Origin of the sequence: Bacillus sp. 166amftsu, from assembly GCF_900107445.1 — a bacterium.
GTDB lineage: Bacteria > Bacillota > Bacilli > Bacillales > Bacillaceae_G > Bacillus_A > Bacillus_A arachidis.
This window is the reverse complement of record NZ_FNQA01000008.1, coordinates 1-57,671: the sequence shown is the minus strand read 5'-3', so window position 1 is coordinate 57,671 and position 57,671 is coordinate 1. Positions and strand designations below refer to the sequence as shown.

The following is a 57,671-nucleotide window of genomic DNA, read 5'->3' as shown; positions in this document are numbered from 1 at the left end:
TTACCAAGAAAGCTTTTTTTGAAGAAATCTAATTGAAAATCTAACGTAATTGGATCATTAAAGTAGAATTCTTTTGCATTTACTTCAAAAACTTTATTGTTTTTAACAGCTGGAATATTTTTATACGATTCTGTTTCTTGGAATGAATTATTTGCATCATTGTTTTTACTTACGATTAAGTAATCTCCAGCATATTCAGGTAGAACCTCAGCAGATAATGCATAGTATCCATCTTTTTGCGCTTTTTCTTTTACTTTTTCAGGCATTTTTAATTTCATTTCTTGATAAAGAATTTCCGTTCCACGTCCCCAGTTATCACCAAATACATAAATTTGTTTGTCAAAGTCTTCGATAACAGAAACGGTTGTATCTTCACCAATTTTTGCTTTAATATCTTTTCCTGCAGTTTGTGCACGTTTTTTGAAATCATCGACCCAAGCTTGTGCTTCTTTTTCTTTATTTAGTAGTTTACCGATTTCTAAATGTTGTGTTAAGTAGTCTACTTTTCCATATGTGAATGTTACAGTAGGAGCGATTTTCTTTAACTTATCGATATTTTTAACGTTTGATAAACCAATGATTAAATCTGGATTTAATTCGATGATTTTTTCAATATTTTCATCAGATACTTCTGTAACATCTTTTAATTGTTTCTCGAAACGTGGATTCATTTTAGACCAAGAATCTACACCAACAAGATTTACACCTAAAGACATTACGTTACCTGCGAATGATGATAGTACAACAACACGTTTTGGATTTGCGGGAACTTCAACTTTCCCGTTTTCGGATTGGTATGTAATTGTTTCTGTTTTACTTTCCTTTGCATTTGAAGCGTTTTTCTTATCTGTAGAGCCATTGCTACAAGCACTCATAACGAGTACAAATAGAACTGTAAGTGAAATGAATAATTTTTTCATTTTTCTTCTCCTTCTATAAAGTGTTTGTAATGTATAGATTTCTAACAAGCTAGGTGTCTCGCTATTAATTATTCTTATAAATCTTGATATCGAGATTTATAAGAATAAAATACTTGATTAATCTAAAAATGAATCTTTATTTTCCCACCAATTTTGTTAATAGTTTACATATTGATAATGATTATCAATATTAACTCTTTAAATAATATAATTTTATCTTTTTGTCTTGTCAATAGTATTTTTAATTGTAAATTTAACGAAAAAAAGATATATTTTATTGATAATGATAATCAATTTTGTTCAATGAATGAGGAGTGAACGGAAATGAATCAAGAAGAGTTATTTGATGTGACCGTGATTGGAGGAGGTCCAGCAGGGCTTTACTCAGCGTTTTATAGTGGACTAAGAGAAATGAAAACAAAGATAATTGAATTTCAGCCACAGTTAGGTGGAAAGATACATGTTTATCCGGAAAAAATGATTTGGGATATCGGGGGATTGCCACCAGTTACTGGAGCGCGGTTAATTGAGCAACTTGTGGAGCAAGGGTTAACATTTCATCCAAAAGTAGTGTTGAATGAAAAGGTAGAATCAATCACTCGGAATGAAGAGGGAATTTTTATACTAACAACTTTCTCTGGTCAAAAGCATTTTTCAAAAACAGTTATTGTAGCTACTGGAAGTGGAATATTGAAACCACAAAAGTTAGCAATTGAAGGTGCAGAGAGGTTTGAAGTCTCAAATTTAAATTATACTGTAAAATCCTTAAAGCGTTTTAAAGATAAGACTGTAATTATTTCAGGAGGAGGAAACTCTGCGATAGATTGGGCAAATGAATTAGAACCCATTGCGAAAAAGGTTTATTTAACATATAGAAAAGATGCTTTAGCTGGCCACGAAGCACAAGTTACTCAACTTATGAATAGTTCGGTAGAGTGTTTCTTTAATACGTCTATTACAAAGTTGATGGCTGATGATAATCACGAAGTAATTGAATATATTGAGATAACGAATCAAGAAACAGGTGAAGTTTCTCATTTATCTATTGATGAAATCATTATTAATCATGGGTATGAACGTGATATGACGTTATTGGAAAATAGTGAGCTAAATGTTGAAATCGTTGATAATTATTTTATTGCTGGGAGTGCAAGCAGTGAATCTTCCATAGAAGGGTTATATGCTGCTGGGGATATTCTAAAGCATGAAGGGAAATTGCACTTAATTGCTGGGGCCTTCCAAGATGGTGGCAATGCTGTAAATAAGGCGAAACAATTTATTCAGCCAGATGCGAGTGAATATGGAATGGTTTCTTCACATAATGATGTTTTCAAACAGCGTAACCGAGAACTTATTAAGCAAATGGTGAAATAATGGGTTGTGTTAAGAAGGCCAAAGAAAAGAAAGAAATGAATAGAGAAAAATGCGTAAATGAATGATGAGGGATTTGAAATAAATATCTTTGTAATAGATAAACACCCAGTTACTTTCTTATCTTTATTAAGTAAGGAAGTAGGCTGGGTGTTTATCTATTTTCTTAAGGCAAGGAAAATCATGCTGTTCCTTGTGCGTAATGATCAGGAAATTGCTTGTTTTGCACAGAGGCAATGTATTGTTTACCATGTTTTCTAGCAACAGATTCTAGTATGTGGCGTACACGTTTTGTAAGTCGGCCCTGATTTTGTAATGCCTCGCAGTATGCATCATAGTAAGCATATTTAGCCCAAAGAAAATCATCTTGTTGGAATAAGAAATGATTTTGATACCATTCTCCAATTGTACTATAGTTCACGTTTTCATTTATAGCCTTTCTTTGCTCAATAATTCTTTTTGGTAAATCTTTAGAAAGCTGAGCAGCGGTGTTTGTTGTTTCAGATTGTAATGCTTGCTCTAACATTGTAATGATGTGATGAGTAGCCATATGTTAACTCCCCTTTTTGTAAATGGATAAGTGCCATCTGTATTTTTTATATCCTCTATATTACTATACAAGATATGGAATGCATCTACCTGCTTTTTGATTTGTATTTACAAAATCTTTTATAATGATCTAGACATAAAAAATAATAAGGGAATGAAACAATTGTATATAACGGTAAAAGAAGCAGCAGAATATTTAAATCTTCCGGAAGCTTACATTGAAGAATTGATTCAGCAAAAACGAATTCGAGCCGTATATGACGGTGAGCAATATTTACTGAATAAAGAACAGTTCAATACGCATTTAGAGCAGATGGAAAAATATAAACAGTTAGTAGAAGAAATATTAAATGAGCCAATTCCAGAGGATATGGATGTAAAAGACGAAGATTAAAATTCATGGGTCTATGGTGTAGTATCCTATGAAAAGCTATACAGAATCGTTTTTAAAAATACCGTTTCAAGATGTGTAGAATCAGTATCTTGAAACGGTATTTTTTTATGCGGAAATAGTAAAAGAATGTGCATAAATGGAGGCCGATATCATGCTAGGTATTGATAGGAGCCCTGTTAGTCTTTTGTACATAAGAGACATACATATTGGATAAATGTACCTCCGTGTTAAAAACATATTTTTATATAATGGGACAATCATAGAGAACGTAACATGTACAGATACATATACTATCAGTGCAAACGACTTATAAATGAATGAAAGGAGTTTTCTCATGAGCGAGCTTAGTAGTGATTTGCTGTATGGATTGATTGGAGAGAGTGTTAGAGTGAATCGAGGTGGACCAGAGTCCCAAAAAGGTACAGTGGTTTCGGTTTATTCTGATTACTTTGTCTTGTTAAGTGAAAGTGGAACGGTTTTCTATTATCAGTTAGAGCATATTAAAAGTATTACAAGGAATGTAAAGGAGAGCGGTGTGGAAATTGTAAGTTTACCAACATTTGTAGAAAGTGATGATTTTCACGGCTTACTCCAAAACTTAAAATATCGTTGGGTGAAAATTAATCGCGGTGGTCCTGAAAAAATTGAAGGGATTTTACAAGATGTATCTTGTGAATTTGTAACATTAATCGTAAAAGAGGAAGTTGTACAGATTGCTCATTATCATATTAAAAGCATAAATTACGGTTTACAAGTACAAGCAGAAGAGGATGAAGATAATCAATCAAATAATCAACAATATAGAGCAAGAGCAACAAGACAGTCGAGTCGAAACCGATAATGATAAAGAAGGAAAAAGAGGAAAAGGAGGAGTGGAATTGAAAAATATACAGCCTTTCAATCAAATTAAAGGCTTGGTGTATCAAGGAGTAAAAGTGAACCTCGGCGGACCAGAGAGTCGCACTGGTGTGTTGTTAGCGGTTGGAGATGACTATCTTGTTCTTCAAGCCAATACGGGTGAAGTTGTTTATTATCAACAAGAGCATGTTAAAAGCGTGATAAATAAAGCAAAAGAACTAGGTGTTGCCGCTAACTTTATCGAGCAGCCATATGTGACGGGGCAAGCTTTTCAAGATATACTTGCTACTTTGAAGCATAAGTGGGTAAAAATTAATCGTGGTGGTCCAGAAAGTGTTGAAGGTATATTAAGTGAAGTGAATGATGAATATATTACATTAGTGAACCGCGATGAAGTGATTTATATTGTTACATTTCACATTAAAAATGTAAATCAAATTACTAAAAATAAGAAAAATGAAGAAGAAAATTAATTATTAAAAATAAGAAGGGGCATATGGAAGCAAGGGTCGAGAATGGAGACTGCTCAATAGGTCTTGTTTTTTCTTATAATATTGGTTACATGTCCCGCACATTTTTTGTGAGAAATGGATCATGTTTGTATTCCGTCATTAGAAATATGAAAAAGCAATGTGTGCTGTAAATAGGTCATAATCAATCTTATTTTTAGCGATATTGTCAAAATTAGTATTTGTAGAAAGGAGGACACAGATGAATGACCTAAGCAAAAATATTGGAGAATATATCTATGTTAAATTAATCGGTGAGAAAAGGTTTAAAGGATTATTAATTGATGTAGGCAATGATATTGTCGTTATTTATGATGGGAAAGATTATATCTATATTTCTTCATATCATATTCAATATTATAAATTTTTGGAGAGTCCTATGGCCGAAATACAAAAGCCAGAAACAGATTCTGTTATTAAAAGAGAGTCACCATCAATTTCTCTAAGGAAAGTCTTGGGTACATCGAAAGGGATCTTTACGGAGATTTATGTAGCTGGTGATTACGCTATTCATGGTTATGTTACAAGTATTATGAATGACTATTTAGTATTCTATAGCCCCGTGTACAAAACAGTATATGTTTCTTTAAAACATTTAAAATGGTTAATCCCCTATCAAGAAAATCAAATTCCGTATGCCCTCAATAAAAATGAACTTCCAGTTAATCCATTAAATATTACACTAGCTAGAACATTTGAAGAACAGCTAATCAAAGTAGCAGGGAAAATTATAGTGTTCGATTTAGGAGAGCTCTCAAATAAAATAGGGAAGATGACAAAAATTGAAGACGGTCATATTGAATTGATTAAGGCGCGTGATGAAAAAGTATATTTAAATATTCAACATGTAAAATCGGTTCATTTTCCGTAAGTTTTTTATGATGGCTTGCTTTTTCTTTTATGCATGTAAAAGAAAAAGCAAGCCTATTTTTGTCTTCCCATTCGGATGGGGAGTAGTACTTCAACCTAAAAAGAAAGGTTGCATGTCGTTTTTTCAATTTGTATTTATAGAGTTATGAGTTAATAAGGCATATTTTCATAATAAAAAATGTGTACGAGCATGTTTATTATGTCCAAGCTACCCTTTCAAAATTGAATAAATTATGTATTATCTAATTAAATATTAAAGGAGTTTTCAAAGTGAGTCAGCTTAAACATTCATTTTCAATTACATTACTTGGTAGTGGCGGTGGAGCAGCTAAAGCAGTATTGGCAGTGTTAAACCAATCTGTGGTAAATATCAATGATCCTATTTATTCCGTGATAAAAGATTTAAAGTTTCATCTTGTTGATATAAAGCAAAAGGAAAAAAATTATTATGATGAATTATTTCCAAACTTGAAGGACAAATTCTTTCTTCATGAAATAAATCTTCAAAATTCGGTACTGTTTAAACAGCATTTACAGCAAACGGATACTGGTGTAGTTATCGACGTTTCTGGAGCAGATACGATTAGTATACTGAGTTGTTGTAATGAATTAGGAATTTCTTATATAAATTCAGCTTTAGAGAATGAACAGGTTGATCAAGATGATAGTTTAATGGGTTTTCAGCTTACGGAACGCTATACGAGATTTGAAAAGGAAAAAAATAAATTTACAAACACAAGAGCTATTATAGGATCAGGAATGAATCCTGGTGTTGTTCAATGGATGGTTGTACAGCTTATGAAAGAACAACCAGAGAAAAAACCACGAGCATGTTATATTATAGAGCATGATTATTCTTTCTTTGCAGACCAAAATCTTATAAAACCAAATACTCTTTATGCTTCATGGGCTGTAGAACGTTTTCTTGATGAAGCGATATTAAGTTATCCAATGTATGTAAGTCATCATCGACCAATCTATTTTTATGAGGATGTATATGCTTCGGAGTATAAGGTGAGATTAGGAGAGAAAGAGTTTCATGGTTGTCTAATGCCACATGAAGAAGTTCTTATTCTTGGAAAAACATTTGATATGGAAGTAGGTTTCCTTTACCGTATTAATGAATATACAACAGATTTAATTCGAAAAAATCTAGATGATGTGGATAAATTATGGAATTGGAATCGAAAGGTTTTTAATCCGGCAGAGGACGAAATAGCTGGAGAGGATTTAGTTGGTGTGTTACTTGTTTATGAAGACAATGAAAAATATATGTATAATGTAATGAATAGTAGTGAGGTTTTTCAGAAATATAAGACGAATGCAACTTATTTTCAGGTTGGTTGTGGCATTTATGCTGGATTGTCCAGCCTGCTGTTAGATATATTTTCACCAGGTGCATATTATGTTGAGGAATTATTACTTAATACAAAAAGCAAATATGGTGAATATTTACGTGTTTATATGAACGATTTTGTGATAGGTGATAATTCATTTACAGATGGATTGCTTCATGAGCGAGTGAAGTGGATCTAATTAACTATTTGTTAAAGAAGGGGCACTCCCTTTATTATATTGGTACAGGGAAAAAGCCAAGGAACCTTGCCAAATATATAGAATTTAAAAACAAGAGCACTTTTCAGAAAAGTGCTCTTGTTGTGTAAATATAAACATTTTATGAAAAGTTACAAGAATGCTTTTTTTTATAAAATACTTAGTTTATAATGGAGGAAAATATCGACATGAAGTTTTATTACTCATGTACCGGTTTGTAGTTTTTACTTGTACGAATGGTTATAACAAGTTGGGTTTATGTGAATTAAAAAGGAGGGGTGCACATGCATCCTTTTTTCTATGTTGATATTATGACAGAGGTGGTACGATGGAACTAACATTAAATTCGACCGTATGTTTACACACGATTCAATTTCAAAAAGATCAAAAGAATTATATTGTAAAAGATACAATTACAGGAGAAAAATATGAAATGCCGCCACTTTGCATTGATGCACTTGCAATGATGCGTGACGGTTTTTTATTGGGAGAAATTGAAGAAAAGCTAAAGGAAGAGTATCCAAAAGAAGAAGTAAATATTTTGGAATTTGCGAGGCAATTGTTAGAACTAGAGCTTGTCGGAATGGTTGATGGAGAAGAAATTATTTGTACGAAAAAGAAAGATAAAGACTATTTTGCCTGGATTCGTCCTCGGGTTGAACAGTTTTTTCTTAATTTGAATCGAAAATATCGAAGCAGAGATCAATGATGATCTCTGCTTTTTTGTTGAATTAGAAAATAACCGCGAATGCTCTAGCAAAAGCGTCATCACTATTTTTAATGGTGCTGCTGAAAAGAAAAAGCGTTTTGTTACAAGAATAAAAATAGGTATTCACCCAACTAAGGATTCCAGCATATGGTGGTTTATGTAAGTAAACTGCTGCAAAGGAGTGAGTGCAGTGACAGGGAAGATTTTAAATTATTATGCTGGTGGTAATACAGCTAGAGGTTTTTATAGTCTATACGAGGAAAACTTAAGTGGATTGGAAAGGCTTTTCATCTTGAAAGGTGGTCCAGGGACAGGGAAATCCTCACTGATGAAAGCGATTGGGCATGAGTGGACTGGAAGAGGATATGATATTGAATTTTTGCATTGTTCTTCTGATAACAAATCCATCGATGGTGTTATTATCCCCAAATTAAAAGTAGGAATTGTAGATGGAACAGCACCACATGTCATTGAGCCAAAAACACCTGGAGTTGTAGAAGAATATGTAAACTTAGGCGTTGCTTGGGATTCAGAAAAGTTACGAAAACATAAAGATGCGATTACACGTTATATATCGGAAGCCAGCGGTGCCTTTCAATCAGCGTATGCTTGTTTCAAAGAGGCATTAGCTATACACGATGATTGGGAGAAAATTTATATTGATAATATTGATTTTGAAAAAGCGAATGAAGTAACAAATCAGCTTATACAAAAGTTATTTGCAACTAACAAAGGAATGCAGGCGGTTGTAAAGCACCGTTTCTTAGGAGCAGCGACACCAAAAGGTGCGGTTGATTTTGTTCCGAATTTAACTGAAGGGATTCCTCATCGTTACTTTATAAAAGGGCGCCCTGGGTCAGGGAAATCTACGATGTTAAAAAAAATAGCAGCGGCAGCAGAAGAAAAAGGTTTTGAAGTTGAAGTATATCATTGTGGATTTGATCCAAATAGTCTAGATATGATTATTGTAAGAGAGTTGGGATTTGCAATCTTTGACAGCACAGCACCACATGAGTATTTTCCAGAGCGAGAAGGTGACAAGGTTATTGATATGTATGATCTCATTGTTAATCCCGGAACAGATGAAAAATATGCTACAGAAATTCGCAATGTTTCGATTCAATATAAAACAAAAATGAATGAGGCGATGTCCTTCTTGGCAAAAGCAAAAGCAGTACGAGATAAGTTAGAGCGGATTTATATTGCTGCTATGGACTTTTCAAAGGTAGAGGAATATAAAAAAGAAATACAAAGAGAATTTGAGCGACTTGCAGAGGTTGATACTCAGAAACAAAAGTAGGGAAGTTTTGGGCTGTCAGGAAATTCCTGACAGCTGTTTTGAAATGTAGTAGAATTAGTATTATAGTTGTCGAATTTCCAGGGAAATGATCAGAATATGAGGGTGATACATATGAGAGATAAAATTCAATTGGAATTAGAGAAAATCGAGAAAGAGAACGATGTGAACATTTTATTTGCAGTAGAATCTGGAAGCCGGGCATGGGGATTTCCGTCGAAAGATAGTGACTATGATGTTAGATTTGTATATATTCATCAAGTAGATTGGTATTTATCTATTAATGAGAAGCGTGATGTCATTGAATATCCAATTAGTGATGCATTGGATATAAGTGGCTGGGATATTCGAAAAGCCTTGCAGCTATTTGCAAAATCAAATCCTGCATTATTAGAGTGGATCCGTTCGCCAATCTTTTACTCTAAGAACTCGGATCTTCCAGAACGTTTACAAAAAATAAGCGAAGATGATTTTGATCCAAAGGCAACAATGTATCATTACTTACATATGGCTTCAAAAAACTATCGTGAATTTCTACAAGAAGAGAGTGTGAAGTTAAAAAAATACTTCTATGTATTACGTCCTATTTTAGCTTGCAAATGGTTAGAAGAGAAAGGGACATTGCCGCCTGTAGAGTTTGAGGAGTTAATGAATGAACTGGCGTTAAAACAAAATCTTCTAGCTGAGATTAATGATTTACTAATAAAGAAAAAAAGTGGTGTCGAGCTGGATGCTGGCCCGAAAATTACATTATTAAATGAATTTTTGGAGGAGCATATTTCTTATTATCAAGAATATGTAAAAGAAATTGAAAAGGGAAAGGGCATTGAAGTTGAGAAGTTGAATGATTTATTTAGGGATATATTATTTAAGAGAGGAACAGAGCACCGATAATTTGGTGTGCTGCTTTTTTAGATGATACGTCAAAACAAAGTGAGAGCTAGAGAATTAGGTAGGAGATAAACTCTCTGTAAATCCCCACTGATGTACGTTTCGCCTAAATAAGTGTACTTACATAATAAATTGACTCATACAAAAAGAAGCGTTTTTCTGTATGAGTCAATTTTAGCTTACAGGAATTTATTCTCCATCAACCCGTTTTAATGGCTTATCCGCAGGCCCTTCAATCACATCTCCTTCAATTGAAAAACGTGATCCGTGACAAGGACAATCCCACGTACAATCACCGTCGTTCCATTCTACTTCACAGCCAAGGTGTGTACATGTCGTATCAACAATATGTAGTTTTCCTTCATCATCTTTATAAGCACCTGCACGTTTTCCGTTTACTCTTACAACGGCACCCTCGCCATTTTCAAGGTTTTCTGGTTTACGCAAAGCAAACTCTAGCTTTCCTTCAATTAAATGTTTTGCCACATCAAGATTTTGAGAAACAAATGTTTTTATATCTGAATCTGCATGGAATCGTGATGGAGCAAAGAGTTCTTTGTAGGGACTATCTGTTTTTGTAATCGAGGCTTTTAATAGCTGCGCTGCAGCAGTTCCCGTTGTCATCCCCCATTTCCGATAGCCTGTTGCAACAAATATGTTTGGATTCCTTTCATTGATATGCCCAATGTAAGGAAGTTTATCTAGAGTAATTAAGTCTTGTGTGGACCATCTATAAGGAATTTCATCTATTCCAAATGTTTCTTCTGCGAAAGAGTACAGTGCTTCATAATGAAGCATTGTATTGATTCCTTGTCCTGTTTTATGGCTTTCACCACCAACAAGAATAAGTTTTTCTCCATTCATTGTTGTGTAGCGTAAGGAGCGTGTAGGGTTGTCTATGCTTAAATACATGCCTCCGAGATAATCTTTTTTCGCTTTGATTGCTAGAACATAGGAACGCTCTGCATACATTCTTGCGAAGAAAAAGCTGTTCGCATCATAGAAAGGAAAATGGGAACAGGAAACGACATATCCACATGTAATGCGATGACTATCTTTTGTAATGACTTGTGGATAGAAACCTTTTTCGATATCAATTGCAGTGGTTTGTTCATAGATTGTTCCACCTGCTTCAATAAACTGTTCTACTAGATTTTTTAAATAATGAAGAGGATGGAATTGTGCTTGGTTTTTCATAACAAGTGCCGCCTGAACTGAGATCGGAAGTGGAATGGACTCTACATAGTCACAAGGAATATTTAGCTTTTTATAAGCTTCGTATTCTTTTGTTAATTTCCGTAATCCGTCATTGCAGTTTGTATATAAGTAGGCATTTTCTTCAGTAAAATCACAGTCAATGTTATTTGTTTTAACTGTTTCTTTTATAAATTGTAATGCTTTTTCATTTGCCTCATAGTATAGGCGAGCTTGATCAGCCCCCAAATGATGAATTAGCTCATCATAAATGAGATCGTGTTGTGCTGTAATCTTTGCGGTCGTATGGCCTGTCGTTCCATTTAAAATATTTCCAGAATCGATTAACACAACTTTCAAGCCCTCTTTTGCAAGTAAATAAGCAGTTGTGATACCTGTAATTCCAGCGCCGATAATCGCGACTTCTGTTTTTATATTTTCGGATAACTTGGGGAAAATAGGGAGTGAAGTAGAGTCACGCCAATATGGTTCTGGAAATTTGGGAAATGAATGGTTTGCCATCGTATGATCCTCCTGTTTTAAAATAATGTACTACTTAATTTTTCCAACTTTTATCAAATTCATGTAGATTACTTTTACTTCAGAAGAAGGGATACTGTACAGTTAAGAATAAGTTTTAAATATTTGTAAAACAAAAATGTTATTTTAATATAATTTAAAATGTGTGTTTTGTCATAAAGATATTTTAAATGATAGCCAATTTTATAAAGGATTATTTATGCTCACATATAAGCTACTCTTGTATGAAGCTGATTTTCGTATATGTGAAAGTATTTATATATATAATGGATAAAAGCTTATGAAATCTATGTTTTTCCTTTGGTGAAATAAAATATTATTATGAAAATACAACCACATTTTATTACTAGGTCATAAAAGTTATTGACAATACAGAAAGTCTATTGATATGATTCATCATGTGGAAAGGTTGATAAAGAGTAAAAAGAGAAATGTTTTTCATTGATAATAAAAGCGAAAATGAGTGAGTATGATTTGCTTATTATAAATGCTTTTTGTAATTACCTAGTGTTATCAATCTGGAAACAAGAATTGATTTATGCAAGTTGCGTAAGCGCGGCATAAGAAAGGGGCAAAAGGATGAAGGAGCTTCATACGTTTGGATGGTATGCAGCGCGTGTATCGCCGCATTTGCCAAAAAAAGCATTTAAACCAGTTCCAACTCGTTTATTTGGTGGACTGGCTTATTTACTTGTGGCGGTAGCTGGGTTAATAACGATTGGTTTATTTGACTTGAATGTGTGGGCAAATCTTGGGATTGCAATTGTTCTCGGATTATGTTTTGCCTCACTTGGATTTTTAGGACATGAAATTTTGCACGGAACGGTTGTAAGAAAAGCATGGCTTCGTGATTTTTTAGGGGCAATTGCATTTATGCCATTGTCTACAGGGCCGAAACTATGGAGAAAGTGGCATAATGCGACGCACCATGTGCATACACAACATGAGGAACATGACCCGGATGCGTGGCCAACACTTGAAAAGATGAAGAAGAGTAAATTTTTAAGATGGGTGTATCGTATGCCACTTCATGTACGTTCTTTCTTCAGTTTTCTGTCACTAACAATTCAATTTACAATACATTCAACTCGTATGTTCTTTCATTTTATAAAAGAGTTTAAGTCATCGAATCAGAAGTCTGTATGGCTTCAACTTGTCTTGCCGTGGACGGTTTGGATTAGCTTATTATTTATTATGGGGCCTGCGAAGTGGTTATTTGCATACGTGATTCCATTATTAATTGCAAACTTTATTGTAATGGCATATATTGCAACAAATCACCGCTTAAATCCAATTGTTCCTGTAAATGATCCATTAGCTAACTGTTTATCTGTAACAGTGCCGCGCTGGGTTGATGTTTTGCATTTTAATTTCTCATATCATACGGAACATCATTTGTTCCCTGCTATGAGTTCAAAGTATTACCCATTAGTAAAAGAAAAAATTAAAGAAATGTGGCCGGAGCGTTATCATGAAATGCCGATGACGAAAGCATTAGCAGCGCTTTGGAACACACCTCGTGTATATTATCAAGGCAGTGAATTAGTTGACCCTCATAAAGAACATTTCTATGGTTCTTTAGGGAATGGGTTAGATCCTGATAATATTTCATATCGTGAGGAGCATATAGACGAGCAGGAAACTATTAAAAAAGTGAATCCATGATTGTGGAGTAGATTATTTAGAACCCTTTAACTATAAAAAAGCAAACTACCTAAAAAGTAGTTTGCTTTTTATTTTGTATTTTGACATGTTTTTTTGTATGAAATAGTAACTTTTCATGCATTTTTTTCAATCTAATAGATGAAAGATTTTTTGCGGTTTTTCCTATAAAGAGAGTGCTTTTTCTTTCTTTTTATTTACGTGCAAAGAATTACTTTGTTTACGTTGAAGCCTTTTCTCTAAGAGGTTTACGAGATAGGTAAATAAAAGTACGAGTGCAAGATAATAGATACCAACAACAATATATGTTTCTAATTGTTGAAAATTACCAGCTGCTATAGAGAGACCAGAGCCCCATAATTCTGACATACCTACATAGGCAACAAGTGAAGAATCCTTTAACCCAATAATAAATTGGTTTCCTAGGGGCGGAATAGAGAGCCGGAATGCTTGTGGTAAGATAATGCGCCGCATAGCAAGTGGATAAGACATTCCAAGGGAACGGGCAGCTTCTAATTGTCCACGATCGACGGATTGAATAGATCCACGAAAAATTTCTGTAATATATGCTCCATTATGAATAGCTAAAGCGATTGCCCCCGCCCAAAAAGGGGTGAAGACAATGATAGATGTAATCCCGAAGTAAAGAATAGCAATTTGTACGATTAAAGGTGTACCACGGATAATAGCAATATAAACATGTGCAATACTATTTAATATTTTATTATTAGAGATACGAAAGAAGGCAAATAGTAGTCCGATTAATGAACCGAGTAGTAAGGAAGTTAACGTTAATTGTAATGTTATACCAACAGCCTTTAAAAGTGTTGGATACGTAGATATGAAAATTTCAAACATTAGAGTCACCTCAATATAGAATTTATTTTAAGAAATAGATGTGAATGCCCCACGGCTGAGGTGGGGCATCGCTTATGAATGAAAAATGATTTGTTTTTTAGAAGGGTACATCCTTTTATTTTGTTTTTTCCTCTTCTCCAAGAATATTTTTTCCAAACCATTTTTTACTGATTTTTTCATATGTGCCATCTTTAATAATTTCCTCCAACGCTTTGTTTACTTTCTTCACCATTTCTTTATCGTCTTTACGAATTGCAATTCCCATTTCCTCAAGATTTAATGGTTTGCCAGCTTCTTTTATATTTGATTTTCCCTCTTTTATCATACGAAGACCAACCATTTGATCCGTAATAACAGCATCTACTCGGCCTGGTTCTAAATCCATAAGAGCTGTAATGTCACTGTCGTATTCAGTGATTTGATCTGTATGTTTTTCCACAAGTGTTTTAAATGTACTAGCTTTTACAACACCGATTTTTTTTCCTTTTAAGTCTTCTACTGAAGAAATGGAATTGTTCTTTTTAGCTACGAAAATTTGTGCACCAGAGCGATAGTATGGATTCGTAAAATTAACGGCTTTTAGGCGGTCTTCTGTAATTGCCATACTTCCTAATATGACGTCATATTTTTTTGCTTTTAGACCTTGAATTAATGTTTCCCAAGGATTTGTCACTGGAACAGGCTTCATTCCCATCTTCTTTGCGAGTGCCTCACCAATTTCGACATCAAAGCCAACTAGTTTTCCGTCATTTTCTTTGAAATTAAAAGGTTTATATAAACCGCTCATTGCATAACGAAATTCGTTCCCTTCATTTGTTGAAGTTTCCTTACTACAGGCTCCAAGTATGAAAGAGACACATAGTGTAATTGTTGCAAAAACAGTAAGTATTTTCTTTTTCATCAAAACCCCTCCTATATATTTATCCTGCACATACGGGTTGTATCGCCGTATTCGTATTTTATATAGAAAGTTTCTAAGGGTGGGGTAATTTAGGCTACCCGTATGAGTTTTAATGCTTTAAGTATTCGTTGGGAGCGAAGTCCATCTCTATAAAATGTTTCGTAAAAACTGTTTTGCTCTCTCGTTTGACGGTGCTGAAAAAAATTGTTCTGGTAGTGCATCCTCTACAATTTGTCCATCATCCATGAAAATGACGCGATCTGCTACATCTCGTGCAAAGTTCATTTCATGGGTGACGATTACCATTGTCATTCCTTCACCAGCCAGCTCTTTCATAACTTGGAGTACTTCTCCAACAAGTTCAGGATCAAGAGCTGATGTAGGCTCATCAAATAACATGATTTTTGGATTCATTGCAAGTGCGCGTGCGATTGCAATACGTTGCTTTTGTCCACCAGATAGAAGGTGAGGTGTTACGTTTGCTTTGTCTTGTAATCCAACCTTTTTTAAAAGGTCATTACCAATCTCTTTTGCTTTTGTTTTGTCCATTTTTTTCACATGAATGGGTGCTTCTATGATGTTTTCTAATGAGGTCATATGTGGAAAGAGGTTAAAATGTTGAAATACCATTCCAACATTTTCGCGGACTTTGTTTAAATTTGTACTTTTGGGATCGATTCGTTCACCTTGTAAATGAATCGATCCTTCATCGTACATTTCTAAAAAGTTGAGGCAACGAAGTAAAGTACTTTTTCCTGAACCGCTTGCGCCGATTAAAACAACAACTTCTTTTTCTTTTACTTCTAAATCAATTCCTTTTAAAACGTCTAATGAGCCAAATGATTTTACTAGATTTTGAACTTGAATCATACCAACCCCCCAGTCAAATTTGTATTTTACAAATGTTGTCTCTTATTTTTTTTATTAGTCATAAAGTGCCAAAACCCTTTATTTTTTGCGAAAAACATTGTCTGAGGGACGTGGAATTAGGAAGAGAATTCTCCTAGTAAGGTGATAAAAAGAGGTTTAGAAGAAAATAAAAATGTGTGTTTTATTTGTGGAAGGGAGGGATACTTTGTGGGAATCGAAAAACATTACAAGGGTCATATACTGTTTTTACTTTACGTAATCTTGTAAAGTTGGTGCCATAGTAAGAGTTTTGCCAATCTATAATATCAATATCAGGCCAATTGACATAATCACCTAATGTATAAGGTGCCATAGCATTTCGTAAATTTTTAATCCAACGTATATTTTGTTGTTCCTCATTGTCGCATTTCCAAGAAGTAAGGTATTCTTGAGCAATAATTGCCTTTCGATGGAAATAAGCTGTTTCACTAGGAGCAATGTCTTCTACAGTTCCTATCAGTGATTGATGCCAAACGCTGGCTGAAGGGTTTGGGGCATGACTAAGAAAATGTTTTAGAACTTGAATACCTTTAAGTGGAATCGTCTTATATACATAAGAACCAGAACGTTTGAATTTTTCTGGGATGTTACCACTATTAAAGAATTCAACTGCTTGTATATAAGGGACTTCTTCTATGAACAGAGAAGGGGTTCCAGCTTGTAATAAAGGTGCCAATAAATCGAGGAGTTTAGAAGGATGACCAACATATTCCCCTTGCACTTTAATTTTATTTCTCTGTTTAGAAAATAATTCAATAGATGAAGTAAGACGCTCGTCTATATAAGGTGCCCAGTTTTGCCAAGCTTGAAATGCGGTAATAAAGTCTTTCCATTCCCAGGTGAGTGAAAAAATAGAGACGTTTTGAATAGGATGAACACGAAATGTTAAAGATGTAACAATTCCGAAGTTCCCACCGCCACCACCGCGGCATGCCCAAAATAAATCAGCGTTTTCTCTTTCGCTGGCACGAATAGATTTCGCTCCAGATTTACCGACTGCTTGCACCATTTCTATTTCTAGTAGTTGATCACAAGTTAATCCAAATAAACGTGATAACATACCAATGCCACCGCCAAGTGTTAATCCAACAATTCCAACGCTAGCACTGGTGCCGGCTGGTAATGTAACGCCATATTTCCACAGCTCTTTATAAACAGCACCAAGATTCGCTCCAGCTCCAATGGTTGCTGTCAAGCTGTCTTGCTGGATTATAATTCGATTCATTTCACTTACATCAATAATAAGTCCACGATTCAAAAGAGAAAAATTTTCATAGCTATGGCGACCACTTCGTATACGAAATGGTATATGACGTTCACGGGCCCACTTCAAGGCATTGCATACATCTTGAGTATTTTGACAGAAGACAATTATGCAGGGGAGTTTTGGAATACTTAAATTTAAGTTTATGCGGGCTACATCATACTCAGGATCTTCTGGAGTTACAATGCGCCCTGTTAATTTTGTTTTTGTCATTATATTGTTCCTTTCCATATAAGATTGGTTTTTACTATTGTATGAGAAAGCTTGTTTAGGAGTGTTTACACTATAGATAGAAAATAAATATTATGAAGGCAATACAATCATTGGTGCTGGTCATTCGTATGCAGATATATTTGCTATTGTAGAGGAAGCACAACGAAAAGGTGTACATACTGGGTTTTGTATCTTTATATTCTAGAAAATAATACTTTGGATAAAGATTAAAAACTATGAACGTTTCCGCAACATTTATCCCTGTCTCTTTCGAATGGAAATTATAGCAAGATATAATGAAGTTATAATATTCGAAAGGGTGTCTTTTATGAAAAAGGAAAAAAGACAACGGCTAATAAAACAATTGGTAAGAGAGTATGAAATAGATACACAAGAGAGATTAGTAGAATTATTAGAAGAGCATGGTGTGTTAGTTACACAGGCCACTATTTCGCGAGATATTCGTGAATTAAATTTAATAAAGGCAACCTCTTCAAACTGTTTAACTATATATAAGGTTCTCTCAGAGGATAATTTACAAACTGATACAAAGTTAAAGAAAAAGTTAAGAGAAGTTGTCGTAAAGATTGATTATGTAGATCAATTAACGGTTATTAAAACGTTACCTGGTAATGCTCACGTTATCGGTGTCTTATTAGATGCTTTAGATTGGAAAGAAAAAGTAGGATGTATATGCGGAAATGATACATGCCTTGTAATTTCTCAATCAGAATCGGATAGGAAAGTTTTAGAAGAAAGGTTGAAATTAATTATGTAGGTGAAAGTCCTGTTTCTAATTGTTACTAGAAACAGGACTTTTTTTAGGATTTTAATATAAATTAGGGAAATCGATATTCACTATATATGCGTAATATATAGCTGTTTTACAAAATAGGGAGCGAAAAACCTTATAAAAATACAAATATATATTATTTTAAAAAATAACTTGTGAAATATTTAACTTGATAGTGTTAGCGTTTTCACAAAGGGGGAAGCACGTACCGTTTATTATGTACTTGTAGACATCAAACAAATTTAAAAGGAGGTACAACAAATGAAACATCCGATACATGTTACTTCAGAAATTGGGGAATTACAAACGGTTTTATTAAAACGTCCAGGTAAAGAAGTGGAAAACTTAACGCCAGATTATTTGCAACAATTATTATTTGACGATATCCCATATTTACCAATTATTCAAAAAGAACATGATTATTTTGCACAAACATTACGCAATCGGGGTGTTGAAGTTCTTTATTTAGAAAAACTAGCAGCTGAGGCGTTAGTTGATAAAAAACTTCGTGAAGAATTTGTTGATCGTATTTTAAAAGAAGGACAGGCTGACGTAAATGTTGCACATCAAACTTTAAAAGAATATTTACTTTCCTTTTCAAATGAAGAATTGATTCAGAAAATTATGGGGGGCGTACGTAAAAACGAAATTGAAACTAGTAAAAAAACGCACCTGTATGAATTAATGGAAGATCATTATCCATTTTATTTAGATCCAATGCCAAATTTATATTTTACTCGTGACCCAGCAGCTAGTATAGGTGACGGTTTAACAATTAACAAAATGAGAGAACCAGCACGGAGACGTGAATCATTGTTTATGGAATATATCATTAAACATCATCCACGATTTGCAAGTCATGATGTGCCAGTTTGGTTAGATCGTGATCATAAGTTCCCAATTGAAGGCGGCGACGAGCTCATCTTAAATGAGGAAACAATTGCAATTGGAGTATCTGCTCGTACTTCAGCTAAAGCGATTGAGCGTTTAGCTAAGAATTTATTTAGCCGTCAAAATAAAATTAAGAAAGTGCTAGCAATAGAAATCCCAAAATGCCGTGCATTTATGCATTTAGATACAGTATTTACAATGGTCGATTATGATAAATTTACAATTCACCCAGCTATCCAAGGACCAAAAGGAAATATGAACATTTATATTTTAGAAAAAGGACAGGATGAAGAAACTCTTAAAATTACACATCGTACATCTTTAACTGAAGCGTTAAAAGAAGTGTTAGGTTTAAGTGAATTAGTACTTATCCCTTGCGGAGGAGGAGATGTGATTGCTTCTGCTCGTGAACAATGGAACGATGGATCTAATACATTGGCGATTGCGCCGGGAGTAGTTGTTACATATGATCGCAACTATGTATCAAATGCTTTATTACGTGAACATGGTATAGAAGTTATTGAAGTATTAAGTTCGGAATTATCACGCGGTCGTGGGGGTCCACGTTGCATGAGTATGCCGATTGTTCGAAAAGACATTTAGTATAAATAACGAAGAAAGTAGGGATGAATCATGTTGATGACTAAACCAAACTTAAAAGGAAGAAGTTTTCTTGCGGAAAAAGATTTTACAGAGGAAGAAATGTTATATTTTCTAGATTTAGCAGCAGAATTAAAAGAGAAAAAGAAAAATGGTATTCCGCATCGTTATTTAGAAGGTAAAAATGTAGCCCTTTTATTTGAAAAAACTTCCACTCGTACACGGTGTGCATTTACGGTGGCATGTACGGATTTAGGGGCAAATCCTGAATACCTAGGTAAAAATGATATTCAGCTTGGGAAGAAAGAATCAGTTGAAGATACAGCAAAAGTTTTAGGACGTATGTTTGACGGAATTGAGTTCCGTGGTTTCGCTCATGCAACAGTGGAATCTTTAGCTGAAAACTCCGGTGTACCTGTATGGAACGGTTTAACAGATATGTGGCATCCAACCCAAACACTTGCAGATTTGTTAACAATTAAAGAGCATGTCGGACGTTTAAAAGATGTTAAGCTTGTATACGTTGGAGACGGACGGAACAACGTAGCAAATAGCTTGTTAGTTGGCGGAGCGATTGTAGGGATGAACGTATGTATTTGTACGCCAGAATCATTATTCCCAGCACAAGAAATAATCGATACAGCTAAAAAATATAATGATCAAGTTATGGTAACAAGTAATGTAGATGAAGCCGTTGCCGGTGCAGACGTAATTTATACAGATGTATGGGTATCAATGGGAGAAGAAGACAAATTTGCTGAACGTATTGAACTATTGGCACCTTATCAAGTAAATATGGAGATGATTAGAAAGACTGGAAATGATAATGTGATGTTCTTACATTGTTTACCTGCATTCCATGATGTAGAAACAGCGTATGGGGAAGATATATATGAAAAATATGGATTAAAAGAAATGGAGGTAAGTGACGAAGTATTCCGCAGTAAGCATTCAAAAGTATTTGATCAAGCAGAAAATAGAATGCATACAATTAAAGCGGTTATGGCTGCTACTCTAGGAAATATGGAGTAAAGAAGGAAGGAGATCTTCCTTCCTTCTTTACTCCTTTAGACACTATCATTCACTATTGAGTTTATTCTTATTGCAATTAAAGAGAGGTGAGTGTAATGGGTGAAGAAAAGAAATTAGGATTATTTACTTTAACAGCTCTTGTTGTTGGTTCCATGATAGGTGGTGGGGCATTTAACTTAGCAAGCGATATGGCAAAAGGTGCTGGCTCCGGGGCTATTATTATCGGTTGGGTGATAACGGGAATCGGGATGATTGCTCTTGGATTATCATTTCAAAATTTAACGGTAAAAAGACCAGATTTAGATGGCGGTATCTTTAGTTATGCAAAAGTAGGATTTGGTAATTTTATGGGATTCAATAGTGCGTGGGGGTATTGGCTGTCTGCTTGGCTTGGTAATGTAGCTTACGGTACATTGCTATTTTCTTCACTTGGATACTTTTTTCCGGTTTTTGAAGGTGGACAAAATGTAGCATCGATTATCGGAGCGAGCGTATTGCTATGGTGTGTTCACATGCTAATTTTACGCGGCGTACAATCAGCAGCACTAGTAAATTTAGTCACAACAATTGCAAAATTAGTGCCTGTATTTGTATTTATTGTGGTGGGTATTTTCGCTTTTCACTTTGATATTTTCTTGGATGGATTTTGGGGCCAAGCAGGTTCTTTTTCTTGGGGAGCGGTAGGAAGCCAAGTTAAGAGTACAATGCTTGTAACTCTTTGGGTATTTATCGGTGTAGAAGGGGCTGTTGTCTTATCCAGTCGTGCTAAAAGCCGAAGTGATGTTGGGAAAGCAACTGTTATCGGATTAATTGGCACACTTATCATTTATATTTTACTTACATTATTATCTCTTGGACTTATGCAACAAGCAGATGTTGCGAATCTAAAAAACCCAGCTATGGCGTATTTATTTGAAAGTGTTGTCGGAAAATGGGGCGCTATCTTTATTAACTTAGGTTTAGTTATTTCTGTATTAGGTGCTTGGCTAGGATGGACTTTACTTGCATCTGAAATTCCGTATTTAGCTGCTAAAGACGGAGTGTTTCCAAAGTGGTTTGCGAAAGAAAATAAAAACAAAGCTCCTGTAAATTCATTATGGATAACAAATGGCTTAATTCAACTTTTCTTATTAACATTTGTTGTTTCAGATCAAGCATATAACTTTGCATTTTCTCTTGCTTCCTCGGCTATTTTAATTCCTTATGCTTTGTCAGCATTCTATCAATTTAAGTATAGTTTACAATCTGAAGAAAAAGATCGAACAAAAAATATAATCATTGGTTTGGTGGCAAGTATTTATGGAGTTTGGTTAGTGTATGCAGCGGGTTTAGATTATTTATTACTAACAATGACATTATATGCGCCAGGTATTTTCATCTTTTACAATGTTCAAAAGCAAACGAATCCAAAACAAATATTTACTCGTGTGGAACTGGCATCTTCTGTAGCTATTGGTGCCTTAGCATTTTTTGCGATTTACGGATTGATTACAGGAAGTATTACTTTATAAACTTTTGTGAAAATGAAATCAATTGGAGGGTTGAAATATGACACGAAGAAAAATCGTAGTTGCACTAGGGGGAAATGCTATACAATCTGGAAAGGCTACTGCTGAGGCGCAGCAAGAAGCGTTAGAAAGAACGGCAGAGCAACTCGTTAAAATTATGGAAAACGATGTGGATGTTGTTATTGCACATGGCAATGGTCCGCAAGTAGGTAACATTTTATTGCAACAAAAAGCTGCCGATACAGAAAAAACACCGGCAATGCCGTTAGATACTTGTGGTGCTATGAGCCAAGGAATGATTGGATATTGGATGGAAAATGCAATTGAGAAGGCTTTGAAAAAGCGTAAAATAAAGAAAGAGGTAGCAACGGTTATAACACGTGTTGTCGTGGATGAAAAGGATGAAGCTTTTCAAAATCCTACAAAGCCAATTGGGCCTTTCTATACAGAAGAAGAAGCGAGAAAGTTAATGGAAGAAACAAAAGCGGTATTTAAAGAGGATGCAGGAAGGGGCTGGAGACGAGTTGTTCCATCGCCAAAGCCTGTGAGTATTCATGAGCATAAAATAATCAATTCATTAGTAGAAGATAGAAATATAGTCATTGCTGTTGGAGGTGGCGGAATCCCAGTTATTGACTCTGAGGAAGGTTTAACAGGTACTGAGGCTGTTATTGATAAAGACTTTGCAGCTCAAAAGTTAGCAGAATTAGTAGATGCTGATACGCTAGTCATTTTAACTGCAGTTGATTATGTTTATGTGAATTTTAATCAACCTGATCAAAAGAGATTAGAGGCTGTTACAGTTGATGAATTAGAAGGATATATACAGGATCATCAATTTGCAGCAGGTAGTATGCTCCCAAAAATTGAAGCTGCTATAAACTTTGCTAATACAGATCCAAAACGAAAAACAATTATTACTTCTTTAGAAAAGGTATATGAAGCATTAGAAGAAAAGGCAGGTACTATTATTTCTAATCAGGATGCATGTGTGTGTGTATAAATATAGCTCTTTCATTACTAGTAAGTAAAAAAGAATGGAGTTAATAACTTCATTCTTTTTTACTTATGAGTAATTTTTTGATAACTAATGTTCATAAAGTATTCATGATAAGATCAAGATATATAGGTTAACTATGATAAAATAAACTTGAATGCGCTTTCCTGACGTTTCACTCCAACATATAGCAAGAGAGAGGGAGTTCTATGAATAGACGGAATGTAGTTAAAGATCTAAAGCAGTTTGAATTATTTTCGCATGTAACAGAAAAAAAATTGAAAGGCCTAACAGAGTTTGTTTATTGGCGAACTTATAAGAAAGGTCAATTTTTATTTTTAGAAGGTGATTCAAGAGAAAGAATTTATTTCATGCTAGATGGTTTTGTAAAGTTAGAGCGAGTGAATCAAAGCGGGAATTTATTATATGAAGACTATGTAAAACGACTTTCTATTTTTCCTTACGGTGGTATGTTTACTGATGAGAGATATAATTATACAGCTGAAGCAATGACAGATGTAGAAGTATATTATATTCCTACAGTGATTTTTGAAGATATGATGAAGTCAAGCAGAACACAGCTCATGTATGTTGTTCAGCAGTTATCTTCTATATTAACAATTAACGAAAATCGTGTGCAAAATATTACAATTCCCAATGCACAAGATCGCGTCATTCAGACATTAAATTATTTAATGAACGATTTAGGTGAGCAGAATGGTCAAGAGATTGTAATTTCATGCCCGCTCACGACAATTGAAATTTCCAAAATATCTGGAACTTCTCGAGAGACTGTGAGTAGTGTATTAAAACAGTTAAAGAATGATAGTATTGTTACGGTTTTAGGTAAAAAAATTACAATACATGATCCAACTTATTTTGAGGAAATTTCGATGTGAAAACTGCATAATAAATAGTAGATAAGAGAAGTGTTATTAAAATAGTAAAATTACATATTAATTCTCTTATTCGTATTATATATTAATAAAGTTCTTTATATATTTATAAGGAACTTTTTTATGTTATTCCCTATAAAAAGATTGTATATTCCGATAATTTTAGCTAAAATCGATAATAAAAAACAAGGGGAAGGGAGAAAGAATGATTCGGATTGAATATGATCGATTAGTAGCTATTTTTTATAGTATTGGAGTATTACTATTAATAAAAATACCAAACGACAATGAATTAATCGGGGAAAAACTATTTCATACATATGGAATTCCAGTAGATACATATATTTATATGGGGTATAAGATTTCGAATATCTGGATTTGTTCTTTAGTACTACAAGTAATTTCTTTTCTATTTCTTATAAAATGGTTAGAAAAGAATGATTCGAATTGGTTAAAGAAGCTTAATAAAATAAAAGTAGTGTGCATAAGTAGTTTGATTATAATGATGCCATTTACTTTGAATAAAGTACTTCAAACCCTTGATAAAACATGGCACTATACAGGAAAAAAAGGACTAGAGGCAATTGAATATAAAAAAGAAGATAGTCAATGTAAGATGGAAAAAAAGGGAGAGCATTTTAAGCAAAATTGCGTCGTCACTTTAAAAAATTATCGTAATCATTCACAATCGTTACAGCTAGTTCTATATCAAGATGAAAACAAGAAAGTGAAAAGTTATCAAGTGCCAACACCTGTTTATTTACAGCGCCATGAAACAAAGAAAGTTGAATTTCAAATTCCAGTTGGCAATGGGGAGACTGTATTAGAAAATAAAGTACCAAATATCGAATTGCAGTTATTGAATGAAAATCATAAGATATATAATTAGCTTAGTATAACAAGGGGATTTTTGGGAGAAATAATTAAAAATGAAAGAGATAAGAAAACTTTAATCATCCAAAATGTTACGGGAAATCGGACATAAATTGGATGATTTTTTATTTGTGCTTATATTCATGAGAAAGGAGAGTTAAAAATTTGGAGCAGTATAAAAAATGTGTAAGGTCAATCAGAAGAGAGTATTGTTTCTTAATAAAAAGTAGATATTTAATAATGAGATAAAAATTCTCGTTGCAAACTCCTCATATTTTGTTATGATAGTGTTACGAAAACGTTTGCATAAATTTCCGAAGGGATGCAAAAGGAGAGAACTATTATGAATAAAACATGGTGGAAAGAAGCTGTTGCTTATCAAATTTATCCACGTAGCTTTATGGATTCTAACGGTGACGGTATTGGAGATTTACAAGGCATTATTGCAAAGCTTGATTATTTAAAGGATTTAGGAATAGATGTAATTTGGATTTGTCCAATGTATAAATCACCGAATGATGACAATGGTTATGATATTAGCGATTATCAAGACATTATGGATGAGTTTGGTACAATGGCTGATTTTGATGAATTACTAGATGAAGTGCATAAGCGTGATATGAAGCTTATTATTGATTTAGTGATTAACCATACGAGTGATGAACATCCGTGGTTTGTTGAATCACGTTCTTCTAAAGATAATCCAAAACGTGATTGGTATATTTGGCGTGATGGTAAGGATGGAGAAGAGCCGAATAACTGGGAAAGTATTTTTAGTGGTTCTGCTTGGGAATATGATGAAGTAACAGGCCAATATTTCTTACACATATTCTCACGTAAACAACCAGATTTAAACTGGGAGAATGCAGAAGTCCGTGAAACCTTATATGATACTGTAAACTGGTGGTTAGATAAAGGAATTGATGGTTTCCGTGTAGATGCAATCAGTCATATCAAAAAAGAAGAAGGTCTAAAAGACATGCCAAATCCAAAAGGCTTAAAGTATGTTCCTTCTTTTGATAAACATATGAATGTAAATGGAATTCAGCCACTTTTAGAAGAACTTAAGGAAAATACATTTTCAAAATACGATATTATGACTGTTGGGGAAGCCAATGGTGTCAAAATTGAAGATGCAGACCTTTGGGTTGGAGAAGAGAATGGTAAATTCAATATGGTATTTCAGTTTGAGCATTTAAGTTTATGGGATGCAGAAAAGAAAAAAGAACTTGATGTTGTGGAACTGAAAAAGGTGTTAACAAAGTGGCAAAAAGGATTAGAGAATAAAGGGTGGAATGCACTTTATATTGAGAACCATGATAAGCCGCGTATAGTCTCCACATGGGGAAATGATAAACAGTATTGGCGTGAAAGTGCAACGGCTTTAGGAGCAATGTACTTCTTTATGCATGGAACACCATTCATTTATCAAGGTCAAGAAATTGGTATGACAAACGTTCAGTTCCCGAATATTGAAGATTATGATGATGTAGCAATTAAGAATTTATACCGCGAGAAAATTGCTGAAGGTGTACCTCATCAAGAGATGATGGAAATCATTTGGGCGTCTTGTCGTGATAATTCACGTACACCAATGCAATGGAATAATGAAGAAAACGCTGGTTTTACAACTGGTACACCGTGGTTTGGAATGAATCCAAATTATAAAGAAATTAATGTTCAAAAACAGCAAGTAGAGGCTAATTCTATTTTTAATTTCTATAAAAAGATGATTGCACTTAAAAAAGAGCATGATGTATTTAATTATGGAACATATGATTTAATCTTAGAGGACGATTCGCAAATTTATGCGTATACGCGTACGTTAAATGATGAGAAAGTTATTGTAATTAGTAATATATCTAAAGAGAACGCGGTGTATAATGAGGATTCATTCGCACTGGAACGCAAACGTTTGCTCTTAAATAACTATGAAGTAACAGAACATAACAAATGTACTACAATTACTTTAAAACCTTATGAAACAAGGGTTTATCGTATTTCTTGATAAAAAAAGATGCTCTCGTAGCATCTTTTTTTATGAAAAATAATAAATTTATATTGCAATGTGAAAACGCTTTTATTAAAATAGGTTTATGAAAACGTTTGCGTTAAAAAAGAGGTATCGTTTTCATAAAAAAAGAAATTATTATCTATATCATTAGGGATTTTATAAATAAGAGGGAGGAAGAAACAGATGAAAATTACGTCTTTTGATTTTTGGCAAAAGTTCGGGAAAGCATTGCTAGTTGTTGTAGCTGTTATGCCAGCTGCTGGTCTAATGATTTCCATCGGTAAGCTAATTGGCATGTCTGCTGGGGATGTAAATGCAGTACATACAATTGCTAGAGTAATGGAAGACATCGGTTGGGCAATTATTACAAACTTGCATATTTTATTCGCAGTAGCAATTGGGGGATCCTGGGCGAAAGATCGGGCAGGTGGTGCATTTGCAGCGCTATTAGCATTCGTCTTAACAAACCGAATTACAGGAGCTATATTCGGTGTGAACGCTGAAATGTTAGCGGATTCAAAAGCGAAAGTTTCTTCATTATTAGCAGGGGATTTAATTGTAAAAGATTATTTCACTTCTGTACTTGGTGCACCAGCATTAAATATGGGAGTATTCGTAGGGATTATTACAGGGTTCTTAGGGGCTACCTTATACAATAAATATTATAACTATAATAAATTACCACAAGCGTTAGCATTCTTTAATGGAAAACGATTTGTACCATTCGTTGTAATTGTTTGGTCTACAATTACTGCTATTGTTTTATCACTTTTATGGCCATTCATCCAAAGTGGATTAAACGAATTTGGTCGTTGGATTGCGGCATCAAAAGACAGTGCACCAGTTGTTGCACCGTTCGTATATGGTACATTAGAGCGTTTGTTATTACCATTTGGATTACATCATATGTTAACGATTCCGATGAACTATACAGAGCTTGGCGGAACGTATACGATGTTAACTGGAGCAAAAGTTGGTCAGGTTGTAGCAGGACAAGATCCGTTATGGCTTGCATGGATTACTGATTTGAATAATTTATTAGCAAATGGTGACACAAAAGCGTATAACGATTTATTAAATAATGTTGTTCCAGCTCGCTTCAAAGTTGGGCAAGTGATTGGTTCAACTGCATCATTAATCGGTATTGCGTTTGCAATGTTCCGTAATGTTGATAAAGATAAACGTGCAAAATATAAACCAATGTTTTTATCAGCTGCATTAGCAGTATTTTTAACAGGTGTAACGGAACCTATTGAATTTATGTTCATGTTTATTGCACCGGTATTATATATTGTATATGCAATTACAACAGGACTTGCATTTGCATTAGCAGATCTTATTAACTTACGTGTTCATGCGTTTGGATTTATTGAATTGATTACACGTACACCAATGATGGTTAACGCAGGATTAACAAGAGACTTAATTAACTTTGTAGTTGTCTCAGCAGTATTCTTCGGTTTAAACTTTACATTATTCAATTTCTTAATCAAGAAATTCAATTTACCAACACCGGGTCGTGCAGGTAACTATATTGATAACGAGGATGAATCAGAAGAAAGCACAACGAATGTAAAAGAAGGCTCATTAGCAACAAAGGTTATTGATTTGTTAGGTGGGAAAGATAATATCGCTGATGTAGATGCTTGTATGACACGTCTGCGTGTAACAGTAAAAAATCTAGATGTAGTTGCACCAGAGGCACAGTGGAAGCAAAACGGAGCTTTGGGACTTATTGTAAAAGACAAAGGTGTTCAAGCAGTATACGGTCCGAAAGCTGATGTGTTGAAATCAGACATTCAAGATATGTTAGGTGCATAATAAATGAAATTACTTACTTTAAACTGTCATTCTTGGCAAGAAGAGAATCAAATAGAGAAAATAAGACATCTCGCTAAAACGATTCAAGAAGAAGATTACGATGTTATTGCCTTGCAAGAGGTCAGCCAGTCTATAAAAGCTCAAAATGTATGCGGTAATAAGAAAAAGGATAACTACGGCCTTGTATTACTTGCAGAGCTTGAGAAGTTAGGCTTAAGAAATTACAATATCGTTTGGGATTTCTCGCATATTGGTTATGACATATATGAAGAAGGTTTAGCTATCATCACGAAACATCCGATTGTGAAGCAAAGTTCTTTCTTTATATCAGAAAGTAAGGATATCTCTTATTGGAAAGCAAGGAAAATTGTTAGTGTAACAATCTCTTATAAAGGGAAGAATATAACATTGTATTCTTGTCACCTCGGCTGGTGGAATGATGAAGAAGAGCCGTTTCAGGACCAAGTAGATTGTTTAATCAAGAATGTGAATGGAAATGAACTTTCATTCTTAATGGGTGATTTTAATAATAATGCTCGTTTGCAAGGTGAAGGATATGATTACCTTATGCAAAAAGGGTTTTATGACACATATGAGTTAGCTTTGAAAAAAGATGAAGGAACAACTGTACAAGGGAAAATTGCTGGTTGGGATGAAAATAAGCAGAACTTACGAATTGATCTTATTTTAAGCAACAAACCAACAACAGTTCTTTCTTCAAAAGTTATTTTCAATGGTGTAAATCGAAATGTTATTTCAGACCATTTTGGAGTAGAAGTTCAGTTGGATATATAATATAGAAGGAATCCTCATGGCCATGTAAGCGCTATGAGGATTTTTTTTTCTGCAAATACAAGTATTTCCAAGATAAAATACTTGTATTTCTTATGACATTTCCTATATATTTGTTATTACTGAATGTAAAACCGATTTGGTCATTTTGTATGAATACTTTATCGGTTTCGTTATATAATGAAGTAAGTAAAAGATTTTTGGAAAATAGTACACTTTCTTTTAATCGACAACGAGGAAAATGATATAATTGCAAAATGCATGCATCATTTTCTAAAGAAGGAAAAATATATAATTAGGTGATAGCTTATATGAAACAGATATGGCGTATTTATACGACGGACTTACGGAATGTAGCCAAACATTGGGCTGCGATTGTAATTGTAATAGGGCTTATGATTTTACCATCTTTATATGCATGGTTTAACATTAAAGCTTCATGGGACCCATATGGGAACACGAAAGAGATCCCGATTGCAGTTTCTAACCAAGATGTTGGATCGAACCTACGAGGAAAAGATATTAACATCGGGAAAGAAATTATAGATTCACTTAAGAAAGACAAGAATTTTGGTTGGAAATTTGTTGATGAAAAGCAAGCGATTTATGGAGTAGAGCGTGGAGACTATTATGCAAGCATTACGATTCCAAAAGACTTCTCTGAAAAAATTACAACAGTCATTAGCGATAATCCACAAAAACCAGAGCTGAACTATTTTGTAAATGAAAAGGTTAATGCCATTGCACCGAAAATTACGGCAAAAGGTGCATCAGGTATAGCAGAAGAAATCAGTAAAAACTTTGTTAAAACAGCAAATGGTGAGATTTTTAAAATCTTCAATGACCTTGGAATCGATTTAGAAACAAACTTACCAAGTATTGAAAAAGTAAAAGATCTTGTGTTTAAGCTAGAAGCACAATTCCCGGAAATGTATACACTTGTGAATACAGCATTAGATGATGCTGGTAGAGCGCAAGACCTTGTGAAAGTTGCGCAAGAGGATTTACCGGTTGTGGAAAGTGTGATTAATGATGGACAGGAAACATTGGGGAACTTAGATAAGTTCTTTGCGAACAATGACCAAAGGTTAAAAGATGCGCCTGGAGCAATACGAAGAGACTTAACTGTAGTGAAAGATGGTATGGATAAGGCAACAGCCTTTACTAATTTCTTAATGAATCCAGGAGTTGACTTGAATCTTCCTGATTTTTCACAGTTACCTACACTCCCAGAGTTTCCGGCATTGCCACAACTCACATTGCCGGAGATTCCTAAATTGAACACTGAGGGATATAAAAACATTGCGGTCAATATTAATCAAACTGTGAACAATGTCTTGAACTCAGCACGTACAGGAACCGCATATGCACAAAGTGTAATGGATGGGTTGCAGAATGGGAAAATTGATCCAGAGATAGCGAAGAAAAATATCGCAACTATTTCTAACAATCTCCAAACTCATATAGATAATCTTTCTTCAATAATTACTATGATGTCTACACTTCAGCAGAATGCAACAACTGATTTCGGTAAGAAGTTTTTTGGGGATAGAGTAGCACATTTAACAGCTATTAGAGATGGTCAACAAGACTTGAACAATCGATTTAAACATCTTAATGACCTAATTAGTACAGGTCAAGAAGTAAAACAAGATGTGAAAGATGGAATTAATCAAAAGCTAAATGCAGTAAATGGTTTAATTGATCAAGCTGAAAAAGATTATAACGAAACATTTGTAGCAGATTATCAAAAAGCAGTTAGCACATCAGAGCAACTTAAAAATCAAGCTGGACAGTTGAAAGATGACGTAGAACAAGGTAAAAATAAGATACAAAGCGATTATGAGACAGCGAAGTCTCAATATAATCAGTTTAGAGATAGCGTTGCAAGTATTCAAAAAGCAGCGGAAGACCTGCAAAATAAAGGTATCAACGGCTTAGATTCAACAAAAGTCGCTTTAAATAGTGTAAACGGTCAATTCCAGTCAGGTATTGCGATGATTAATGATATGATTCCTGTTCTTGAGAGTGCGAATAAGGTTTTAGCTGATGTAAACAGTGATAAAAACCTTGATAATGGAATTGCAAAATTAAATAAAGCGAAAGATATTATGCAAAAAGGTAGTGATGCAGCGAATAAAGCCATCACACTCATTAACAATGGGCAACAACCTACAAAAGATGTAATCGAAAGCATTAACGCAGCATCGAAAAATGGTTCAGCACAATTAGGAGACTTCTTAGCTCGTTACGATTCAGAAATCGTTCCAAGCTTTAACGCAGCAATCGCTCGTACGAAAGAGATGTCAAAAAATACATCTAAAATCTTAAACGACGCAGATAAAAAGCTTCCAGATGTTAAAAAACTGCTAGAAGATTCATCGAAAGGCTTAGTAGAAGGTACAAAGAAAGTGGAAGATATTAAGGCAGAAATGCCAGCTGCTGAGAAGAAAATTAAAGAATTAGCAGATAAGATTCGCCAATTTGAGTCGGAAGAGGATGTAAAAGACATCATCCGTTTATTGAAAAATGATGTTGAACAGCAAAGTGATTATTTTGCAAAACCAGTAAATTTAAAAGAAAATAAATTATTTGCGATGCCAAACTACGGTTCGGGGATGTCACCATTCTATACAGTGCTTGCATTATGGGTAGGGGCACTTTTAATGGTTTCATTATTAACAGTAGAAGTACATGAGCCAGGCGCAAATTATAAGAGTCATGAGATTTACTTTGGACGTTTCTTAACGTTCTTAACGATAGGTCTTGCACAGGCATTTATTGTAGCGATGGGAGATATTTTCTTACTTGGTACGTATGTAGTTGATAAGTTTTGGTTTGTTTTATTCAGCTTATTTATTGGTGGAGTCTTTGTTTGTATCGTGTATTCACTTGTTTCTGTTTTTGGAAACGTTGGGAAATCGATGGCAATCATTCTACTCGTACTACAGGTGGCTGGATCGGGTGGAACATTCCCAATTCAAATGCTTCCAAAATTCTTCCAAACAATTTATCCATTCTTACCGTTCACATATGCAATTAGCGCGATTCGTGAAACAGTGGGCGGAATGCTTTGGGATATTGTGATAAGAGATCTTCTCGTATTGAGTGCCTTTGTGGTAATTATGCTTGTACTTGCACTCGTACTGAAAACACCGATTAATAAATCGAGTGAAAAATTCGTTGAGAATGCAAAAGGAAGTAAAATCATTCATTAAAAATAAGAGGTTCCTACTGAAAACGGTAGGAACCTTTTTGTTTAATCAAATTTTAATTTCTTTAACGCTTCTGCAAGTGCATTATTTAATGGCTCTTCTTCTTTTTGTTGCTGTTTCATATATTTTTGAACGTCGCGTTTATCTGCTTTATTACCTGATTCTTTCTTACGACGTTCTTGGAAAGTGGATAACTTTTCACGATATCCGCACTTACACGCGAAAATTTGGCCAGCACCTTCACCACGTAGTTCTAATTTTTTCTTACATTGTGGGCAACGGGCATTTGTCGTACGAGATACATTTTTACGATGTCCACATTCGCGGTCTTGGCATACGAGCATTTTGCCCTTTTTACCGTTTACTTCAAGCATTGGTTTACCGCAGTCTGGACAAGACTTCGTTGAAATGTTGTCATGTTTATACTTTTTATTGCTCGCTTTAATTTCAGTAACAATTTCTTTCGTATAGCTTTTCATTTCAGCAATGAATACTTCTTTTTTTAATTTACCTTTTGCGATCGCTTCAAGTTTTTGCTCCCATTCACCAGTTAGTGTAGGAGATTTTAGTTCTTCCGGTACTAAATCAAGTAGCTGACGGCCTTTTGATGTAATGTGAATATCTTTACCACGTTTTTCAATTAAGAATGAATTGAATAGCTTGTCGATAATATCAGCTCGTGTGGCTACAGTACCTAATCCACCAGTTGACTTTAATGTGTCAGCAAGTTGTTTGTTTTGCGTATCCATGTATTTTGTTGGGTTTTCCATCGCTGAAAGTAATGTTGCTTCATTAAAGCGTGCAGGTGGTTTTGTTTGACCCGATGTTTGTGCAATTAGTTTTACGTTTAATGTATCGCCTTTTTCAATACGAGGTAAAATTTGCTCTTTTAAATCTTCACCTGCATCATCATCCTCAAATCTGTTTTCATATACTTCTTTCCAACCAGAATGTAAAATTGTTTTACCGCGTGCGACGAATGTTTCATCACCAATTTTTGTGCGTAATGTTAGTTGTTCATATTCGAAGGCTGGGAATAAAACTGCTAAGAAGCGCTTTACAACTAAATCGTAAATTTTGCGTTCCTTATCTGTGAAAGCTGAGAAATTCACATAGCTTTCCGTTGGGATAATTGCGTGATGATCGCTTACTTTACTATCATCAACAAATGCCTTAGAAACTTTTATAGATTTATTTAAAACCTTATGAGCTAAAGGACGATATTCTCCTACTCCACACGCTTTTAGACGTTCTGGAAGTGTTCCGACAATATCCGATGAGATATAACGTGAATCTGTACGAGGATACGTTAATACTTTGTGCTGCTCATACAATTTTTGCATAATATTTAGCGTTTCTTTTGCAGAGTAACCAAAAATTTTATTCGCATCACGTTGTAGCTCTGTTAAATCATAAAGACCAGGAGCAAATGATTTTTTCTGCTTTTTCTCAATGTCAACGACAGTAGCATTGTGCTTGTCGAGTTTTTTCACAACGGCATCGACTTTCTCTTTATTAAAGCTACGACTATTGCCTTTCGCATCTTGCCAAGTTAGCTTTAATTTGCTAGCTGTTTGAGCTTCAATACCATAGTATGCTTGTGCTTTGAAGTTTTTTATTTCATCTTCACGACCTGCAATGATAGCCACAGTAGGTGTTTGTACACGACCACAGTTTAGTTGAGCATTAAACCTTGTAGTTAATGCACGTGTTGCATTTAGGCCGATGTACCAGTCAGCTTCTGAACGAGCGACAGCTGAAGCGTATAAATTGTCATATGCTTTACCTGGTTTTAAGTTTGCGAATCCGTCTTTGATTGCTTTATCGGTAACAGATGAAATCCATAGACGTTTGATAGGTTTATTAATTTTAACTTTATCAATAATCCACCGGGCGACTAATTCCCCCTCGCGACCTGCGTCTGTAGCTACAATAATTTCATTTACATCTTTTCTAATCAGTTGACTTTTAACGGCATTAAACTGTTTGCCAGTTTGCTTAATCACTGTTAATTTCAAACGTTCAGGTAGCATTGGTAAATCTTCTAGATTCCACTTTTTGTATTTTATATCATAGCTTTCTGGGTCTGCTAATGTAACGAGATGCCCTAAAGCCCAAGTAACGATATATTTATTACCTTCAAGATAACCGTTACCTTTTTTATCACACTGTAGTACACGTGCAATATCACGTGCGACAGAAGGTTTCTCAGCAATTACAACACTTTTTGCCATATTTAAAACATCCTTTCAAATTTCCATAAGTTAAATATAGCATACATCCTTTTTTGATTCAGTTATGTTGAAGATTCTAACCCTTTGTTAGTCATTAAATACTCTACATCTTTGAATAGTAGGGGGATGTTTTTCGTTTTTATGGAAAAGTATCAAAGCGTGTTGTGGCGAAGTGGTGGAAGTGATAAAAGATGATGTGCCAAAATATCTTTTTAAATATAAAGATAAAAAATATACAAACTTGTTATTTTATTAGAATAAGAGTAGACTCTGAATTAGATGAATAAGAACACATGGGAGTTTGCGGATGCAGACTGAGAGTACGACTAATCTGTCGTTGACCATTAGAACCTGTTGGATAATGCCAGCGTAGGGAGAGTGTAACAGCACATGTTCAGGCACTTTGCATACGCAAAGTGTCTTTTTGTGTATCTCCCACTATTAAGTTAGGAGATGAAGAGAATGAATATACAAGAAATCGCAAAAGTAGTGGAAACAGTAAGAGGGGCTAATCCTCTTGTGCATAATATTACAAATGTCGTTGTGACAAACTTTACAGCCAATGGCTTACTTGCATTAGGAGCATCACCTGTGATGGCGTATGCAAAAGAAGAAGTGGCAGAAATGGCTAGCATTGCAGGAGCGCTCGTTCTAAATATGGGTACGCTTCGTCCTGAAGAAGTGGAAGCGATGCTCATTGCTGGAAAATCTGCAAATACACATCATGTACCAGTATTATTTGATCCAGTTGGCGCAGGGGCTACTTCTTATCGAACAGAAGTAGCAAGATATATTCCGAGTGAAGTGAAATTAGCAATGCTTCGCGGAAATGCAGCGGAAATTGCCAATGTAATTAATGAGAAATGGGAAATTAAAGGCGTCGATGCTGGAACTGGAAACGGTGATGTTGTAGGAATTGCGAAACAAGCAGCGGATGAACTAGATACAGTGGTGGTGGTTACTGGAAAAGAAGACGTTGTAACAGATGGTGAGCGAACAGTTATCATTCGTAACGGCCATCCGATTTTAACGAAAGTTACAGGAACAGGCTGTTTATTAACTTCTGTAATGGGAGCATTCGCAGCAGTTGAAAAAGATTATGTGAAAGCGGCAGTTGCTGCATTAACATTTTATGGTGTAGCAGCAGAAATCGCTGCAAGTAAAACGGTAGAGCAAGGCCCAGGGAGTTTCCAAATTGAATTTTTGAATCAGCTAGCTAATGTTACTGCAAATGATATTGAACAATATGGAAATATTCAAGAGGTGCAATAAGAAGGGGTGAAAGAAATGGTATGTATTGATCAACAACAAATGTCCAAATTATTGCAAGTGTATTTTATTATGGGAAGTAATAACTGTGAAAGAGATCCATTACAAGTAATGAAAGAAGCGTTAGATGGCGGAGTAACGCTTTTCCAATTTCGTGAAAAAGGTGAAGGAGCTTTAGCTGGAGAAGAACGAGTGCATTTTGCTAAGCAGCTACAAATGCTTTGTAAAGAATATGATGTACCTTTTATCGTGAATGATGATGTGGAATTAGCAATTGAATTAGATGCAGATGGTGTTCATGTCGGCCAAGATGATGAAGGAATTACATCCGTTCGTGAAAAAATGGGAGATAAAATTGTTGGGGTATCTGCCCATACGATAGAAGAAGCGCGTTTTGCGATTGCAAACGGAGCGGATTATTTAGGAGTAGGGCCTATCTTTCCAACAAGCACGAAAAAGGATACAAAAGCAGTACAAGGAACGAAGGGGTTGCGTCATTTTAGAGAGTCAGGAATTACGATCCCAATTGTTGGGATTGGTGGAATTACAACTGAAAACGCCGCTTCTGTTATAGAGGCAGGGGCAGATGGAGTGTCCATTATTTCAGCGATAAGTTTAGCAGATTCACCTTATGAAAGTACGAAGAAACTTATGGAACAAGTAAATAAATAAGAAAGAGAAAGCAGCTTAAAAAGAAATAAGCTGCTTTTCTTATATAATAATGAGCTATTTTGAGAGCGCGAGTGTCATTTTAATACATATATGAAATTGTATATCATTACATTATTCCTTTTTATGGAAATGCAAAAAATGGTATGATATAATCGGTTTGTTAAAACTGATTATTCTATCTTTTTCGAAAAAAGGTGATTGCCAAGATGACAAAAATTATAGTAACACCAGAGAAATTATATCAGTTAGCAAAGAAGATACAGGAGTTTGCTTACTTTATCGAACAAACAGATGGACACCTTCGAAGTTCGTATGCCCAAATACAATGGGAAGTAAAGGTAAGGAGTCGGATTGAACATGAAATGCAACAAGCTTCTACTGTGGCTAAAAATATTAGTAAGCAATATTATGAGCTCGGAGATAAACTAAGACAGAAGGCTGAAGAGTTTGAGAAAGCAGATAGAGAAGGGGCACTTTCACAGCAGAAAAGTAAGGGCATTTCTAATTTAAATGCAGATAATGCGTTAGGTTTAGGGAAATTATATAAAACATTAAGTGGTGCCTACTATAAAGTGATTATACCTGGATATGGTTCAATTGCGAAAGGCTTAAAGATAAAGCCGGATGCTGTGAAGGGAAAAACATACTTATATGGGCAAAAAAGACCATTTACTGGATTTTCAGATGGAGGAAAATTAAAGAAAAGTGCAGGGTTTTTTCTAAAAATAGTAGATAGGCAGTATTTAGGGTGGAAGAAAACATCTGGTTTAAATGGGACAAGATATAACTATGATAATACAAAAGTAGGAAAATATTATAGTTTGGGAAATGGTGTGAAAGGTGCGTTAAAAGAAAGTTTTGATGTAACGAGTCTGTTTAAAAAAGGTAAAAGTGTAGAAGCGATAAAAAATATTATGAAAGGGAAAGGTTTATTTGGGACCTTATTAACTGTAGGTGGTACAACAAAAGAATATTTGTCTAATGGAAAAGGCTTACTAAGTACTGAATATGCATCTGCACTTACTGTGGATTTAGGCAGAGCAGCCGTATCTGTAGCTGCTGGGGCAGCTGCAACTGCAGCATCAGGTGCCTTGATGGGGGCAACAATTGGCTCTGTAATTCCAGGGGTTGGAACAGCAGTTGGTTTCTTGGTTGGTTTAGGTGCCAGTTATATCCTATCTTCTGGAGGGGTAGGAAACTTTATAGATAATACTGTTAAAAAAGGAGTAAATGATTTTCTAAAAGGTTCATCAGCAGTTATAAAAAATGTTGGAAATTCGATTTCAGATAAAGTAAAAGGAATTGGAAATTCAATTGGAAAATCCGTAATCTCAATCTTCTCTTGAAAGATTTATATAACGTATATAGGGAAGTGAAAATTTGAACACAAAAAAAGATATAAGGCTATATAAAGGGATTTATTATAGTGTTTTTTTTCCGTTCGTTTTTGGGTGTGCATGTTTAGTTACATGGCCGGATAGTATGTTATATGTTATTTCTGGCTTGCTTTTAAACTTTTTGTTAGCTGTACTTTCTTATGTATTTAAGTGGGAGAAGTATTTAGGTTGGCGAATTTATTTTGGTATTATTCAGTTTGATTTATCTTGCATATTTACTTTGATGGCAACGTGGTATAGATGGGGAAGTATGTGGGAAATTGGTGTTGGAATGGTAGGGTGTTTTCTGATATGTAAAATAATAGGTTATAAATTCCGGGAAATTATTTTAAAAGAAGCAATAAATCCTAAAACAGTAATTGGAAAAATTATTTATGGATTAGGTTTTTTAGGGGGTGGGACTGCAGGGTTTGCGGGACATTTTTTAAATACAGAGCTGCAGGGAAGATACGGAGAACATGTAGGCGGTGGAATTGTATTAGGAATATTATCGGTGGGACTTTTATTACTCTCAATGTTTTTTCAAGCTACACATTATAAAATTGATCATCCGAATTTTGATGCTTTTGGAAAGGGCAATCCAAAATTTAATGGGTTTTAATTTAGGGAGGGAGAAATTTGATTAAGCATGACATTATAAAAATAGATGATGCATTAAAAAGTAATCCAGATAATATAGAAGAAATTGTACAGCAATTATTCGAAGGGGATTCAGTGGAGAATCAGTCTTTAAGACCAGAGGTTGTGCGAGAAGTTAATTATCTATATGAAAATGTATGGATGGGTTTATTTTGGTATTTACACCGATACACAGGGGAATGGATTCAAGCAGAACCGTTAGTAGAAGAATTAAATGAAAAAGTTCAAGAGGCTGAATCATTAGAAGAAGCGGCAACAAATGCGATATATATATTACAGTCATGGGGAGAACAAGTAGTATTTGACTTTATGGGAACGCTCTGCATGCTAGAAGCAGATTTGGTGACAAGAGACGGAGAAATAGATGAATTATTACATATTATTCGAACTTTTGAAGGTAGTTATTCAGGGTATGTGAGAGAAAGAGAAAAACAGCTTGTAATGGCAGTAGATGAAGATATTCAGCCAGGTATGGGGTATTATATTGCACAACCAATTATTCAAGAGGCACCTGCTTTTGCTGTTTGGGTTCAAGCGGTTTTACAAGTTGCCTTAGACCAAAGAAGAGGTCTAATTAAAGACGCTCTTAGTTCTATATCTTTTAAAAGAGGCAGCTATGAAGAATTTATATTGAAAATCTCAATGGCAATTCAAGGAGTCATTGAAGATACAGCTTTATTATGTGGTTATATTGCGGTAAAGGTTTTTCAATTACAAAGGTACTATACATTTCATATTTGATGTATGTAGTTTTTACAGAAGTAAGGGTTTTAGCAGGAATTTTGGTGCATTAATATTCTTATCTTACATTTTTTTTGGAAAACAAGGCGGTGAAGTGAGAGATTGATGTTCAACAAAATTTTAATTCATGAGATAGAAATAGTCAGGGGAAGCAATTCCACGGATTAAAGTTTTACTTTTCAGCATAAAAACATTGGTGCCGCTCAAACTAACGTGTATGAACATATATTGTTTCGGAGGTGACAACATGATTTCTTTACAAGACATTATAGCTGCTCATGAGAAAATGAAAGGCATTGTACATATGACACCACTAGATTATTCAAGTACATTTAGTGAATTATCAAAGAATGAAGTGTATTTAAAACTGGAAAATTTGCAAAAGACGGGTTCTTTTAAGGTGCGTGGTTCTTATAATAAGATGGTTTCTCTTGATAAAGGTGAAATGGAGAATGGAGTCATTGCTGCGTCAGCTGGAAATCATGCTCAAGGAGTCGCCTATTCTAGTAATATGCTTGGCATTCCTTGCACGATTGTGATGCCAAAAGGTGCACCGCTTAGTAAAGTGTTGGCGACGAAGCGATATGGTGCACATGTGGAATTACAAGGGGATGTATTTGATGATGCTTTAGCTTATGCGCTAGACTTGAAAGAACAAACGGGAGCGAAATTTGTTCATCCGTTTGATGATGAAGCGGTGATTGCGGGTCAGGGTACCGTAGGCTTAGAAATCTTGCAGCAGCTTGATGATGTAGAAGCTGTTATTTGTCCTATTGGAGGCGGGGGCTTAATCGCAGGTGTTGCGATGGCGATTAAAGAGCAAAAGCCATCGGTGAAAATATATGGTGTACAAGCACTTGCCTGTCCAGGTATGAAGCAATCTATCGAAGAAAAGAAAGTAATTACAGTAGAATCTTCACCAACTATGGCAGATGGAATCGCGGTGAAAAGGCCAGGAGAGCATACTTTTCAGCTTGTAGAGCGTTACGTAGATGGTATTTTTTGTGTGGATGAAATGGAAATAGCGCGAACGATGCTAATGCTACTTGAACGCAATAAGCTATTAGTAGAGGGATCGGGTGCTAGTTCATTAGCGGCTTTACTTTATCAAAAAGTACCTGTGAAAGAGAAGAAAGTTGTGTCAATATTAAGCGGAGGTAATGTCGACGTAAACTTCATTACTCGTATTATTGAACATGGAATGGTTGAAGCAGGGCGATTCGTTCATATTGCAACGATGATTAAAGATAAACCAGGACATTTGCAACACTTACTGGAAATTGTAACAAGTTTTGAAGCAAACGTGTTGCATATTCATTTAGAGCGGATTGGAACAAAGGTATTCCCAGGTTATGCGCAGCTTCATTTATCGCTAGAGACGAAGGATAAAAATCATATTGAAGAAGTATTAAGTGGGATAGAAAAGAAAGGGTATAACGTAGAAATTATTGAATGAAAAATTTAAACAAATGTTTGATTAAATGAAAAAGCACAAACTTTATTCGAAAAAAGTTTGTGCTTTTATATGTTAAAACATAATTGAAATGAGTAGCATTCCAATTCCGATGGAGGTAAATGTTGCAACCAAACCAGGAATCATAAAACTATGATTTAATACATATTTACCAATACGTGTTGTTCCTGTGCGATCAAAGTTAATCGCAGCAACAATTGTTCCGTAGTTCGGAATGAAGAAATATCCGTTTACTGCAGGAAACATCGCAATAAGAAGTGCTGGTGAAATACCAAGTGATAATCCGAGTGGCACTAACGCACGTACTGTTGCTGCCTGACTATACAGTAAAATAGATAGAATAAATAATGCAATAGCAAATAACCATGGTGCACTTGTTACTAAGTGTTGAATCGATCCTTGAATCGTATTTAAGTTTCCGTTGAAGAATGTGTCTCCCATCCAAGCGATACCGAAGATTGCAACAACAGCTGTAGCGCCTGCTTTAAAGACATTACCAGATACAATACTTTCTACATTTGGTTTACAGAAGATAATAATAAGAGCAGCAATTGTAAGCATAACCATTTCAATTGTATTTGGCATTGAAAGACGAACTAATTTTCCATCTACCATCCATCCTGGACGAAGTGCTTCGAATGAACCAAGAAGGACAACAAAAAGTGTAGCGAATAAGAAAAGAATAACAGATAACTTGGCACCTTTTGCACCGATAAATTCTTTCTTTTCTTCAAGTTTCGGAATCATGCCTTCTTTCAATCGTTTTAAGTATTCTGGGTCTTCATTTAACTCTTTACCCATTTTGCTTGCAACGAAAGCAGCTAGCATGCAAGCGATAAAAGTAGAAGGAATACTTACTTTTAAAATATCTAACAATGTAATTTTATAATCAGCTAGCATCGCTAATAGGGCCACAGTTGCAGCTGAGATTGGGCTTGCTGTGATTGCCTGTTGTGAAGCGATTACGGCAATGGACATTGGGCGTTCCGGTCTAATTCCTGACTCTCGTGATACTTCTGCGATAACAGGAAGTACAGAATAGGCAACGTGACCAGTTCCAGCACATAACGTAAATAAATAAGTTACAATAGGAGCAAAGAATGTAATGCGCTTTGGATTTTTACGTAGTGCTTTTTCTGCGAGATGGACAAGATAATCCATTCCACCCGCAGCTTGCAGGGCACCCGCAGCTGTAATGACTGCTAAAATCATCAGCATAACGTCAATAGGAGGAGCTGTTGGTTGTAAGTGGAAGACAAATACGAGTATTGCCATACCAACTCCGCCCATTACTCCTAGTCCAACTCCACCAAGGCGTGCACCGATAAAAATACAGAGAAGCAAGGTAAGAAATTGTAGCCAAAACATGATAAACTACCTCCGAAATTCATATGGTAAGATATTTTTGAATAATTTAAATTCAACTGATAATTATTAAATTAAACAAAGAGAAAGTTGTTATATAAACCTTTTTTATTATATAACACGTAAAAAGTAACATTCACTACATTTTGTGACATTATTTCAAGAAAATTAAGTGTAAAGTGATGAAAAAATGTGATTTGTTTGTTTGAAAAAATAAATCATGCTACAATGAAAACGAATTAAAACCGGGGAGCCAATTGGCTGAGAGGATGTAAGTGAGCATCGACCCTCAACCTGATCTGGATAATGCCAGCGTAGGGAGTTACTTAAAGTGATGTAAGCAGATGTTATTGTATAATAACTTGCATGCAAGGCTTTCCTACGTATTTCGTGGGAAAGCCTTTTCTTTTTACAAAACATATTTTGCAAGGGGGATTTTAGTATGTCACAACAAGTTACCATTTCATTTTCAGTCGTACCACAAGCAAAAACGAAAGATGTGTATGCCGTTGTTGATAAAGCAATTGAAGTCGTACAACAATCTGGTGTTCGTTATGAAGTAGGTGCGATGGAAACAACGCTAGAAGGAGAATTAGATGTGCTTCTCGACGTGATCAAACGTGCACAACAAGCTTGTGTTGATGCTGGGGCAGAAGAAGTGATTACGTCTATTAAAATTCATTATCGTCCAAGCACTGGTGTAACGATTGATGAGAAAGTTTGGAAGTACCGTGATGAATATGAAAAACCAGAAACGATCTAATATAACAATTACAGCGCTTTGGCTAATCCTTCTCATTGCCATATGGGAAGGATCTGTTTCATTATTTCAAATTGAACAGTGGATTTTGCCTAAACCTTCTGCTATTGTACAGGAACTGATTGGAATGAAGGATTTATTACTACCAAATATAATACAAACATTGCAAGAAGTTATTATCGGATTATTCTTTGCGATTTTACTTGGAACGAGTATTGCAATTATTATGGACGTTATTCCATTGTTTCGTTTGTTAATTAATCCGTTACTCGTTATTTCACAAACCATTCCCATTGTCGTGCTAGCACCTTTATTTATTATTTGGTTTGGATATGGGATGCTTCCAAAGGTGATGGTCGTTATTCTTGTTTGTTTCTTTCCAATTGCTCTTAGTATTTTAGAAGGTTTTCAAACAGTAGATAAAAATATGCTCAAGTTACTACAAACAATGCGAGCGTCGAAATGGCAAATCTATCAGAAGGTAAAATTCCCAGCTGTGCTCCCGTATTTTTTCTCAGGACTAAAAATAGCTGTTACATATAGTGTGATGGGAGCAATTATTGGGGAGTGGCTTGGTGCGAGTGAAGGATTAGGTGTCATGCTTACGCGTGCAACAAAATCCTTTTTAACAGCTCGTGTATTTGGTATCGCAGCAATTATTGTCATGGTCACATTGTTCTTGTATTTTATTGTAGAATTTATGGCAAGACTAACAGCACCATGGATATACAGAAAGGACGGCAGAAAATGAAAAAAGGTTTGAAAGTTATGCTAGCCGCAATACTTGCAGTTGGTGTTGTCGGTTGTAATGCAGCGAAGAAAGAAGAGAGTACAGATAAGGAAAAGAAAGTAAAAGTTGTTTTGGACTGGTTTCCAAATACAAACCATACTGGTTTATATGTAGCAAAGACGAAAGACTACTATAAAAAGCAAGGTTTAGATGTAGAAATTATTCAGCCAGGTGATAACGTATCGGTAGAGCAAATGATTGCATCAGGAAAAGCGGATTTCGGTGTGAGTTATCAAGAAAATGTAACATCAGCTCGTGTTGAAGGAATACCAGTTGTTTCGATTGGAGCAATTATTCAACATAACACATCTGCATTTGCATCGTTGAAAAAAGATAATATTACTTCTCCGAAAGAGTTTGAAGGAAAGCGTTATGGGGGCTGGGGAGCGCCAGCAGAAGAAGCAACACTGAAAACAATTATGAATAAACATCAAGCTGATTTTAATAAAGTAGAAAAGATCGTTCTTGGACAAACAGATTTCTTTAAATCAATTGGTAGAGATGCAGATTTTGAATGGATTTATTATGGCTGGGACGGTATTGAAGCAAAACGACAAGGAAAAGAATTAAATACAATCATGGTAAAAGATCTAGATCCAGCCCTAGATTTCTATAGCCCTGTCATTATCACAAGTGAAAAGAACACAAAACAAAATAAGGATTTTGTGAAAAAATTCATGAACGCAACGGCAGAGGGATATAACTTTGCAATTAAAGAGCCAAAAGAAGCAGCTGATATTTTAATAAAAAATGTACCGGACATTAATAAAGAGTTAGTACAAGAGAGTCAAAAGTGGTTAAGCACGAAGTATCAAGATGATGCGAAAGCATGGGGAGTACAGAAGGAAGAAGTTTGGACGAATTACATGAATTTCTTACACGATAATAAAGTGATTAAAAAGAAAATTGATGTAAAAGATGCATTTACAAATGAATTCCTTCCAAGTGAAAAATGAGCGGATTACAAATAAAAGATGTTGTGAAAGCATTTGATGGAAAAAATGTACTAGAAAAGATTAGCGCTTCTATACAAGAAGGTGAGTTTGTCTCATTTGTAGGCCCAAGTGGTTGCGGGAAAAGTACGTTATTAAATCTGATTGCGAGCGTTGAAGAGGCGACTAGTGGTCAGGTAATTTACAACGATACTCTTGTTCAAAAACAGGATATTGTAAGCTATATGCCGCAGCAAGATCTATTGCTTCCGTGGCGCTCAGCACTACAAAATATTGTTCTTCCATTAGAAATTGATGGGAAGCCAAAGAAAGAGCGACTTGCAGAAGGAATGGAAGCCTTGCAGCAGTTTGGTTTAGCTGAATATGCAAATCATTATCCGGATGCATTGTCTGGTGGTATGCGTCAGCGGATTAGTTTTCTTCGTACTTATTTATGTGAAAAGCCGATTATGTTACTTGATGAACCGTTTGGTAAGTTAGATGCATTTACAAAAATGGAAGTGCATCATTGGCTTTTAGATTCATGGCATCAAGAGAAGCAAACGATTGTAATGGTAACGCATGACTTAGATGAAGCGATTCTGTTATCTGATCGTGTATTCATTATGTCACAAAGACCAGCAACAATTGTAGGTGAGGTGAAGGTTAATTTACCTCGTCCTCGAACGATGGATATGTTAACATCCCTTGAGTTAAAAGAAGATAAAGCAGAGATTTTAGGGATATTAGCTCCTTATATGCGGAAGTAAAAAAAGCCTCTTAACAATTTTTGGTATAATGATTGTTAAGAGGCTTTTTGTATGGAGGAGATATGATGGATAAAACAATTCAACAAATGATAGATGAATTAAACGTAAATAGTGTAGAAGAGATAAAGCCGCAATTGAAGAACAAGATTAGCATGATGCAGCTTGGTTTGGTGGAAGAGTCTGATGTAACAACAGAAGAAGTGGAAAAGCTAGTTGACTTTATGAAATTACGTAACGAATTTTTAGAAGAAACACCAGAATTGACAGGGAATTTTTTAGTAGGGAAATTCGAGCAGATATTCGATGAATTTACAGATTCTATGATTCAAAAAGGATACGTAGAGCATGCGATGTCTTTCGTAACAGATTTATTAAAATGTATGGACGCAAGAGCGGAGTTAGCCAAAATTATGCTGCTTCGTAAGAAATATGATGAATTTGATACGAAAGATGCGTTTTATGAATTGAAAAATACTTTTTATCGAATGATGAATAAGCAAGCAAGAGGAAATCTTCATCGAGAAATGTTTCTTGTAACTGGATGTATACATACAATTCTGTTTGATTTAGAAGAACAATCACAAGAACATGGCCGAGGAGTTATCAGCTGTTTAACAGATTATACAACAGGTGAACAGAAGTCGGTAAAACAATTTGAGGAAGAAGAGCACGTTCCAGAAGTAAAGAAGATAGCAAGTAAAGAGTATGGCGTAGAATTGCAGAGAAGAATCCATATGTGGAAATCATTAACTTTTGATTTTACAAGTCCATATGTAATGGAGAAAATGTATGAAGAAATTTTTAGTGAAAAAGAGGAACAAACAGATTTATAACGAATAAAATATAAGAGCATGGTATATGCTTGTTATAGAACAATAATGATTTACAAAGGAGTGAAAGGATAAAATGACTTTATCAACTGTTCTTCAAATGGTTTTAGCTTGATATGGGAGGAGTCTGCCCATTTTTAAAGTTTAGGCCAAATTGAAGACAGCAGGTAAAGAACCTTAATCCTTTTTTACGATAATAAAGTGAAATTGTAATGGGTAAGGTGTATTCACCTTACCCATTTTTTCATGTATACACAATTAAATAAGATCTTTATTTTGCTGTTCTCTCTATTTGGCTTGTTAGTTATAAAGAAAAGGAGAGAACAAAAATGAGCGTATTAACAGTAGAAAATCTTATGCATACGTATGGAGATAAAACCATTTTATATAATGCTTGTTTTCGATTATTACAAGGGGAGCATGTTGGACTTGTTGGAAATAATGGTGCAGGAAAGTCAACATTGCTTCGGCTGTTAACAGGAGAAATTTTGCCTGATGCTGGAACGATTGAATGGTTTCCACATGTGAAGATCGGTTTCTTACAGCAACATATTGATTTACAAGAGGGAACAACGATTGAAGAATATTTACAAAGCGCTTTTTCTCATCTTTATGAAATTGAACGTGAAATGGTAACACTTGCTGAAAAGATGGGAAAGGAAACGGAGTTAGAAAAGTTATTAGTGAAATATGGAGAATTACAAAATATATTGGAAGGCTCAAATTTTTATCAAGTTCATACAAAAATAGAAGAAGTAGCAGCTGGCTTAGGTTTGTTAGACTTAGGTATGAAAAAAGATGTTTCAAAACTAAGTGGCGGCCAGCGTACAAAGTTATTACTTGGAAAGCTTCTTTTAGAGAAACCACATGTCTTATTGCTGGATGAGCCAACGAATTATTTAGACACAGTTCATATTGATTGGTTAAGGGCATATTTACAAGCGTATGAGCATGCTTACATTGTCGTTTCACACGATGAGTCATTTTTAAATCCCATTACAAATGTTATTTATCATTTAGAAGGGCAAACAATAAAGCGATACGCAGGAAATTATGAAAGGTTTTTAGAAAGCTACCAACTTCAGAAGCAACAATTACAAGTAGCTTATACAAGACAGCAAAAAGACATTGCAAATTTAGAGAGTTTTATCCAAAAAAATAAAATTCGAAAAGCGAAACAAGCAAAAAGTCGTGAAAAGGTATTGGAGAAAATAAAAAAGGTTGAAAAGCCTAACGATGTAACAAAGCCGTATTTTCATTTCAGCATTCACACTGATCCTGTGAGCCGTATATTACAAGCAAAACAGATTCAAATTGGTTATGCGGAACCATTATTTTCATCTTTTAATTTACAAGTGAAAAGAGGCGAAAAGATTGCAATTGTTGGTCATAATGGAATTGGAAAAACAACAATGTTAAAAACGTTACTAGGGCAACTAGAACCATTAAGCGGAGCAGTTCATATTGGAGAGAGAGTACAACCTGCATATTTTGCGCAAGAAGAGTTTGCAGCTGAAATTACACCACTTGAGCAAGTATGGTCAAGGCGTCCGGATATGACGCAAAAAGAAATTCGACAATCTTTAGCACGATGTGGGTTAAAGGCAGATCATATTCGGCAATCTCTATGTTCTTTAAGTGGCGGAGAACAGACAAAAGTACGTTTATGTGAGCTGATGCTAATGAAAAGCAATTTTTTAATTTTAGATGAACCAACGAATCATTTAGATATATATGCGAAAGAGGCATTAAAGGAAGCGTTAGAGCAATACACGGGAACGATTTTACTTGTTTCTCATGAACCTTCTTTTTATGAGTCTTGGGTGACTCGAGTTTGGAATCTGGAGGAAATGGATGTTACTAAAAGATAAGAGGGAAATTTATTTGGAAGTGTAATGGGTGAGGGATAGATTATTTTAGTGAGAAATTATGAAAGCAGCTACGTGTTACGTGGCTGCTTTCGTATTATTTACTGGTTTACTTGTAATCGTTCTTGGATGAATAGTAGCAATTTAACAATGCTATCTTCCGTATAAATATCAAATTTTTGTCGATGAAATTCACCATGTTCGTGATAAAAAATCAGTTCACCTTTCCCAGCAACTTCGTTTATTAACATATGAAAACTAAGTGGTGTTGCTACAATTGATCCATTATCATCTCTTAAAAGAATTTGGCAGAGCGTTTTTTGTTGTGCAACCTCATATAAAAAATCGTAATGAAAGGATTGGGCTAGTTTTTCTATCTGGGATAATAGTAGAGTTTGTATAGCATGATTTTCGTGCATACAATGTAACCTCTTTTCGTTTGTATGTATAAAGTATTTACTGTTATTTAGTATATTAATTCTGAGTATCATTTGTATACCATATTGTGGTACCATTTGAAATTTTCATGTAAAATAATAGTAAAAATATGTAAGGGGGAATTATGTGGGTTTTGTGATAGCAATATTATTATTTTTAGTATTAATTGGAATGATTGCCAAATCGATCAAGAAAAATAAACGAAAAGTAAATCTTTATAAAACAGGTAATGGTGATAGTACTGCTTCTACACCAGTATTCTTTGCAGGATCAGATAATGATAGTTCACATGATTGCGGAAGTTCTTTTGGAGGCGATAGCGGTTTTTCAGGCGGTGACGGCGGTAGCTGTGGCGGCGGTGGAGATTAAGGAGAAGCGCTCTTTATGGGCGTATTTCTTTTTAAACAAACGTTTGATTAGTGGACTTGAACTCGTATAGAATCAGCTAAATAAACGTTTGATTAGTTGCCGGTGGAGTATGTATTGTCAAACTTGGTTTTAAGATTGGAGTTATTCATACACCTCGAATCTGGTTTGAAAATACATTTTCCTAAATAAGGAATATAGCCTCTTGTAATAGAGGTTTTATATTTGTTATTATTAGACTGAACGGTCGGTTTTGTGAGGTGTGAACATGAGAAAGAGTGCAGAAGAGATAAAAAAGGAAATAGCGTACCAAGCGGAAGAGTTATTTTCACAAAAAGGATACGCTGCAACATCTATGGAAGACATTTGCGAAATTACAGAACGTAGTAAAGGTAGCATTTATTATCATTTTAAAAGTAAGGAAGAATTATTTTTATTTGTGGTAAGACAACATACGTATGATTGGCTTGAAAAGTGGAATGAAAAAGAAAAACAGTATCATACGAGTACCGAGAAATTATATGGACTTGCAGAGTACCATGTAGAGGATACACAGCATCCTATTTTTAGTGCAGTTGAAGAGTTTTCCATGAGTCAAGTTGTAAGCAAAGAGATTTTAGATGAAATGCTTGTTCTAGCAAGAGAATCATATGGTGTTTTTGAGAAATTAATTGAAGAAGGCATAAAATCTGGAGAATTCCGTCAAGGAGATATCCGGGATCTTATGTATATTGTGAATGGTTTACTATCTGGGCTTGGTGTACTTTACTACGAGTTAGATTCTGTAGAAATGAAGCGAATTTACAAAAAAGCAATTGATGTATTATTACAAGGACTGGCAGCTGAATCATAAATCAGCAGCTTTTCTTTCATATTAATTTAGACTGAACGGTCGGTTTATAAAGGGAGGAATAACATGAAAGAGTTATTTAAAAATCGGGCATTTATGCTTGTTATGGCGTCTGATATTTTACAGCAGTTTGCGATTTGGATTCGAAATATGGCATTGTTGTATTTCATTATGGAGCGAACAAATAATGATCCTGTTTCAGTTTCATTATTATCGGTTATGGAATATGCACCTATTTTTATTTTTTCATTCATTGGTGGTGCGCTAGCAGATCGTTGGAATCCTAAGAGAACGATGGTAGCTGGAGATATGCTAAGTATGTTATCCATTATAGGGATTATTTCACTGTTAAAAATGGATTATTGGCAGGCTATATTTTTTGCAACTCTTGTTTCAGCAATTGTTGGGCAATTTTCTCAGCCTTCATCGTCACGTATATTTAAACGTTACGTAGAAGAAAAACATGTTGCAAACGCAATTGCTATTAACCAAACGCTACAGTCGTTATTTCTAATTTTTGGTCCGGTTGTAGGTTCGATTGTATATACACAACTTGGATTGTTCGCATCACTATATAGTTTAATCGGCTTATTCGTGTTATCTGCTATTACTCTTTCATGTTTACCCAGATGGGTTGAAAAAGAGAGAACGGAGAGTATTTCATTATGGAATGATATAAAAGAGGGCTGGAGATATGTCCTTCAAACCCAAAATTTATGTATGATTACAATTACTTTTGCAATTATGGGTTTAGCAGTAGGGCTAACAAATCCATTAGAAGTATTTCTTGTTATTGAACGATTAGGTATGGAAAAGGAGGCCGTTCAATATTTAGCAGCAGCTGACGGGATAGGTATGCTAATTGGAGGCGTCGTTGCAGCAGTTTTTGCTTCAAAGGTACATCCGAAAAAAATGTTTGTGTTTGGTATGATTGTATTGGCTACGTCACTTCTAGTAGAAGGACTGTCTACATCATTTTGGGTTACTAGTTTGATGCGATTGGGAACGGGAATTTGCTTAGCTTGTGTTAACATTGTTGTTGGAACGCTTATGATTCAGCTTGTACCAGAGAATATGGTAGGGCGTGTAAATGGTACGATTTTACCGCTTTTTATGGGAACTATGTTACTTGGAAATTCACTAGCTGGGGGATTAAAAGAAGCGACCTCACTTATTATTGTATTTTGTATAGCGATGTCACTTATTCTACTCGCGATTTTTCCAATTTTACGTATGAGAATAAATGAAGAAGCCAGAAATAAAAAAGAGGATACGAATCAAAAGGGGATTACGGATTCTTTGATGTAGGAATTTTACTGGAAAAGGCGCCTTAGGTTCTTTTTTGTATGGAAATTTTTTGACAACTATATGTACCGAATATATACTGATGTTGTAAAAAGGATTTTACAGGTTAGGAGAAATGATGTGAAAAATCAAATTTGCGCATTACGCACTGAAAATAATATTTCACAAGGTGCATTAGCTGATAAATGTAAAGTATCAAGGCAGACAATAAATGCAATTGAAAATAATAAATATGATCCAAGTTTAGCCTTGGCATTTCGTTTAGCAGAAGTATTAGGGACGACGGTTGATCAATTATTTTTGTATAAGTAGTAAAAATTTTAGTGGTGAAAAGGTATCGATGGAATAAGAGAAAATGTCCCTTTCTGCATGCAGAAAGGGACATTTTCTCTTATAGTGTTTCTGATTTTGGAGTAGGTGGTGTAACAGAAGCCGCATTTTCCGGTACGCGTGTTAGTATGAATCCGCCCAGTATAAATAAAATGATAATGCTTAGTACACCAGCATTTGTTCTTCCAGTTAGCTGAGTTGTTACACCGACTAATAGGGGTCCCATAATAGCTGCGAACTTACCGAAAATATTATAGAATCCGAAGAATTCGTTTGCAGATTCTTTTGGTACCAACTTTGCAAAATAGGAGCGACTGAGTGCCTGAATCCCGCCCTGAGAAGTTGCAACTAACATTGCTAAAATCCAAAAGTCGAGAGTTGTTTTTAAGAAATAAGCATATATGCAAATAATGATATAAATAATAATACCGACATATATCATTTTTTTGTCTTTGAACGTTTCAGATAGTTTCCCATACAACAAGGCGAATGGACAAGCGACAATTTGTGTTACAAATAAAATAATAAGTAAGTTTGTCGCACTGATACCAAGGTCTGTGCCATAAGCTGTGGACATTGTAATAATTGTATCGACGCCATCAATGTAGAAGAAATAAGCAAGCAAGAACAAAAATACAGTGCGATATTGACGGATATTTTTAAATGTATTAGCTAAGCGCTTAAAGCTCATTGTGATGGGTTTTGGGTGACGTTCAATATAATGCGTTTGTTCCACATTCTTGAGCATCGGAATCGTAAATAATCCCCACCAAAGAGCTGTAATTGCAAAGGAAATTTGACTGGCAATACCAACTGATAATGGGATTGTTCCTTTTTGGGCAAGGATAATTAGAGTCATGCATCCAATAAAAGGAATTGTACTTCCGATATAGCCTAATGCAAAACCCCGAGTCGAAATCCGAGTCATTCGATCTTCTGTTGTGATATCTATTAAAAATGCATCATAGAAAATGTTTGCTCCAGCAAATCCAACTAAGGCGAGCATATAGCAACCTAGTAGTAAATACCACTGTGAAGTTGGTACAACAGCTAGCATACTTGTAAATATAATACCGAGTCCAAAAAAGAATGTGAAAAAGCGCTTTTTAAATCCTTTATAATCGGCAATTGTACCGAGAATAGGGGCAAGGATAGAAATTAGAAGCGTAGCGAAAGAATTTGCATATCCCCAAAAAGCTGTTGAGGTCGCTCCGGACAGACCTGCTTCTTTTGCTGCAGCTTTGAAATAAATAGGAAATAGTGCAGTTGTAATGACGAGAGAATATACCGAGTTTGCCCAGTCATACAATATCCAGCTTTTTTCTTGCCTGGACATTTTCTTCATATAGTGTTCCTCCTTAAGTTTGTTCTAACAATAGTGTACAAAAATAAAAGTTGTAAAAAGAGAAACAGAGATAAGTTTTACGTAATTTTTACATATATACACATTTCTTTACAATTGAAGTAAATCCTCTATTACAGTTCCATCGGTTTCACCAAGGTGTAATCCGAGTAACCGTGCGATGGTAGGTCCTTCGTCAATGAGACGCATATAGGGAATAATCGTACCTTGACGAATGCCCTTTCCAGCAGCCATGAAGATGGTTTCATAGTTTGGTTTTATTGGAGAATAGCCATGTGCACCAAACGTGTATTTTTTACTAGGGGTTACATCTTTTTCCGTGATTTCCTTTATAAAGTCTCCTGTATAGTTTTGGGTGAAGTAATAGCCTTCACGTGCTTCAAGCATAAAAAGGCAATTTGCATCTGCACCGCGGTCTTTTGCATCTTCATCATGGAGTATAAATTCAATTCCATTTTGTTTATCTTGAAGAAGTTCGTCAAGAAGACGTTGGACAGTTTGTATAGTGTGGATATCATTTTTATCCTTTACATACACGTAAGCGGAGCCATCACAGCTTTGACAATAAGCTTTCCAATCTAGTAATTTTCCTTTTTTATTAACAGAGATGAGTCCCTTTTGATGAAAAAGAACGTTTAGTTGAATTGCTTTGTTTTCACTTAGAGCGCTATGATCACCAAGGGCGATAATGGTACATTCCTCGTATATGTTACTATCTTTCAATGCATGAATAATTTTTCCTAGTCTTTCATCGTGCCTATGGATAGCAGCCCTTGTTTCCTTAGAAGAAAATCCGTAATAATGCCTTTGTGTATCTAAATCTGTAAAATGAACAAACATAACATTAGGTTTTTTTGTTTGAATGGTGTACACAGCGGAAGCGAGAACGAAATCATCAAGTTCAGGTTGTGACAATCCGTTTCTAATATGGCCAAAACGATGATTTAAATCTAGTTGATACAATGGGCTGCCACTAAATAATGAAACCAGAATTTGATTTTGCCACGGTCTATTTGGAAAGATTTCAGGTAAATTGTAGTCAATCTTTGCTCTTCCGGTAACAGGCCATAAAAGGGCAGCAGTTGTTAAATTTGCTTTTCGTGCCTCGTCATATAATGTTGTTCCTTTAATAGAACGACGATACCAATGCCAATCTGGTGATTCCTTGCCGGGCTGAAGTAATGTATTATTTACAACACCATGTTTGTTAGGATAGTTACCAGTTACGATCGTGGCATGACTGGGATATGTTACAGAAGGATAAATGGCTTCTACTTTTTTTGCAATTGCACCTCGTTTGATTAAAGAACGAAAGTGAGGGAGCTCTTGTAATATAGGCAGATCTAAAGCTGATAAGCAGTCAAACGATAAAACAATTACATGGTTTGTTAATGGCTTTTCCATTATATATCCCTCCTAATTATATATAATCTATTATCATATATTACTATTAATACCTGGTCACAAAAACTTATTCTTAAAGAAAGTTTATTGTTTATTTTTAGAATTTTAAAACATATAATAAATTATAAGGGAATGAATGGAAGGAGGGAATGGCATGAATGGATTTGAAGTGTTTTTTATAATTGGAGCTGTGACAATCTTTATTGTATTTACTGTTTCATTTTTATTAAAGAAGCAATTTCCACAGAAATCGTTTGATATTATATTTGCACTTATTTTAATTCTTATTTGTTTAGCTTTCTTTCCAGTTACAATCTTCGCTATTGGCGGATGGGATGGAATGGGTTACGGTATTGCATGTTTCTTTGTTTTAGTGGGAACACTTATCGGTATGATTAGTCATCAAATTATGAAACTCTTTCGAAAAACCTATGTGTAGACTTAGTATAAAACAGAAAAAAGTGAAAAGAATATATAAAAATAAGAAAATTAGCTATTGTTTTAAAATGGAATTTATATTATGATATTCAACAAATTTATCTTGTTATAACGATGAAAAAGGATTAGTACATGTCCCACCTTTTTTGCAGAGAGAGAATCCATTTGGCTGCGAGATTCTTAAAAAGGCGATATGGAACCTACCTTTGCGTTCTGCATGTGCAGCGGGAAGTTCCCGTTATCAAAAAGAGAGCATGTACAAATTTATTTGTACATGAATCAGGGTGGTAACGCCGGCAAAAGCTCGGTCCCTATTTTGGGGACACGGGCTTTTTTTATTTTCTAAAGGAGGAAGAATGAATATGGCAAAAGAACAAGTACAAGCCATTACGAAAATGGAAGAAGACTTTGCTCAGTGGTATACCGATATTGTGAAGAAAGCAGAGCTTGTTGATTATTCAAGTGTAAAAGGCTGTATGATTTTACGTCCATACGGATACGCATTATGGGAAAATATGCAGCGAGTGATGGATGAGAAATTAAAAGAATCTGGTCATGAAAATGTGTATATGCCAATGTTTATTCCAGAGAGTTTACTTCAAAAAGAGAAGGATCATGTGGAAGGGTTTGCTCCTGAAGTAGCGTGGGTTACACATGGAGGAGATGAGAAGTTAGCAGAAAGGCTCTGTGTGCGTCCAACATCTGAAACATTATTTTGCGAGCATTTCTCAAAAATTGTTCAGTCTTATAATGACTTACCGAAATTATACAATCAGTGGTGTTCAGTTGTTCGTTGGGAGAAAACGACGAGACCATTTCTTCGCACAACCGAGTTTTTATGGCAAGAAGGTCATACAATTCATGAAACGGCAGAAGAATCTCAAGAAGAAACTTTAAACATTTTGAAACTATATGCTTCTTTCTGTGAGGACTACTTAGCAATTCCGGTAATTAAAGGGCAGAAAACGGAAAAAGAAAAATTTGCAGGGGCAAAAGCAACATATACGATTGAAAGTTTAATGCATGATGGAAAAGCACTTCAAACAGGAACGTCTCATAATTTCGGTACGAATTTCTCTGAAGCGTTTGACATTAAATTTTTAGATCGTAATGGAAAATGGCAATACGTACATCAAACATCTTGGGGAGTATCAACTAGAATGATCGGTGGACTTATTATGGTTCATAGCGATAATAATGGACTAGTGATGCCACCAAAAGTAGCGCCAATACAAGTTGTCATTGTACCAATTGCTCAGCATAAAGAAGGGGTATTAGAAAAGGCAATCCAGTTACAAGAGCGTATTCAAAAAGTTGCCCGCACAAAAATAGATGCTAGCAATAAAACACCAGGCTGGAAATTTAATGAGTATGAGATGAAGGGGGTTCCAATTCGATTAGAAGTTGGTCCGAAAGATATAGAGAAGAATCAAGTGGTACTTGTTAGACGAGATACGAAGGAAAAAGAGTTCGTATCAATGGATCAATTGGAAGAGCGTATCACATTATTACTGAGTGAGATTCATGATTCTTTATTGAAGAAAGCCAAGGCATTTCGCGATGAAAACACGTATAGTGTTACAACCTTTGAAGAAATGAAGCAAGCGGCTGATGAAAAGCAAGGATTTATCAAAGCGATGTGGTGTGGTGAGCTTGCGTGTGAAGAAAAATTAAAAGAAGAAGCAGGCGTATCATCGCGTTGTATACCATTTGAGCAAGAAGAATTAGCACAAGAATGTATATGCTGTGGTAAAAAAGCAGAGCATATGGTGTATTGGGGCAAGGCGTATTAATTATACAAGTTTTCAAATAGACCTTTATCTCGAATTTGAAAAATTTGAGATAAAGGTCTATTTATATGTTTGTTTCAATTTACAGTATATATTTTGTGGGATGAAATGATGTTATTTTCATTATTTCACTCGTTTTCTACGAACAAATAGAGCAATACCGAAAAGGAACGGTAGTGGATGTGTTAAGATTAAATAGTAATTTGAGTTTGGCAAGGGAGGGTTGAAGAATATAAAAGTATTTATATTCTTATAAATAAATGAGGAAAACAACGAAACAAATCATAACAACTACATTTTTAGCGACTGCAGCATCTCTTATTTCCACAAATGCTTTTGCACAAGAGGAAAATTCAGCGATAGTGAATGCAACGAATTTGAATATACGTGAACAGCCGACAACGCAAAGTAAAGTTGTGGGAAAATTAAAGAAAGGGACAACAGTACAGGTTTTAGGAAAAGAAAAAGATTGGGCTAAAATTTCTCATGATGGGAAAGAAGGCTATGTTTCATTACAATTTTTAAAGATGAAAGTATCAGAGCCAAATGTTGAAACAAAACAACAACCAACAATTAATAGTGAAAAAAAAGAAACAGGTGTTGTTACAGCAACACGGTTAAATGTAAGAAATAATCCTGTTTTGGGAAGTTCGATTGTTGGATATGTTACAAAAAATGAAAAAGTAACAATCCTAGGAAAAGCAAATGGATGGGCGAAGATTAGTTATAAAGGAAGAGAAGGGTACATCTC

General features: G+C 35.0%; 52 protein-coding genes, 1 pseudogene, 2 riboswitches and 1 other annotated feature (1 of these 56 running past the window's edge). Of the genes and pseudogenes, 41 read left to right on the top strand and 12 right to left on the bottom strand.

What is annotated here, in order from left to right; all coding sequences use genetic code 11:
• On the bottom strand, positions 1 to 920 hold the 5' portion of the coding sequence (locus BLV40_RS18050) for an iron-hydroxamate ABC transporter substrate-binding protein (protein WP_090692538.1). 4 nt of this gene lie to the left of the window's left edge; the window shows 920 of its 924 coding nt (coding positions 1-920); it begins with the start codon at positions 918 to 920; the stop codon falls past the left edge of the window.
• A 324-nt stretch (positions 921 to 1,244) separates the two neighbouring features.
• On the opposite strand from BLV40_RS18050, the gene BLV40_RS18045 reads away from it, so the two are divergent.
• Positions 1,245 to 2,294 (top strand): NAD(P)/FAD-dependent oxidoreductase, encoded by a 1,050-nt coding sequence (locus BLV40_RS18045; RefSeq protein ID WP_090692536.1) that lies wholly within the window; start codon positions 1,245 to 1,247, stop codon positions 2,292 to 2,294.
• Positions 2,295 to 2,472: 178 nt separating this feature from the next.
• On the opposite strand, the gene BLV40_RS18040 is transcribed toward BLV40_RS18045, so the two are convergent.
• Positions 2,473 to 2,841 carry a hypothetical protein gene (locus BLV40_RS18040; protein WP_026592589.1) on the bottom strand — a complete coding sequence of 123 codons (369 nt, stop codon included), beginning with the start codon at positions 2,839 to 2,841 and terminating at the stop codon, positions 2,473 to 2,475.
• Between the two features lie 153 nt (positions 2,842 to 2,994).
• Between BLV40_RS18040 and BLV40_RS18035 the strand changes: the two genes are divergently transcribed.
• From BLV40_RS18035 to BLV40_RS18000, 8 genes are all read left to right on the top strand, one after another.
• Positions 2,995 to 3,234 carry a helix-turn-helix domain-containing protein gene (locus BLV40_RS18035; protein WP_090692530.1) on the top strand — a complete coding sequence of 80 codons (240 nt, stop codon included), beginning with the start codon at positions 2,995 to 2,997 and terminating at the stop codon, positions 3,232 to 3,234.
• A gap of 334 nt (positions 3,235 to 3,568) precedes the next feature.
• Positions 3,569 to 4,075 (top strand): hypothetical protein, encoded by a 507-nt coding sequence (locus BLV40_RS18030; RefSeq protein WP_026592587.1) that lies wholly within the window; start codon positions 3,569 to 3,571, stop codon positions 4,073 to 4,075.
• A 37-nt stretch (positions 4,076 to 4,112) separates the two neighbouring features.
• Positions 4,113 to 4,565 (top strand): spore coat protein, encoded by a 453-nt coding sequence (locus BLV40_RS18025; protein ID WP_090692528.1) that lies wholly within the window; start codon positions 4,113 to 4,115, stop codon positions 4,563 to 4,565.
• 238 nt (positions 4,566 to 4,803) lie between these two features.
• A complete protein-coding gene (locus BLV40_RS18020; RefSeq protein ID WP_090692525.1) occupies positions 4,804 to 5,472 on the top strand; it encodes an LSm family protein in 669 nt (222 codons plus the stop codon).
• A 269-nt stretch (positions 5,473 to 5,741) separates the two neighbouring features.
• The gene (locus tag BLV40_RS18015; RefSeq protein ID WP_090692523.1) at positions 5,742 to 7,007 is read left to right on the top strand and encodes an S-adenosylmethionine decarboxylase related protein; all 1,266 of its coding nucleotides are present in this window, start codon (positions 5,742 to 5,744) and stop codon (positions 7,005 to 7,007) included.
• A gap of 346 nt (positions 7,008 to 7,353) precedes the next feature.
• Complete coding sequence (locus BLV40_RS18010; RefSeq protein ID WP_026592583.1) at positions 7,354 to 7,734, top strand: hypothetical protein; 381 nt, start codon at positions 7,354 to 7,356, stop codon at positions 7,732 to 7,734.
• 181 nt (positions 7,735 to 7,915) lie between these two features.
• A complete protein-coding gene (locus tag BLV40_RS18005; protein WP_170833677.1) occupies positions 7,916 to 9,034 on the top strand; it encodes a PRK06851 family protein in 1,119 nt (372 codons plus the stop codon).
• Between the two features lie 111 nt (positions 9,035 to 9,145).
• Positions 9,146 to 9,925: a nucleotidyltransferase domain-containing protein gene (locus BLV40_RS18000; RefSeq protein WP_090692519.1), complete on the top strand. Its 780-nt coding sequence runs from the start codon at positions 9,146 to 9,148 to the stop codon at positions 9,923 to 9,925.
• 186 nt (positions 9,926 to 10,111) lie between these two features.
• Here the strand turns inward: BLV40_RS18000 and BLV40_RS17995 are convergent, their stop codons facing one another.
• A complete protein-coding gene (locus BLV40_RS17995) occupies positions 10,112 to 11,638 on the bottom strand; it encodes an FAD-dependent oxidoreductase (protein WP_090692516.1) in 1,527 nt (508 codons plus the stop codon).
• Positions 11,639 to 12,235: 597 nt separating this feature from the next.
• Here BLV40_RS17995 and BLV40_RS17990 point away from each other — a divergent pair.
• Positions 12,236 to 13,321, top strand: coding sequence for a Delta(10) desaturase DesB (locus BLV40_RS17990; protein WP_026592579.1), 1,086 nt, complete (start codon positions 12,236 to 12,238; stop codon positions 13,319 to 13,321).
• Between the two features lie 162 nt (positions 13,322 to 13,483).
• Here BLV40_RS17990 and BLV40_RS17985 read toward each other — a convergent pair whose 3' ends face one another.
• From BLV40_RS17985 to BLV40_RS17970, 4 genes are all read right to left on the bottom strand, one after another.
• Positions 13,484 to 14,176, bottom strand: a complete 693-nt coding sequence (locus tag BLV40_RS17985; protein WP_090692513.1) for an amino acid ABC transporter permease — start codon at positions 14,174 to 14,176, stop codon at positions 13,484 to 13,486.
• A 115-nt stretch (positions 14,177 to 14,291) separates the two neighbouring features.
• A complete protein-coding gene (locus BLV40_RS17980; protein ID WP_026592577.1) occupies positions 14,292 to 15,077 on the bottom strand; it encodes an ABC transporter substrate-binding protein in 786 nt (261 codons plus the stop codon).
• Positions 15,078 to 15,224: 147 nt separating this feature from the next.
• Entirely contained in the window at positions 15,225 to 15,947 is a 723-nt protein-coding gene (locus tag BLV40_RS17975) for an amino acid ABC transporter ATP-binding protein (RefSeq protein ID WP_026592576.1), read from the bottom strand.
• A 181-nt stretch (positions 15,948 to 16,128) separates the two neighbouring features.
• Positions 16,129 to 17,463: an FAD-binding oxidoreductase gene (locus tag BLV40_RS17970; RefSeq protein ID WP_090692511.1), complete on the bottom strand. Its 1,335-nt coding sequence runs from the start codon at positions 17,461 to 17,463 to the stop codon at positions 16,129 to 16,131.
• 328 nt (positions 17,464 to 17,791) lie between these two features.
• Here BLV40_RS17970 and argR point away from each other — a divergent pair, with 328 nt between their 5' ends.
• The 11 genes from argR to BLV40_RS17915 all read left to right on the top strand — a co-directional run bounded on the left by argR (position 17,792) and on the right by BLV40_RS17915 (position 32,898).
• Entirely contained in the window at positions 17,792 to 18,241 is a 450-nt protein-coding gene (gene argR, locus BLV40_RS17965; RefSeq protein ID WP_090692508.1) for an arginine repressor, read from the top strand.
• Between the two features lie 276 nt (positions 18,242 to 18,517).
• Positions 18,518 to 19,750 carry an arginine deiminase gene (gene arcA, locus BLV40_RS17960; RefSeq protein ID WP_026592573.1) on the top strand — a complete coding sequence of 411 codons (1,233 nt, stop codon included), beginning with the start codon at positions 18,518 to 18,520 and terminating at the stop codon, positions 19,748 to 19,750.
• A gap of 30 nt (positions 19,751 to 19,780) precedes the next feature.
• Positions 19,781 to 20,779: an ornithine carbamoyltransferase gene (argF, locus tag BLV40_RS17955; protein ID WP_090692504.1), complete on the top strand. Its 999-nt coding sequence runs from the start codon at positions 19,781 to 19,783 to the stop codon at positions 20,777 to 20,779.
• A gap of 95 nt (positions 20,780 to 20,874) precedes the next feature.
• On the top strand, positions 20,875 to 22,290 hold the full coding sequence (gene arcD / locus BLV40_RS17950) for an arginine-ornithine antiporter (RefSeq protein ID WP_090692500.1): 1,416 nt from the start codon (positions 20,875 to 20,877) through the stop codon (positions 22,288 to 22,290).
• A gap of 37 nt (positions 22,291 to 22,327) precedes the next feature.
• On the top strand, positions 22,328 to 23,290 hold the full coding sequence (gene arcC, locus BLV40_RS17945; RefSeq protein ID WP_026592570.1) for a carbamate kinase: 963 nt from the start codon (positions 22,328 to 22,330) through the stop codon (positions 23,288 to 23,290).
• A gap of 203 nt (positions 23,291 to 23,493) precedes the next feature.
• Positions 23,494 to 24,183, top strand: coding sequence for a Crp/Fnr family transcriptional regulator (locus BLV40_RS17940; protein WP_026592569.1), 690 nt, complete (start codon positions 23,494 to 23,496; stop codon positions 24,181 to 24,183).
• Positions 24,184 to 24,385: 202 nt separating this feature from the next.
• Positions 24,386 to 25,069, top strand: coding sequence for an ABC transporter permease (locus tag BLV40_RS17935; protein ID WP_090692496.1), 684 nt, complete (start codon positions 24,386 to 24,388; stop codon positions 25,067 to 25,069).
• Between the two features lie 327 nt (positions 25,070 to 25,396).
• The gene (locus tag BLV40_RS17930; RefSeq protein WP_090692491.1) at positions 25,397 to 27,061 is read left to right on the top strand and encodes a glycoside hydrolase family 13 protein; all 1,665 of its coding nucleotides are present in this window, start codon (positions 25,397 to 25,399) and stop codon (positions 27,059 to 27,061) included.
• 189 nt (positions 27,062 to 27,250) lie between these two features.
• Positions 27,251 to 28,888 (top strand): PTS transporter subunit IIBC, encoded by a 1,638-nt coding sequence (locus BLV40_RS17925; RefSeq protein WP_026592566.1) that lies wholly within the window; start codon positions 27,251 to 27,253, stop codon positions 28,886 to 28,888.
• A 3-nt stretch (positions 28,889 to 28,891) separates the two neighbouring features.
• A complete protein-coding gene (locus tag BLV40_RS17920) occupies positions 28,892 to 29,683 on the top strand; it encodes an endonuclease/exonuclease/phosphatase family protein (protein ID WP_090692489.1) in 792 nt (263 codons plus the stop codon).
• A 308-nt stretch (positions 29,684 to 29,991) separates the two neighbouring features.
• On the top strand, positions 29,992 to 32,898 hold the full coding sequence (locus BLV40_RS17915; protein ID WP_090692486.1) for a YhgE/Pip domain-containing protein: 2,907 nt from the start codon (positions 29,992 to 29,994) through the stop codon (positions 32,896 to 32,898).
• 41 nt (positions 32,899 to 32,939) lie between these two features.
• Here the strand turns inward: BLV40_RS17915 and BLV40_RS17910 are convergent, their stop codons facing one another.
• Positions 32,940 to 35,129, bottom strand: a complete 2,190-nt coding sequence (locus BLV40_RS17910) for a DNA topoisomerase III (protein WP_090692482.1) — start codon at positions 35,127 to 35,129, stop codon at positions 32,940 to 32,942.
• Positions 35,130 to 35,412: 283 nt separating this feature from the next.
• A riboswitch (TPP riboswitch) is annotated at positions 35,413 to 35,522 on the top strand.
• A gap of 69 nt (positions 35,523 to 35,591) precedes the next feature.
• On the opposite strand from BLV40_RS17910, the gene thiM reads away from it, so the two are divergent.
• The 6 genes from thiM (at position 35,592) to ilvA (ending at position 41,303) form a co-directional block, all read left to right on the top strand.
• Positions 35,592 to 36,401 (top strand): hydroxyethylthiazole kinase, encoded by an 810-nt coding sequence (gene thiM, locus BLV40_RS17905; protein ID WP_090692480.1) that lies wholly within the window; start codon positions 35,592 to 35,594, stop codon positions 36,399 to 36,401.
• 15 nt (positions 36,402 to 36,416) lie between these two features.
• Positions 36,417 to 37,070, top strand: a complete 654-nt coding sequence (gene thiE / locus BLV40_RS17900) for a thiamine phosphate synthase (RefSeq protein WP_090692476.1) — start codon at positions 36,417 to 36,419, stop codon at positions 37,068 to 37,070.
• 206 nt (positions 37,071 to 37,276) lie between these two features.
• Positions 37,277 to 38,416 carry a WXG100 family type VII secretion target gene (locus tag BLV40_RS17895; RefSeq protein WP_090692473.1) on the top strand — a complete coding sequence of 380 codons (1,140 nt, stop codon included), beginning with the start codon at positions 37,277 to 37,279 and terminating at the stop codon, positions 38,414 to 38,416.
• 136 nt (positions 38,417 to 38,552) lie between these two features.
• Positions 38,553 to 39,068, top strand: coding sequence for a hypothetical protein (locus tag BLV40_RS17890; protein ID WP_139265564.1), 516 nt, complete (start codon positions 38,553 to 38,555; stop codon positions 39,066 to 39,068).
• Between the two features lie 17 nt (positions 39,069 to 39,085).
• A complete protein-coding gene (locus BLV40_RS17885; RefSeq protein ID WP_026592558.1) occupies positions 39,086 to 39,847 on the top strand; it encodes a hypothetical protein in 762 nt (253 codons plus the stop codon).
• Positions 39,848 to 40,094: 247 nt separating this feature from the next.
• Positions 40,095 to 41,303, top strand: coding sequence for a threonine ammonia-lyase (gene ilvA / locus BLV40_RS17880; RefSeq protein ID WP_026592557.1), 1,209 nt, complete (start codon positions 40,095 to 40,097; stop codon positions 41,301 to 41,303).
• A gap of 72 nt (positions 41,304 to 41,375) precedes the next feature.
• Here ilvA and BLV40_RS17875 read toward each other — a convergent pair whose 3' ends face one another.
• The gene (locus BLV40_RS17875) at positions 41,376 to 42,689 is read right to left on the bottom strand and encodes an anaerobic C4-dicarboxylate transporter family protein (RefSeq protein WP_026592556.1); all 1,314 of its coding nucleotides are present in this window, start codon (positions 42,687 to 42,689) and stop codon (positions 41,376 to 41,378) included.
• A gap of 233 nt (positions 42,690 to 42,922) precedes the next feature.
• Positions 42,923 to 43,024, top strand: a riboswitch (TPP riboswitch).
• Positions 43,025 to 43,128: 104 nt separating this feature from the next.
• Here BLV40_RS17875 and BLV40_RS17870 point away from each other — a divergent pair.
• From BLV40_RS17870 to BLV40_RS17845, 6 genes are all read left to right on the top strand, one after another.
• Complete coding sequence (locus tag BLV40_RS17870) at positions 43,129 to 43,449, top strand: MTH1187 family thiamine-binding protein (RefSeq protein ID WP_006093425.1); 321 nt, start codon at positions 43,129 to 43,131, stop codon at positions 43,447 to 43,449.
• The gene (locus BLV40_RS17865) at positions 43,421 to 44,197 is read left to right on the top strand and encodes an ABC transporter permease (protein WP_026592555.1); all 777 of its coding nucleotides are present in this window, start codon (positions 43,421 to 43,423) and stop codon (positions 44,195 to 44,197) included. The genes BLV40_RS17870 and BLV40_RS17865 overlap by 29 nt, the downstream gene beginning before the upstream one ends.
• Complete coding sequence (locus BLV40_RS17860; protein ID WP_090692463.1) at positions 44,194 to 45,192, top strand: ABC transporter substrate-binding protein; 999 nt, start codon at positions 44,194 to 44,196, stop codon at positions 45,190 to 45,192. The genes BLV40_RS17865 and BLV40_RS17860 overlap by 4 nt, the downstream gene beginning before the upstream one ends.
• The gene (locus BLV40_RS17855) at positions 45,189 to 45,938 is read left to right on the top strand and encodes an ABC transporter ATP-binding protein (RefSeq protein ID WP_090692460.1); all 750 of its coding nucleotides are present in this window, start codon (positions 45,189 to 45,191) and stop codon (positions 45,936 to 45,938) included. Before BLV40_RS17860 ends, BLV40_RS17855 begins: the two co-directional genes overlap by 4 nt.
• A 62-nt stretch (positions 45,939 to 46,000) precedes the next feature.
• Positions 46,001 to 46,771 (top strand): hypothetical protein, encoded by a 771-nt coding sequence (locus tag BLV40_RS17850; RefSeq protein ID WP_139265563.1) that lies wholly within the window; start codon positions 46,001 to 46,003, stop codon positions 46,769 to 46,771.
• A 326-nt stretch (positions 46,772 to 47,097) separates the two neighbouring features.
• The gene (locus BLV40_RS17845; protein ID WP_090692452.1) at positions 47,098 to 48,639 is read left to right on the top strand and encodes an ABC-F family ATP-binding cassette domain-containing protein; all 1,542 of its coding nucleotides are present in this window, start codon (positions 47,098 to 47,100) and stop codon (positions 48,637 to 48,639) included.
• A gap of 98 nt (positions 48,640 to 48,737) precedes the next feature.
• Here the strand turns inward: BLV40_RS17845 and BLV40_RS17840 are convergent, their stop codons facing one another.
• Entirely contained in the window at positions 48,738 to 49,055 is a 318-nt protein-coding gene (locus BLV40_RS17840) for a hypothetical protein (RefSeq protein WP_026592550.1), read from the bottom strand.
• A gap of 145 nt (positions 49,056 to 49,200) precedes the next feature.
• Between BLV40_RS17840 and BLV40_RS17835 the strand changes: the two genes are divergently transcribed.
• The 5 genes and pseudogenes from BLV40_RS17835 (at position 49,201) to BLV40_RS17815 (ending at position 51,907) form a co-directional block, all read left to right on the top strand.
• Positions 49,201 to 49,443: a hypothetical protein gene (locus tag BLV40_RS17835; RefSeq protein ID WP_090692448.1), complete on the top strand. Its 243-nt coding sequence runs from the start codon at positions 49,201 to 49,203 to the stop codon at positions 49,441 to 49,443.
• A 92-nt stretch (positions 49,444 to 49,535) separates the two neighbouring features.
• Positions 49,536 to 49,628 (top strand): annotated as a pseudogene (locus BLV40_RS17830) (histidine kinase); the annotation flags it as partial.
• Positions 49,629 to 49,708: 80 nt separating this feature from the next.
• Complete coding sequence (locus BLV40_RS17825; RefSeq protein WP_026592548.1) at positions 49,709 to 50,293, top strand: TetR/AcrR family transcriptional regulator; 585 nt, start codon at positions 49,709 to 49,711, stop codon at positions 50,291 to 50,293.
• Between the two features lie 63 nt (positions 50,294 to 50,356).
• Positions 50,357 to 51,598, top strand: coding sequence for an MFS transporter (locus BLV40_RS17820; RefSeq protein WP_090692445.1), 1,242 nt, complete (start codon positions 50,357 to 50,359; stop codon positions 51,596 to 51,598).
• A 60-nt stretch (positions 51,599 to 51,658) separates the two neighbouring features.
• The gene (locus tag BLV40_RS17815) at positions 51,659 to 51,907 is read left to right on the top strand and encodes a helix-turn-helix transcriptional regulator (protein ID WP_081811054.1); all 249 of its coding nucleotides are present in this window, start codon (positions 51,659 to 51,661) and stop codon (positions 51,905 to 51,907) included.
• 79 nt (positions 51,908 to 51,986) lie between these two features.
• On the opposite strand, the gene BLV40_RS17810 is transcribed toward BLV40_RS17815, so the two are convergent.
• On the bottom strand, positions 51,987 to 53,270 hold the full coding sequence (locus tag BLV40_RS17810) for an MFS transporter (RefSeq protein ID WP_090692443.1): 1,284 nt from the start codon (positions 53,268 to 53,270) through the stop codon (positions 51,987 to 51,989).
• Positions 53,271 to 53,378: 108 nt separating this feature from the next.
• Positions 53,379 to 54,692: an alkaline phosphatase family protein gene (locus tag BLV40_RS17805; RefSeq protein WP_090692440.1), complete on the bottom strand. Its 1,314-nt coding sequence runs from the start codon at positions 54,690 to 54,692 to the stop codon at positions 53,379 to 53,381.
• 154 nt (positions 54,693 to 54,846) lie between these two features.
• Here BLV40_RS17805 and BLV40_RS17800 point away from each other — a divergent pair, with 154 nt between their 5' ends.
• The 3 genes from BLV40_RS17800 to BLV40_RS17790 all read left to right on the top strand — a co-directional run.
• Entirely contained in the window at positions 54,847 to 55,131 is a 285-nt protein-coding gene (locus tag BLV40_RS17800) for a YesK-like family protein (RefSeq protein WP_090692437.1), read from the top strand.
• Between the two features lie 104 nt (positions 55,132 to 55,235).
• Positions 55,236 to 55,446: a binding site (T-box leader), on the top strand.
• 46 nt (positions 55,447 to 55,492) lie between these two features.
• The gene (gene proS, locus BLV40_RS17795) at positions 55,493 to 56,923 is read left to right on the top strand and encodes a proline--tRNA ligase (protein ID WP_090692434.1); all 1,431 of its coding nucleotides are present in this window, start codon (positions 55,493 to 55,495) and stop codon (positions 56,921 to 56,923) included.
• Positions 56,924 to 57,180: 257 nt separating this feature from the next.
• The coding region (locus tag BLV40_RS17790; RefSeq protein ID WP_170833675.1) for an SH3 domain-containing protein at positions 57,181 to 57,671 on the top strand (491 nt) is incomplete at its 3' end.

What these genes read in the sequence shown, in the direction of transcription:
- BLV40_RS18045 (WP_090692536.1), top strand. Translation starts at nt 1,245, where the DNA reads ATGAATCAAGAAGAGTTATTTGATGTGACCGTGATTGGAGGAGGTCCA.
- BLV40_RS18040 (WP_026592589.1), bottom strand. Translation starts at nt 2,841, where the DNA reads ATGGCTACTCATCACATCATTACAATGTTAGAGCAAGCATTACAATCT.
- BLV40_RS18035 (WP_090692530.1), top strand. Translation starts at nt 2,995, where the DNA reads ATGAAACAATTGTATATAACGGTAAAAGAAGCAGCAGAATATTTAAAT.
- BLV40_RS18030 (WP_026592587.1), top strand. Translation starts at nt 3,569, where the DNA reads ATGAGCGAGCTTAGTAGTGATTTGCTGTATGGATTGATTGGAGAGAGT.
- BLV40_RS18020 (WP_090692525.1), top strand. Translation starts at nt 4,804, where the DNA reads ATGAATGACCTAAGCAAAAATATTGGAGAATATATCTATGTTAAATTA.
- BLV40_RS18010 (WP_026592583.1), top strand. Translation starts at nt 7,354, where the DNA reads ATGGAACTAACATTAAATTCGACCGTATGTTTACACACGATTCAATTT.
- BLV40_RS18000 (WP_090692519.1), top strand. Translation starts at nt 9,146, where the DNA reads ATGAGAGATAAAATTCAATTGGAATTAGAGAAAATCGAGAAAGAGAAC.
- BLV40_RS17995 (WP_090692516.1), bottom strand. Translation starts at nt 11,638, where the DNA reads ATGGCAAACCATTCATTTCCCAAATTTCCAGAACCATATTGGCGTGAC.
- BLV40_RS17990 (WP_026592579.1), top strand. Translation starts at nt 12,236, where the DNA reads ATGAAGGAGCTTCATACGTTTGGATGGTATGCAGCGCGTGTATCGCCG.
- BLV40_RS17985 (WP_090692513.1), bottom strand. Translation starts at nt 14,176, where the DNA reads ATGTTTGAAATTTTCATATCTACGTATCCAACACTTTTAAAGGCTGTT.
- BLV40_RS17980 (WP_026592577.1), bottom strand. Translation starts at nt 15,077, where the DNA reads ATGAAAAAGAAAATACTTACTGTTTTTGCAACAATTACACTATGTGTC.
- BLV40_RS17975 (WP_026592576.1), bottom strand. Translation starts at nt 15,947, where the DNA reads ATGATTCAAGTTCAAAATCTAGTAAAATCATTTGGCTCATTAGACGTT.
- BLV40_RS17970 (WP_090692511.1), bottom strand. Translation starts at nt 17,463, where the DNA reads ATGACAAAAACAAAATTAACAGGGCGCATTGTAACTCCAGAAGATCCT.
- argR (WP_090692508.1), top strand. Translation starts at nt 17,792, where the DNA reads ATGAAAAAGGAAAAAAGACAACGGCTAATAAAACAATTGGTAAGAGAG.
- arcA (WP_026592573.1), top strand. Translation starts at nt 18,518, where the DNA reads ATGAAACATCCGATACATGTTACTTCAGAAATTGGGGAATTACAAACG.
- argF (WP_090692504.1), top strand. Translation starts at nt 19,781, where the DNA reads ATGTTGATGACTAAACCAAACTTAAAAGGAAGAAGTTTTCTTGCGGAA.
- arcD (WP_090692500.1), top strand. Translation starts at nt 20,875, where the DNA reads ATGGGTGAAGAAAAGAAATTAGGATTATTTACTTTAACAGCTCTTGTT.
- arcC (WP_026592570.1), top strand. Translation starts at nt 22,328, where the DNA reads ATGACACGAAGAAAAATCGTAGTTGCACTAGGGGGAAATGCTATACAA.
- BLV40_RS17940 (WP_026592569.1), top strand. Translation starts at nt 23,494, where the DNA reads ATGAATAGACGGAATGTAGTTAAAGATCTAAAGCAGTTTGAATTATTT.
- BLV40_RS17935 (WP_090692496.1), top strand. Translation starts at nt 24,386, where the DNA reads ATGATTCGGATTGAATATGATCGATTAGTAGCTATTTTTTATAGTATT.
- BLV40_RS17930 (WP_090692491.1), top strand. Translation starts at nt 25,397, where the DNA reads ATGAATAAAACATGGTGGAAAGAAGCTGTTGCTTATCAAATTTATCCA.
- BLV40_RS17925 (WP_026592566.1), top strand. Translation starts at nt 27,251, where the DNA reads ATGAAAATTACGTCTTTTGATTTTTGGCAAAAGTTCGGGAAAGCATTG.
- BLV40_RS17920 (WP_090692489.1), top strand. Translation starts at nt 28,892, where the DNA reads ATGAAATTACTTACTTTAAACTGTCATTCTTGGCAAGAAGAGAATCAA.
- BLV40_RS17915 (WP_090692486.1), top strand. Translation starts at nt 29,992, where the DNA reads ATGAAACAGATATGGCGTATTTATACGACGGACTTACGGAATGTAGCC.
- BLV40_RS17910 (WP_090692482.1), bottom strand. Translation starts at nt 35,129, where the DNA reads ATGGCAAAAAGTGTTGTAATTGCTGAGAAACCTTCTGTCGCACGTGAT.
- thiM (WP_090692480.1), top strand. Translation starts at nt 35,592, where the DNA reads ATGAATATACAAGAAATCGCAAAAGTAGTGGAAACAGTAAGAGGGGCT.
- thiE (WP_090692476.1), top strand. Translation starts at nt 36,417, where the DNA reads ATGGTATGTATTGATCAACAACAAATGTCCAAATTATTGCAAGTGTAT.
- BLV40_RS17895 (WP_090692473.1), top strand. Translation starts at nt 37,277, where the DNA reads ATGACAAAAATTATAGTAACACCAGAGAAATTATATCAGTTAGCAAAG.
- BLV40_RS17890 (WP_139265564.1), top strand. Translation starts at nt 38,553, where the DNA reads ATGTTATATGTTATTTCTGGCTTGCTTTTAAACTTTTTGTTAGCTGTA.
- ilvA (WP_026592557.1), top strand. Translation starts at nt 40,095, where the DNA reads ATGATTTCTTTACAAGACATTATAGCTGCTCATGAGAAAATGAAAGGC.
- BLV40_RS17875 (WP_026592556.1), bottom strand. Translation starts at nt 42,689, where the DNA reads ATGTTTTGGCTACAATTTCTTACCTTGCTTCTCTGTATTTTTATCGGT.
- BLV40_RS17870 (WP_006093425.1), top strand. Translation starts at nt 43,129, where the DNA reads ATGTCACAACAAGTTACCATTTCATTTTCAGTCGTACCACAAGCAAAA.
- BLV40_RS17865 (WP_026592555.1), top strand. Translation starts at nt 43,421, where the DNA reads ATGAATATGAAAAACCAGAAACGATCTAATATAACAATTACAGCGCTT.
- BLV40_RS17860 (WP_090692463.1), top strand. Translation starts at nt 44,194, where the DNA reads ATGAAAAAAGGTTTGAAAGTTATGCTAGCCGCAATACTTGCAGTTGGT.
- BLV40_RS17855 (WP_090692460.1), top strand. Translation starts at nt 45,189, where the DNA reads ATGAGCGGATTACAAATAAAAGATGTTGTGAAAGCATTTGATGGAAAA.
- BLV40_RS17850 (WP_139265563.1), top strand. Translation starts at nt 46,001, where the DNA reads ATGATGGATAAAACAATTCAACAAATGATAGATGAATTAAACGTAAAT.
- BLV40_RS17845 (WP_090692452.1), top strand. Translation starts at nt 47,098, where the DNA reads ATGAGCGTATTAACAGTAGAAAATCTTATGCATACGTATGGAGATAAA.
- BLV40_RS17840 (WP_026592550.1), bottom strand. Translation starts at nt 49,055, where the DNA reads ATGCACGAAAATCATGCTATACAAACTCTACTATTATCCCAGATAGAA.
- BLV40_RS17825 (WP_026592548.1), top strand. Translation starts at nt 49,709, where the DNA reads ATGAGAAAGAGTGCAGAAGAGATAAAAAAGGAAATAGCGTACCAAGCG.
- BLV40_RS17820 (WP_090692445.1), top strand. Translation starts at nt 50,357, where the DNA reads ATGAAAGAGTTATTTAAAAATCGGGCATTTATGCTTGTTATGGCGTCT.
- BLV40_RS17815 (WP_081811054.1), top strand. Translation starts at nt 51,659, where the DNA reads ATGTACCGAATATATACTGATGTTGTAAAAAGGATTTTACAGGTTAGG.
- BLV40_RS17810 (WP_090692443.1), bottom strand. Translation starts at nt 53,270, where the DNA reads ATGAAGAAAATGTCCAGGCAAGAAAAAAGCTGGATATTGTATGACTGG.
- BLV40_RS17805 (WP_090692440.1), bottom strand. Translation starts at nt 54,692, where the DNA reads ATGGAAAAGCCATTAACAAACCATGTAATTGTTTTATCGTTTGACTGC.
- BLV40_RS17800 (WP_090692437.1), top strand. Translation starts at nt 54,847, where the DNA reads ATGAATGGATTTGAAGTGTTTTTTATAATTGGAGCTGTGACAATCTTT.
- proS (WP_090692434.1), top strand. Translation starts at nt 55,493, where the DNA reads ATGGCAAAAGAACAAGTACAAGCCATTACGAAAATGGAAGAAGACTTT.